Source organism: Trichocoleus sp. DQ-U1 (genome assembly GCF_039961925.1).
Taxonomy (GTDB): Bacteria; Cyanobacteriota; Cyanobacteriia; order Cyanobacteriales; family FACHB-T130; genus FACHB-T130.
Genome location: NZ_JAMPKB010000052.1, coordinates 1 through 41,443 on the forward strand (window position 1 = coordinate 1; position 41,443 = coordinate 41,443).

Genomic DNA, 41,443 nt, shown 5'->3' on the forward strand with positions numbered 1-41,443 from the left:
AAAATGGTTGATACTTTGCTTGCTACTGCACTTGATTTAGTCAATCCAAAACACCTACGCAACTGGTTCACAAACTGCTGCTACTGTACTTCATGAACTTGCAATCTGCTGTATGACAGACAACTTATTGCTCTCGGCGTCGCCGCCTAGCCGCAGACCGACGTCCTTGCAGCGACACAATTTCTGCTTCGCTACTTTCCCGCGCCACGCGAATCAGCAGCCCAGCGGCAATCAAACTCGCAATCATTGAATTGCCACCATAACTAAACAGCGGCAAGGGCAAACCCGTAGTAGGTAGGACACCAGTCGCAACGCCAATATTTAGTAGTGACTGCCCCACCATCAAAATCATGGCTCCAATCGCCACCAGCCGGTGAATGGGATTTTGCGCCTTTATCGCCACAATTAGCGCCAGCGCCGCATAAGCCATCAGCAGCAACAGCAGCAGCAAACTGCCTGCAAAGCCAAATTCTTCTGCGTACACCGCAAAGATAAAATCGGTGTATTGAATCGGCAAATAAAACAGCTTCTGTTGCGATAGCCCAAAACCAGACCCCCAAGTGCCGCCAGAACCAACTGCCAGCAAACTTTGAATCAGCTGGTATCCGTCTTGCATGGGGTCAGCCCAAGGATTCAAAAAAGACATTATCCGACGACGCTGATATTCTTTCACGCTGATACTGATTGTCGCCAAGAGCACCCCGCCCAGCGCTGTTCCTCCCAAGTAGGAATAAGGCAACCCAGCAGCAAGTGCAATTAGCCACAAAGTCATCCCGCAAAGTGCGGTTGTACTTAAGTTGGGCTGTAGCAAAATTCCCAAAAGCACGCAGCAAAAAATAAACAGCCAGGTCAAGCGGACTTTCCACGTTAGTTTGTCCCAATGCCCAAAAATCCGAGCGCCTTGCAACACCAGGAACGGCTTGATCAACTCAGAGGGTTGAAGTGGAAATGGCCCCAAGGCTATCCAACGGGTTGCGCCATTGGTGGTGGTTCCCACTCCTGGAATCAGGGTGATGAAAATCACTCCCAACAGGAGTATGACAAACCAATCAGCGATTTCTAGAACAGAACGTAGGGGGAAGTTCACCACCAGGTTAAATGCTACTAGCCCCAGGATGACTGAGATGATTTGGCGCTTGAAGTAGTACATCCCATCTCCAAACTCAGCATCTGCGCTGGGATAGGACGCCGAAAATAGCACGACTAACCCGATAAACAGCCAGAGGAAGGTGAGCCACCGCAACAATCTGGCATCTATTGCCCAATCCTGGGCAGAGGAATTAAAAACAGGAATTAGCTGGCGTAAATTCACAGCGACTTGGCGTATAGGTAACATTCAGCGGCAGGGAATCACAAAGCGATCGCTCTGGCGGATGCACGGAGTGCTGCTCGCTCCCCAACATTAGCAGCGGTACCGACCAAAATGATAAGGCGCTTTGCCCTATATCGGTTCATCCGCTCCCGATTTTCTTTGCTTTTCTATAAATCTTTCTGACATCTAACGGCTCAGGCGATCGCTTTCTAAATCAAAAATTTATTAATCTACCCTCTAAATTAAAGCTTTCAAGAAGATTGCTTCACTGACGATCTTTGTATTGAACTTAACCGTATGATTACCGAATCAAAATTCTAAATTTCAGTGGTTTAAGTAAAAACGCGACCTTATTACTTCGTAATATCTATCGCCCCTATTACGTATAATCACGCAGACCACTTAGAGTTTGGATTGAGCAAGCTGAAAAAGCTCAATTAGCCCCCAAGACTACAGAGACGATTCCCTATTTCCTATAAAGTTGAGCGAGATTACTTAGAAATGCAGGTCAAAACTCATCCTCTCAATGTAACGGTGCTGACTGTCCTGGTGTTGGCAGGATTTATCGGCATCGCCTCCATCCTATTAGCTCTCGTCAGCTCATCTTCACTCTACTCATCTACACATCCAGTGGTGATACCTTGGATAGGCGAGCAGCATCGATGTGAGACAAGCGGTAGAACTTGGAGAGAAGAGAGCGAGGAAGAATGCCTGGATTACGAACACAGCGCTGAGTTCTAAAAGAATTTGGCTTAACAGAAATTCCGGAAAAATCCTTGACAAGAAGTCAATAAATGCTTACCTAGCAAACTTTAGTCGTTGTTTTTAATCTAGTTCTTATATGATTCACAAATTACTAGCAACAGAATCGCTCTAGGCGTCTGCTGAAAAAGGGAGCTTCGGGAATCGAAGTGTAGCCTAATAAAACGAATTGCTATCGAAAGCGGCTATTGAGCCACAAAAAAAGAGGTCCTTAAGACCTCTTTGCATTTGAATCTTATCTAAATGTTGAAAATTCCGTAAACAAGCCTATTTCCGCAAATTAAAGTAGACCAGTATTTACTCCTGGCTTACCAGTAGCCAGCTCAACCTTAACGATTTTTCCACCCATTTTCATAATCCGCTGCTGTTCGCGAAACCAATTTTCGTAGGGAACGAGTTTCGTGAAATAAGTGTTTTGCAATTCCCGCTGAGTCCGGATACGGGTCTGGCTGGGAACACAGGCAGTAATTTTAAACATCCGCATGGTTAATTTCTCCTAGTCAGGTGGTGAGGAAATTTTTGATCTCAATCAATCTTTGGATTGGCGTATCTAATTAAGACACCGAAGGCTGGGAGTCAAGAGTCAATACTAGACCGCTAAAACTTATCAACTTAATTCGACAAGCCTTTGACGAGCTAGCATTCACTCCAGACTTCCCAGACTTCACCAGACAAAACGCAGTCGCTTAAAACTTAAGCGATGAACGAGCGCTTACGCTTAGCTCAAGCCAGAGCAGATGTAGTCTAAATAAACGCCCATTTCCTTACCAGCATCAGCACCCACCAAGCTGGCGGTAACTTCTTTCATGGCTTGGATAGATTGCACAGTAGCGGAGATGGGAACACCCAAGGAGTTGTAGGTTTCCTTCAGACCGTTCAGCACGCGCTCATCCAAGATGGATGGGTCGCCAGCCAGCATGGCATAGGTGGAATAGCGGAGGTAGTAGTCCAAGTCGCGGATGCAAGCAGCATAGCGACGGGTGGTGTACATGTTGCCACCGGGACGGGTGATGTCAGAGTACAACAGGGACTTAGCAACCGCTTCCTTAACGATGGTGGCAGCATTAGCGCTAATGGTGGTTGCTGCACGAACGCGTAGTTCGCCAGTGTTGAAATAGCCCTTGAGCTTTTCCAAAGCACCAGTATCAAGGTATTTACCTTGAACGTCAGAGGAATTGATAACAGCAGTAATTGCGTCTTGCATTTTTCTTGTTTCCTTATCTTACGTAGTCAGGTTCTAATCCTTAGCAGGGGAAGGGAAACACCCTACTGCATGGCACCAATCACGTAGTCGAAGTAAGCGCCTGCTTCAGAAGCATCTTCGCCAGACATCATGGAGGAAGCAGCATTCTTCATAGCGCGAACGCCTTCAGCAACTGCGTCAACCGGGGTACCCAGAGACTTGTACATTTCACGAACGCCAACCAAACCGATTTCTTCAATCGGGGTGACATCACCAGCAACGACTCCGTAGGTGATCAGGCGTAGGTAGTAGTCCATATCCCGCAGGCAGGTAGCGGTCATTTCTTCACCGTAAGCGTTGCCACCGGGAGAAACAATATCAGGACGCTTTTGGAACAACTGGTCGCCAGCTTGCTTGACGATGCGCTCGCGAGAGTCGGTCAACGTTTGGGCAATCCGGAGGCGACGCTCACCGGAGGTCACAAAGTTCTTGATCCGGTCTAGTTCGCCTGGGCTAAGATAACGAGCCTCGGCATCAGCATTCACGATGGATTTCGTGACGATACTCATTTGTGGATTCCTCCAATCAAAAGAAAAGTTTTACCAGATGGTTTGAAACTGGCATTCGCCAAGGAATGTGGAAGCCTGTCACTGCTACAAGAATACTTGTTCGGTATCTTTAGCATTTTTCAGTGTAACCATCCGTACACACTGCCTGGGACTCAGCTACCTTCCGCAAATAATTTTGCGGCATTCTGTTCACATTCCAGGTCTCTTCTTAACACTTTTTAATATTGTTCCTCATTTTGGGGCTTTGAGGGCGATCGCAGCGGGTTTCGCTGGGGTCAGTTGGTCATCAAAGAGCGATCGCTTGCTTGGGAGGGGAGCGATCGCTGTCAGGATTTTTGAATTTCTGCACCCCTGAGCATCAATCACCTTTTATTCCCCCTTGTCCTCCAAATCTTCGCGGCTCCATAAAAATGCGATCGCCCATTCCATGCCCTAATCTGTTCTGCTGATTTAGCTTTAGCAGAAACTTTAAGGGATTCAAGTTGTGGACACTAGATGAGCCACTTTACCACAATGCATCTGAACAAGGTTTTGCAGTGCGGTTATTGGGGGAATTTGACCCGAAGAATTTATCTCATTGGAGGATGATCGACAAGATAGCGATCGCCTCTTCTATTTCTATTTCTGTGGTTTCTGGAGCGCTTCTGCGTTTCGATAAACTCCCCGCGTCATCCAGAGCACAGAGCAAAACTTCCGATTCATTAGGAATGGGGAACGGGTCATATTAATCACCCATTCCCCATTCCCGACTCTCGGATTTATCGGCTCAAGCGATTACCGATGTAGGAAGGCGACATATCTGACCAGGATTGTTTCACCAAGTCAGCTGCTGCTTTCACACTGCCCAGATAATTACCCGCTGGCAGGGACGGGAAGCGGTTGTAAGGCACCACATCCTCGCCGAAGTAACGAGCATACTCAGGACTATCCACCATTGCCTCTACAGCCGCCTTCAAGCCGCTATCCGCCAGCAGTTTGTTGTACTGCCGGATTTCACCTTGGGTAGCGGGTGCGCGTCCCAGCAGGTGCCGGAATAGGAACTCAATCACCTTGGTGTTGGGATAGGGGGCATAGAAGCGACGGCGATAGATATCGGAACTCGCCAGACTCTTCACAAACTCGCGCACCGAGATTTCACCGTTGCGGAGTCTGCTATCGAGATCCGAACGGCGCAGTTCCCCAGGAACTTGACCGCTGAAGATATCCATCACCTGACAGTAGATGGCATTAATCACCTGTGCAGATTCACCCTGGTTCATTCCTGGGTTCATCCGGTAAATTCGAGCAGGCTTACGCCGCGATGTCCCAACTCCAACTTCAACGGATTGCCCGTCACCGTTGGTAAAGGAACGACCCAACTCGATAAACAGCGGCTTACTCATGTCGCGCTGACGAGCTTTTGCAGCGATATCTGCGATCGCTTTACCCATCAGCGGCATCTTCGCCACATCCATGCGCGACTGCACCGGCTTGAAGCTGGGAACCACCAAGTCATCATTCTGCTTGGTCAGTTGGTTATACAGCTTCTCGGTATTCGGGAAGTTTGCCGCTGGCAGGGTCGGGAAGCGGTTGTAAGGCACCGTATCTTCTCCAAACGCCTGGGCATACTCTGGGCTATTCACCATTGCGCCCACAAAGCCCCGAAGCCCTTCAGATGCAAGGATCTGGTTATACTTGCGAATTTCTACTTGGTCTAGGGGTGCCCGTCCCAAGAAGTGCTTCGTACCCAACTCGATCACCTTAGTGTTCGGGTAGGGAGTATAGAACTCTTTGATGTAGAGGTCTGAACCTCCCAACGCCTCAATAAATTCCTTGAGGTTGATTTCACCATTCCGCAGCTTGCTTTCAAAGTCGCTGAATTGGTTCTTCACGATATAGGGTTCAATATCGCGCTCGAAAATTTGCCGGTATGCTGCCCGGATTGTGTTTTGCACCAACGCTTTGTCGTTGGTTTCTGTCAGCTTAAAGACCTTGGTTTGCTCGCGCTTCTTGCTGACACCCTGGTTGATGCGGAATTGAATGTCGGGTTCTGTCCGCAGCTGCGTGACTTGACCGAGTTCCACAAAACGAGGGGTTTCTTGCTTCTCAATTTTCAGAGCTGTGTCGGCAATGCTGCCAATCCGAAGGCTACGCAAGCTGACTCCAGCTGGTGTCAGATAGCGCTCGTAAGGAATCGTATCTTCCCCAAATGACTCGCTGTATTCGGGGCTATCGATAATCGCGTCAACCAGGGCGTAGAAGCCTTTTTTGGCGCAAATATCAAAATACTTGTTAGTTTCCTGACGTCCATAGGTGGGACGACCCAACAGACGGCGGTGGATGTATTCAATCGACTTGGTAACGTACAGCGAAGTCCAGTACAACTTGCGGAACAAGTCAGACTTAGCCAGAGCGCGGATGAACTCCCGCACTGTGGTTTCGCCGTTCTCCAGCTTGATTTCCGCCACTTTGAGGCGCTGACCTTCATAGACATCCCGCCCGAATACTTGCAGGTAGGCTGCCTTAATCACCGCTTGGGTGGAACTTTCGGAGTATTTAACGCTGGAATTCTTCACATACCGTTTGAAGGATGTGCCGCCGTTCCCACCTGGGCCGGGGAGTTGATCCAGTTTAAACACCTTCGGACCCAAGGAACCCGGAGCTTTGGGACGAGCTGCTGGGTTGCTCAGTTGGTTGTCAATTCCTGGGCCTTGGCGGATCAGGATGCGACGAGTATCTTTACCAAACGGAGCAGGACGGGTGTTGGGATTCTTGGTTTCTTTGGGGAAGATTGCCCCAAACTGAATTTCCAAGGGGTCGTTGCCGGAACCATACGGATGTTGGTCGGGCAGCGGTCGCTCGTAAGCAGCAAATGTGGTGAGGAACTGCGGTACCTTGCGGAAAGGCGCGCTGTAGTTCAACAAATCTTGCTGCGGTCCCCAGTTGCGACACTCCTGCGCTTCTTGACCTAGACCCCGGATGTAGGGCACGGTTTCTTCGCCGAAGTAGTCGGAATATTCCTTAGAATCCACCAGGGCATCAACGAGACCGGGTAGACCTTTGCTGGAAACAATGGAGAAGTATTCTTGGACTTCTTCACGGCTGGATGGGCCACGACCCAGGAAGTGACGGAATGCCAGTTCCAGAGCGCGACTGTTGATATATGGCTCGTAGAAGTTTTTGCGGTAAAGAGTAGATTTACCCAAGCGGCGGATAAATTCTTTCATTGAGATGTCGCCATTTCTGACCTTGGATTCTAAGTCAGAGATGCCAAGGCTGTAAGCGCGAGTAATGTCGCGCTCAAAGACTTGCCGATAGGCGGCTTTGATGATTTCTTGCTTTTCCGAAGATGACAAACCGGGCTTCATGGCGTACTTGGGACGCCGCTCGGCTGAATTGAAGTAAATTTGGGGCAGTTGCAGACCTTGCTGATCGCCAGAAGGACGCTGCCGCACTTTGTCGGAGGGGGTGGGGGCGCGGAATTCGCTAATCAGCACTTCAAAGTACTGGTTGACAATCGTTGTCCCTTCCTCGTCGCGCCGGAAATAACCCAAGGCGGCTGCCCGCATTTCCTGCAACGCCACAATTGTCGCTTCGCCGGAGCAAGCATTTTCAATGATTTCCCGCAAACCCCGCGTGTTAACCGCGATGATATTGGGGTCTCCGGCAACAATTGCGTAGGTCAGGTAGCGCAAGAACCAGGATAAGTCCCGCAACGACTTTTGCATATTGCCCGGACCGTAGCGGGCAACGTTGATCGGTCTGAAACCCGCTGGGGTAGGACCGCCGCCGCCTGCGCTGAAGAGCGATCGCAACCCCTGCAAAAAGCCACCGCTGCTTTCCACATAGGTGACATTTCCCAGCGCCATCCCTTGTTTGACATCCGGAACGTTCGCCGTCACCAATTCGGGTTCGCGAGGCTTTTCTAAGAAAGCCATCGGGGAACCCCCGACGAAAATGCGGTTGGCAGCACGGGACACAATCAGGTCTGCATTTTGGGTGAGCGTTTGAGCAATCTCAAGACGCTTGCTGCCGGAACTGAAATAGCTCTTCAGTTCATCCAGCTCACCTCTCCCTAAGAAGCGGTCTTGTTGTTCCGCTTGCGAAATAGTTGCAACTGGTACTGTTTGATATAGTTGCGGACGCGCAACTGAGCTTCCACCACTTGCCTTAACACTCATTGGATCTCAAAAGCTCCCTATCTAAATCGTCACTGCGTTAAACATGACCAGAGTGCCACTGATGAATGATGAATTGTGAAGGTTGAGGGATTAAAGTTAACCAACCGCCACGGGAGCGACTGACCCGGAGAAAGTGGCTTTTTCCCTACGGCTTATGGCTTATCAACTTCATTCTTGCGCCTTCAACATCTCAGCGTTCATCTTTGAGCCTTTATCCTTTAACTGCCTGGGGTTAATCAGCTCAGTTTTTAGATTAAAACTTTTCGGGCTTCTCAGACTGGTTTGTTAAAAAGTGTGTAGAACCCTATCTAGGTGTTCACAAGGTCATAATACTAAATGGCGGCAGATTCCCTGAGAAGAGCGATAAGTTTTGTTACTTAAGACGCCGTCTACCTACAGATGACCTGCCCGGACATCTCTAACTTTACCCTTTAACGTGATATGGAAATCAGGCAGGATATCAGTTCCGCCGTCCAACGACTTTACGATACTTACCCTTTTCCACCAGAACCTCTGCTGGATAGTCCGCCTCCCGGCTACAACTGGCGCTGGAATTGGCTAGCCGCTTATCATTTTTGCACCCATCAAACACCCCAAAAGCAGGATGTCCGCATTTTAGATGCCGGATGTGGCACGGGTGTAGGAACAGAGTACCTAGTTCACCTCAATCCGGCGGCTCAAGTGGTGGGAATTGATTTGAGTTCGGGCGCTTTGGAAGTGGCACGAGAGCGTTGTCGCCGTTCTGGGGCAAATCGCGTCGAGTTTCATCACAAGAGTTTATATGACGCGCAGGAACTACCGGGTGAGTTTGATTTAATCAATTGTGTTGGGGTTTTGCATCATTTGCCCGACCCGATTCGGGGAATTCAATCCCTAGTGGCGAAGTTAGCGCCGGGAGGCTTGATGCATATTTTCGTTTATGCTGAGCTGGGGCGCTGGGAAATCCAGTTGATGCAAAAAGCGATCGCACTGCTTCAAGGCGAACGGCGAGGCGACTACCGCGATGGCGTTCAGGTGGGGCGTCAAATATTTGCCGCTTTGCCAGAAAATAATCGGCTTGTCAAGCGAGAAAAAGAGCGCTGGTCTTTAGAAAATCAGCGGGATGAGTGTTTTGCAGATATGTACGTTCATCCCCAGGAAATCGACTACAACATCGACACTCTTTTTGAACTCATTGATGCTTCAGGTTTGGATTTTGTTGGTTTTTCTAATCCCAAAAACTGGGAATTAGAGCGACTCTTGGGGAAAAATCCAGATTTGCTCAAACGGGCAAAAAAATTAAGCGATCGCGAACGTTATCGTTTAATCGAATTATTAGACCCAGAAGCAGTCACTCACTACGAATTTTTCCTAGCACGTCCTCCCCTATCCAAAGCAGATTGGTCATCGGATGAGGCACTGTTAGCAGCCATTCCAACGCGAAACCCATGCATGGATGGATGGCCTAGCCGCTGTCTGTTTAACTACGATTATCAGATTGTCAATTTGTCAGAGGGAGAGTTTGGATTTTTGCAAGCGTGTGATCTGAACTCAGAAAAACGTCGAAGCATAAAAGAAATTTTGGCGAGTGTTTCGTTAGAGTTGGATCTTGTGCGATCGCTCTTGGAACGACAGCTAATTATGCTGACACCGAGTTAACAAATCGGTAATTGTTAATGGGTAATAGGAAATTCATGACGATTCATTCCCTATTACCTATTCCCATTGCCAATATTTCATATATCAATTCAGCTTGCCTTACATTAGTTACCCTGGTTTGGCTGGGGGTTCCTTGGTTCTGCTTCCCAAATGATCTCTCGTTTTGGCTCTTCGTTGTTGTCGTCTGGACTCTCAGCAGGCGTTGGTTCTGGGATTTCCGCAGGAGTCTCAGCAGGGATTTGATTTTGTGGTTCTTCTGGAATCTCAGCAGGCGTTGGTTCTGGAACTTCAGCAGGAGTCTCAGCAGGGATTTGATTTTGTGGTTCTTCCGGAGTCTCAGCAGGCGTTGGTTCTTGGACTTCAGCAGGAGTCTCAGCAGGTGTTTCAGAAGGCGCTTCATCTCCTGCTTCAAACTCAATTGTAATAATCGGTTTAGCCTCCTGATAGATAAAGGCTTCCATATCTCCTATAGGATTTCGGGCACTGTTAAGGCTGTCACCATCGTAGGGGGGAGTGCCATTGAAGAATTTTTCCAGCCGGTAGGTTTGAGCCACGGCTGGTGAACTGATAAAGGCACTTAATCCAATGATGCAGATTAACCCTTGAGTTTGAGGTTTCATTTAACCAATACCTCCTCAACTACAGCTACCTGTAGTCTATATAACCACCAAAATTAAACGAAGTTTCCAGTGTATATCCTTTAGTGACTTCTGTAAAACTTGAACAAAAAAATTAGTTCAGATGGAACCGGCAACGGGAAAGACGTGATTGTAATCCTTTAAGTATTTTTTCAGCATCAAAGAATATTTTGATATCGTCAAGAACAAGGTTCGCAGGCCTTGCTAATGGAGACGACTGCCCCTAAAACAATAGGAAATATAGCAGTTGTAAATGATTCTTGAAGATGGGATTCGCGACTTCTCTCAGCAGTCGCCCATGCGAACCTTTGTAAAAAAAACAATTCCCCTAACTTCCTCGATTAAGGGAAAATTAGGGGAATCAATTGTGTAAAAAATGCAATTATAAAAATATTAACCCTCAACCTTTACCTAGAGCCAATAAAAACTGAGGGCATGATTATAACTTGCATGACTACCTTATTGAACCTGGTTGGTAGGGCTGGTTCGTGGGTCTTGCATCTCTTTGTAACTGGCTTTCCGACTGATTAGGATTGTTGTTTTCTGGTTCTGTTAAGTTGCGATTGGTTGCCGGTGTCGCATTCTGAGTTGATTCCCGAACCTCGCTATCATCGTTAGAGGTTTCCCGATTTCCAGTCGGGTTGCGGGGTTCAATAACGTCGTCGCCCGTATATGGGGGGAGACCATTGAAAAAGTCTTGTAACGGTGTGTTTTGAGCTACGGCTGGGGAACTGATGAGGGCAGTTAATCCCAGGATGCCAATCAACCACTGGGTTTTAAATTTCATTTGACTAATACTTCCTTAACTATGCGTATCCTACTACTCAAGTTAAGCAAGTTTGCTTTTTGTAACCTCTAGCTGCCGACGTACCACCTGAGATGAAAACTCAGCCAGATAGAACCAGCCAAGGAAAGCGATCGCTACTACACCCAGATCGCTACTGTACCCATTTGATAATTCTTCTGGCGTCACAAACCGATGGCGAGGCGATCGCTCCTTGACACTTCTATTTCTGGAGTGTTCTGTGCGGTTCGTTTTTTAGGAGTCCAAGAGAAGTGCTATAGACGCGCCTTTCCCGTGTGGGCTAAGACAGTAGATGTCGCTGCACACTTCTCGAAAAACCGCTATGCGCTCTCAAGTCGGACTCCGCGCCTTCATCACCTTTCTGGCTACTATTCTGAGTGTCGATTTGGGATTTCCAACTGTAGATTGGCAATTCATCCAAAATTCAAAATTTTCTAGCGCCATCCAAAATTCTCAGGCGTTGGCTCAAACCCCCGCTGAGCGAGAAGCCGAAGCCGATCGGTTGCTAGAGCAAGGGATTGAGCAGCAAAAGAAGGGTCAATTTAGAGCTTCCTTACAGTCTGGACAAGAAGCATTGAAGATTTACCGAGAAATCGCCGATAAGAAGGGAGAGGGGGCGGTTCTTAACAATTTGGGAGAAGCTTATCGATCGTTGGGTGACTATACACGAGCGATTGAGTTCTATCAACAAAGTTTAGCTGTGGATCGTTCCCTCGGCAATCGCAAGGGAGAGTCATACGTTCTAAATAATTTGGGCATTGTTCATCATCATTTGGGCGATTATGCCAAAGCAATTGATTACTTTGAGCAACGTTTAACGATTGCGCGAGAAATCCGCGATCGCTCCGGAGAACAAGGCGCTCTGGGAAATATAGGGATTGTCTTCTATTCCCTAGGAAATTATGTCAAAGCGATTGATTTCCATCGACAGAGTTTAGCGATCGCGCGAGAACTTGGCGATCGCTCTGGGGAAGGTGCATCTCTGAATAATTTGGGCATCGCTTACGATTCTCTAGGCGACTATTCACGAGCTATTAATTACTATCAACAGCGTTTACCGCTGGCGCGAGAGTTAGGTGAGCGTCACGCAGAGGGGCAAGTTCTGGGGAATCTAGGCGTTGCTTACATGGATTTGAGGGATTATCCCAAAGCAATTGAGTATCTGCAACAGCGAATCGCGATCGCGCGGGAAATTGGCGATCGCTTAGGGGAAGCAACAGCACTGGGAAATTTAGGTAATGCTTACACTTCCTTGGGCGACTATGCCAAGGCAATTGATTATCAGCAGCAGCGGATCGCGATCGCGCAGCAAATTGGCGACATCGAAGGCGAAGGAACGGCGCTAAACAATTTGGGAGTGGCGCTTCGCCGATCGGGCAAGCTTGCAGAAGCCGAAAAAACCCTAGGCGCAGGAATTCAAATTTGGGAATCGCTTCGGCAAAAATTGGGGAATAACGATACTTACAAAGTGTCAGTTTTTGAACAGCAAGCCAAAACTTACCGTCTGCTGCAACAAGTCCTCATCGCCCAAAATAAGATAAATGAAGCGTTGGAAATTGCCGAACGGGGTCGAGCGCGGGCATTTGTGGAGTTATTGATGACGCGCGTTGCTTCACCCAATGCTCTAACAACCATTACTCCACCCAACATTCAGAAAATTCAACAAATCGCCAAAGAACAAAATGCCACACTGGTTGAGTATTCAATTATCGTCGATAGTTTAGAAAAAAAAATCGAGAACAAATCGAAGAATCAAAACTCTATATTTGGGTCGTCAAGCCCACAGGTGAAGTGAGTTTTCGCTCCTCTAACCTTAAACCTCTGTGGCAGCAACAGAATACAGACCTGGCAAAGCTTGTTGTCAATAGTCGAGAATCAATTGGTGTCAGAGGTCGCGGGTTGAGTGTTGTTAGCAAAGTAGATGAAACAAGCCAAGCCAAACAATTACAACAACTTCATCAGCTACTAATTCAACCAATTACCGATCTGTTGCCAAAAGAGGCAAATGCCCGTGTCGTTTTTATTCCTCAAACATCTTTATTTTTGGTTCCCTTTGCCGCTCTGCAAGACAGTTCTGGCAAATACTTAATTGAACAACACACCATCCTGACTGCACCCTCGATTCAGGTACTGGATTTAACTCGGCAGCAAAAACAACGTGTAGAGACGCGAAATTTAGCCTCTCGACAAAACCCGAATGTATTAGTTGTTGGCAATCCCAATATGCCCAATGTTTCTCTTAAGCGGGGAGAATCGCCTCAAAAATTGTCAACTCTCCCTGGTGCAGAACGGGGAGCTTTAGCGATCGCTACTCTACTTAATACCAAAGCTCTCATTGGCAACTCTGCCAATGAATCTGCGGTTGTCCAGCAAATGTCTAAAGCAAAAATGATTCATCTTGCGACTCACGGGTTGCTGGATGATTTTCAGCGTAGCGGAGTACCGGGAGCGATCGCCCTGGCTCCTTCGGGTAAAGATGATGGGTTACTTACTGCCACCGAAATCCTGAATCTCAAGCTCAATGCCGAGTTAGTTGTCTTGAGTGCTTGCGACACTGGGCAAGGTATACTCACCGGCGATGGTGTGATTGGACTGTCTCGCTCTTTAATTACTGCGGGTGTCCCCAGTGTCATCGTCACTTTGTGGGCGATACCCGATAATCCTTCTGCCTTGTTGATGACCGAATTTTATCAAGATCTGCAACAAAACTCCGATAAAGCACAAGCTTTGCGAAGCGCGATGCTGACGACGATGAAACAATATCCTGACCAACCCAGTGCTTGGGCTGCATACACGTTGATTGGGGAAGCTGAATAACCCGAAAACAATCAGATAGCCTCTGTTGCTGCTGCGATCGCATTCTTGATTCTGATGACGATACTCTCGCATCAACCGATAACTAGACGCGCCTAATTGCCGTAGGTTAAAACAGCGATCGCATCCTTGCACCTTCTCCCCTAATAACTGTGCGTTTCCAAATCAGACTCCTCAGCGCGATCGCTCTTTTGACATCTGCTGCAACGCCGTTCCCGCCTAATTTTCCAGCGCTATTTCCCACAACACAGGCGTTAGCGCAAACCCCAGATGCTCGGAAAGCCGAAGCAGACCAACTACTTGTGCAAGGTATTCAGCAGGCTCAGACCAGTCAATTTGAGGCGGCATTACAGTCTTGGCAACAAGCACTCAGTCTCTATCGGGAAATTAAAAACCGTTTGGGGGAGGGACAATCCCTAGGCAATTTGGGAAATGCTTACCGTTACCTAGGAGATTACGCCAAAGCGATTGATTACCACCAGCAGAGTTTAGCGATCATGCGGGAAATTAAAGACCGTTTGGGGGAGGGGAAATCCCTAGGCAATTTGGGAAATGCTTACGATTCTTTGGGAGATTACGCTAAGGCGATTGAGTACCACCAGCAGTATTTAGCCATCACGCGAGAAATTAAAGACCGTTTGGGGGAGGGAGGTGCGCTGGGCAATCTGGGAGTTACCTACAAAAATCTAGGAGATTACGCCAAGGCGATTGATTACTACCAGCAGAGTTTGGCAATTAAGCGGGAAATCAAAGACCGTTTGGGGGAGGGGGCATCCTTAGCCAATTTGGGAAATGCTTACTTTTATCTGGGAGATTACGCCAAAGCGATTGATTACCAGCAGCAGCATTTAGCCATCGCACGGGAAATTAAAAACCGTTTGGGGGAGGGGGCATCTCTAGGCAGTCTAGGAAATGCTTACTCTTCCCTAGGAGATTACGCCAAAGCGATTGACTATTACCAGCAGCATTTAGCTATTGCGCGGGAAATTAAACACCGTTTGGGGGAGGGAAGTGCGCTGGGTAATTTGGGACTGGCTTACAATTCTTTAGGAGAATACGCCAAGGCAATTGATTACCACCAGCAGCATTTAGCCATCGCACGAGAAATCAAAGACCGCCAAGGCGAGGGGCAATCCCTAGACAATCTGGGAATTGCCTACAAAAACCTAGGAGAATACGCCAAGGCGATTGATTACCACCAGCAGCGTTTAGCCATTGCACGGGAAATTAAAGATCGTTTGGGTGAGGGGCAATCTCTAGCCAATCTGGGACTGGCTTTTCAGGAATCTGGCAATCTCTCTCAAGCCGAAAAAACCCTCCGCGCTGGAATTGAGGTATACAAATCTCTACGGGAACGATTGGGTGGCAATGATGCCTACAAAGTGTCAATTTTTGAGCAGCAAGCTCGCACCTATCGTCTGCTGCAACAAGTCCTGATTGCCCAAAATCAACCCACAGAGGCTCTAGAAGTTGCGGAAAGCGGTCGTGCCAGGGCATTTGTGGAGCTACTGGCGACACGCTTCTCATCCCCTTCCTCTACTCAGGCGAATATCTCTACCAATCCACCCAACACCCAGCAAATTCAACAAATCGCCAAACAACAAAATGCCACCCTGGTTGAATATTCGATTATTTATGACGACTTCAAGATTCAAGGTAAACAAGAAGCTCGCGAATCAGAACTCTATATTTGGGTAATCCCACCCTCAGGCAAAGTAGCTTTTCGTCGTGTTGACCTTAAACCCCTGTGGCAGCAGCAAAATACAAGCCTTGAAAAACTTGTTATCAACAGCCGCGAATCGATGGGTGTCAGAGGTCGCGGCTTGAGCATCATCACTAGATTGGATGAAACTAGCCAAACTAATCGATTACAGCAACTCCATCAACTACTAATTAAACCCATTGCCGACTTCCTGCCTGCTGACCCCAATGCCCGCCTTATCTTTATTCCTCAAGAATCCCTGTTCTTGGTTCCCTTTGCTGCCCTCCAAGATACCAGCAATAAATACCTCATCGAACAACACACTATCCTCACGGCTCCCTCAATTCAGGTACTGGCATTAACCCGTCAGCAACGCCAACGGGTTCCAGTGTCCGCGAAAGATGTTCTAGTGGTTGGCAATCCCACGATGCCTAGCCTTGCCCCAAAAATTGGAGAAAAGGCTCAACCGCTTTCTCCCCTACCGGGTGCCGAGAAGGAAGCGATTGAGATTGCTCGTCTCCTGAACACGAAAGCTCTAACTGGGAAACAAGCCACTGAATCCGCAGTTGTTCAGAAGCTACCCACAGCAAAAATGATTCATCTGGCAACTCACGGATTGCTGGATGATTTTCAGCGTAGCGGAGTACCGGGAGCGATCGCCCTGGCTCCTTCTGGTCAAGAGGACGGGTTACTCACCGCCAGCGAAATCCTCAATCTCAAGCTCAATGCCGAGTTAGTTGTCTTGAGTGCTTGCGACACTGGGCAAGGTAAGCTGACTGGCGATGGCGTGATTGGATTGTCTCGCTCTTTAATTACTGCGGGTGTCCCCAGTGTCATCGTCACTTTGTGGGCGATACCCGATAATCCTTCTGCCTTGTTGATGACCGAATTTTATCAAAATCTGCAACAAAACTCCGATAAAGCGCAAGCTTTGCGAAGTGCGATGCTGACGACGATGAAACAATATCCCAACCAACCCAGCGCTTGGGCTGCATACACGTTGATTGGGGAAGCTGAGTAAAAAGCTAGGGAGAACAGCCGCAAGCTTCTACAACAAGGGGCGGAGCGATATCCACGCTGATACCTAAAATGCTTCCTAAATGAGAACTCATGAGTATGAATGCGAAAAAGGCTTCTTGGATGAGAACTCATGAGCATGAATGCGATCGCTACCAGAGAGAACCTTTTAATTTGCTGACATCGACTTAATTCTTTTTTAAGTAATGTTACCTCTGCATGGTATATTCAAAATGTTTGGTTCTGACCTGTAGTAGTCAGACCAAATAGCACAAGCTGAAACACATCAGTTGTGAACTTGTCAAACGAATCTCAAACAACCACGCCGACCACCGAGGAGTTACCACAAACTGGTTCGCCTGTATCAGAACCAGATGGCTCCATGCAAGAGTACTACCAACTTCAACAAGAGTTGTTGCTGACTACACTTGCTTTGAGCGGGATTATTTTTATCTCCGTCTGGATTTTTTACTCTCTCAACATTGCCCTGAATTACTTGATAGGGGCGTGCACATGTGTGGTTTACTTGAGGATGTTGGCTAAAGACGTTGAGCGACTTGGCGCAGAGAAACAGCGTCTGAGTAAGACTCGGTTTGCTCTGTTTATTGGGTTGATTATAATCGCAACCCAAGTGAATAAGCTACAGATTCTGCCCGTTTTTTTGGGATTTCTGACTTATAAAGCCTCCCTCATCGTCTATATGCTTCGGACTTTGTTTCCCCCGGACGCTCGATAGGTTGGACAGTGTTAGAATTCTCCACTCTTTAATCCCTGGAGAACCCTCATTGAATGGAAATGCTAAGTATTCTTTCCGCCTTTAATTCATTCCCTCTCGCCAAACTAGAAGTTGGTCATCACCTTTATTGGCAAGTGGGAAATCTTAAGATTCACGGGCAAGTTTTTCTAACTTCCTGGGTTGTTATTGGTATTCTTCTGCTTGCCTCGTTAGCTGCAACTCGGAATATTCAGAGAATTCCTAAAGGTATCCAAAACTTCATGGAATATGCTCTAGAATTCATTCGAGATCTGGCTAGAAACCAGCTTGGCGAGAAAGAATACCGTCCGTGGGTGCCATTTATTGGCACGCTGTTTCTGTTTATCTTTGTCTCAAACTGGTCTGGCGCATTAGTTCCCTGGAAGCTAATTCACCTTCCAGAAGGAGAACTAGCAGCTCCCACTAATGACATCAATACCACAGTGGCACTGGCATTGCTAACTTCTTTAGCGTATTTTTACGCAGGTTTTAGCAAGCGGGGTTTAGGGTACTTTAAAAAGTATATTGAGCCGACACCGATCCTATTACCCATTGCCATTTTAGAAGATTTCACAAAGCCCCTTTCCCTCAGCTTCCGTTTATTTGGCAACATTCTGGCGGATGAACTGGTAGTAGCAGTATTAGTGCTACTGGTTCCCCTGTTTATTCCTCTGCCAGTTATGGCGTTGGGGCTATTTACCAGTGCCATTCAAGCTTTAGTGTTTGCCACCTTAGCAGCTGCATACATTCATGAAGCGATGGAGGGGCATGGTGATGAAGGGCATGAGGAGCATTAACCTTTTTTAGGGTAGGAAGAAGGATATAAGATGAATAAAATCATCCCTCCTTCTCCATATCGCCTTCGGGATGCCCTCAGTTGATAGAATTTGAGATTTGGGATTTAAGATTAAAAATCTTGACTCAAAACTCAACACTTGTAAGGGCGCGGCATTGCCGTGTCTCTACTCGAAACTCTCTGTTGTTTGTTCTGTACTTCAAGGTAAGGAAATAATCATGGATCCATTGGTTTCTGCTGCTTCAGTTCTGGCTGCTGCTCTCGCAATTGGTTTAGCTGCAATTGGCCCTGGTATCGGTCAAGGAAATGCTGCTGGTCAAGCAGTCGAAGGTATTGCTCGTCAGCCAGAAGCAGAAGGGAAAATTCGCGGCACCTTGCTGTTAACCCTGGCTTTCATGGAATCCCTTACCATTTATGGTCTGGTGATTGCCCTAGTTCTGTTGTTTGCTAACCCCTTCGCTTAACATTTTTTGTTTGAGTAGAGACGTGGTTAACCACGTCTCTACTCAAACGAAGTTTTTAGTGTCCAGTCCTGTTGATGTAAGTTGAACCCCTTGCCTAGAGGGTATAGAGAATATGACAAGTGAGATAATTTTGCTTGCAATTAAAACTGCTGTTCAAGCATAAAGAGGGAAGAAATGTTTGATTTCGACGCTACCTTGCCCTTGATGGCAGTGCAGTTTCTGCTATTGGCAGCGGTATTAAATGTGGTTTTCTATAAGCCACTGACTAAAGTGCTAGACGAGCGCGACGATTACATCAGATCGAATGAGATGGGTGCGCGGGAACGCTTGGCAAAAGCTGAGCAGTTAGCAAAGCAATATGAGCAACAGCTAGCGGATACCCGCAGGCAGTCTCAAGCGCTGATTGCAAATGCTCAAGCCGATGCCCAGAAAATAGGCGCTCAACAAGTAGCTGAGGCACAGCAAGAAGCTGTTGCAAAACGAGAACAGGCGTCTATAGAGATTGGGCAGCAAAAGCAAGAAGCTTTGCAATCTCTAGAAACCCAGGTGGACGAACTGAGTCGCCAAATTCTGGAAAAAATATTGGGACAGCAGCTGGTCAATAGATAGAGAGCTTGAAGGAAAAGCTGTCATTAGTCATTAGTCATTAGTCATTAGACCAAAGCCAATGACTGATGACGAATGACCAACTTCATACTTCAATGGGATGGGTATCATGGGGACTTTTTTCTTATTAGCCGAGGTGGCTCACTCAGCTGGCGCTGAATTAGCAGAGGCAGAGGGGCATCATGGTTTCGGTTTAAATCCGGACATTTTTGAAGCCAATCTAATTAACCTGGCAATTCTTATTGGTGTACTGTTTTACTTTGGACGTAACTTATTAGGAAATATCCTAAGCGAGCGTCGTGCAAGGATTGAAACGGCGATTAGAGAAGCAGAGCAACGCCAGAAAGAGGCAGCAGCTGCACTCTCTGATGCCCAGCAGAAATTAACTCAGGCTCAAGCGGAGGCAGAACGAATCCGCAAAGATGCTGAAGAAAGTGCGAAGGCAGCGAGAGAAGCCATTTTGGCGAAAGCAGCAATGGATGTCGAGCGCTTGCACAGAACAGCTGTTGCCGATTTGAACACTGAAAGGGAGCGAGCGATCGCTGAACTCAGAGCGCAAGTTTCTGCAATGGCGTTGCAGCGCGTTGAATCGCAACTCAAAAGCCAATTGGATGATGCTGCTCAACAACAATTAATTGACAGCAGCATCGCTAGTGTAGGAGGTCGCTGATGAAAGGTAGTATGGTTAGCGGTGAAATCGTAGAGCCGTATGCAGAGGCATTAATGTCCTTGGCTCAGTCGCAGAACCAGACAGAGCGGTTTGGCGAAGATGTACGATCTTTGTTGGGAGTCCTAGAAAGTTCTGAGGATCTACAGCATTTTCTGGGCAATCCAGTTGTAAGCGCTGAAAATAAAAAAGCGGTATTGCAGCAAATTGCTGGCGATGGACTTCACCCCTACATCCTCAACTTTTTGATGTTGCTGGTAGAGAGGCGACGTATCCTCTTTCTAGAGGGAATTTGCAAACAGTTCCAGGCACTTCTGCGGAAGCTGAATCAGACTGTTCTAGCAGAAGTTATCTCAGCGGTAGAACTGTCGGAGTCTCAGCAGCAAGCCATCGGTGAAAAAGTAAAAGCGATTAGCGGTGCCCAGCAAGTAGAACTCGATACCAAACTCGATCCAGATTTAATCGGTGGTGTCATCATCAAAGTGGGGTCTCAGGTATTGGATGCCAGTTTGCGAGGACAACTGCGCCGTATTGGCATACGCCTGAACAGTGCCGCCTAAAGTTGAAAGTTGAGAGTTGGAAAGGTAAGCAGTTTGTCGGTGGAAACTTTTCAGATGTTTGCAAGTTAAGCAAGTGAAATTTGCAAATCTTAACTTCTAATGTTCAACCTACCACCGCCAAAATAGAGAGCTTCAACCTTTAAGCTACCCTTCGAGAAGGGATTCTTCTTAAAACCTTCAACCTTTAACACAAACCCTTTCCTCCTTTAACAAGTAACCATGATCAGCATCAGACCTGACGAAATTAGCAGCATTATTCGGCAGCAAATTGAACAATACGACCGAGACGTTAGTGTTTCTAACGTGGGTACCGTATTGCAAGTAGGTGACGGGATTGCCCGGATTTATGGCCTAGACAAGGTTATGTCCGGGGAACTGGTGGAATTTGAAGACGGTAGCGTTGGCATCGCCCTGAACTTAGAAGAAGACAACGTGGGCGTGGTGCTAATGAGCGATGGTCGCAACATCCAGGAAGGTAGCTCTGTGAGCGCCACCGGCAAGATTGCTCAGGTGCCAGTGGGCGAAGCCTTGATTGGTCGTGTTGTGGATGCTCTCGCTCGTCCGATTGATGGAAAGGGAGACCTTAACACCACAGAAACCCGCCTCATTGAATCAGGCGCACCGGGAATTATTGCTCGGCGCTCGGTTTACGAACCGATGCAAACCGGCATTACCGCTATTGACGCGATGATTCCGATTGGTCGGGGTCAGCGGGAGCTAATCATTGGTGACAGACAAACCGGAAAAACTTCGATCGCGGTTGACACCATCCTCAACCAGAAAGAAGAAGACGTGATTTGCGTCTACGTCGCTATCGGTCAAAAAGCTTCTACCGTCGCCCAAGTGGTGAACGTGCTTCAGGAACGAGGCGCAATGGACTACACCATTGTGGTAGCAGCAAACGCTAACGACCCAGCAACCCTGCAATATCTGGCTCCCTACACGGGCGCTAGCTTGGCAGAATACTTCATGTACAAGGGCAAGGCGACGCTGATCATCTATGATGACCTCTCCAAGCAAGCCCAAGCTTATCGCCAGATGTCCCTGCTGCTGCGTCGTCCGCCCGGACGGGAAGCTTATCCTGGGGATGTGTTCTATCTCCACTCCCGTTTGCTGGAGCGTGCCGCAAAGCTGAGTACAGAACTGGGTGAAGGCAGCATGACCGCGCTGCCAATTATCGAAACCCAAGCTGGGGACGTTTCCGCTTACATTCCCACCAACGTGATTTCGATTACCGATGGTCAGATTTTCTTGACCTCCGACCTATTCAACTCTGGCTTGCGTCCCGCAGTGAACCCCGGTATTTCCGTATCGCGGGTGGGTTCAGCGGCTCAAACCAAGGCGATGAAAAAAGTGGCTGGTAAGCTAAAGCTGGAGTTAGCCCAGTTTGACGACCTGCAAGCTTTTGCTCAGTTTGCCTCGGATTTGGATAAGGCAACCCAAGACCAGTTGGCGCGGGGTCAGCGCTTGCGGGAACTTCTGAAGCAGCCGCAATACTCGCCGCTATCAGTGGCTGAGCAAGTGGCAGTTGTGTATGCAGGTTTGAATGGCTATTTGGATGATATTCCTGTAGAAAAGGTGGCTCCTTTTGCGCGATCGCTGCGGGAGTACCTGAAAACCAGCAAGCCGAAGTACATGGAAATCCTCCGCAAAGAGAAGCAGCTGACGGAAGATGCAGAAGGCATCCTCAAGGAAGCGATCGGTGAAGCGAAGAAGACCTTCATGGCGATGGCGTAACTTGTCCAAAGCGAATAGCTAAGCGCGAATAGCTAATTGTAAAAAGTAGCGCTTCGCAATTAGCTATTCGTAATTAGCCACTCGCAAAGGACAACTGACACCGGACAAAACTATGGCAAATCTAAAATTTATTCGCGATCGCATTCAGTCGGTCAAAAACACCAAAAAAATCACCGAGGCAATGCGCCTCGTTGCTGCTGCCAAAGTGCGCCGCGCCCAACAACAGGTGACTGCCACTCGCCCCTTTGCCGACCGCCTCGCTCAGGTTCTCTACGGTCTGCAAAACCGTCTGCGGTTTGAAGAAGCTAACCTGCCTCTGTTGAGAAACCGGGAGGTTCGGTCTGTAGGAATTTTGGTGATTACAGGCGATCGCGGTCTCTGCGGTGCCTACAACACCAACGTCATCCGTCGCGCTGAAAACCGCGCCAAGGAACTACAAGCCGAAGGTCGGGACTATAAATTTGTGCTGGTAGGGCGCAAAGCTATCCAATACTTCCAGCGTCGCGACCAGCCGATTGACGCTACTTATACTGGCTTAGAGCAAATTCCTACAGCAGCAGAAGCATCCAGAATCGCTGACGAACTGCTTTCCTTGTTCTTGTCAGAGAATGTAGACCGGATTGAATTGGTCTACACCAAGTTTGTCTCCTTGATCAGCTCTCGCCCAGTGGTGCAAACCTTGCTGCCGCTGACAACCCAAGGACTAGAAGCAAGAGATGATGAAATCTTCCGCCTCACAACTCGCGGTGGTGGTTTTGAGGTAACACGGGAGAAAGTCTCTACCCAAGTTCGAGAGTTCCCACGGGACATGATCTTCGAGCAAGATCCAGTACAGATTCTCGATGCCCTCCTGCCGCTGTATCTGAATAACCAGTTACTGCGGGCTTTGCAAGAATCGGCAGCGAGCGAACTAGCAGCACGGATGACGGCGATGAACAACGCCAGCGACAACGCTAAGGAGCTGATTGGTTCTCTTACTCTGAAGTACAACAAAGCGCGTCAGGCGGCAATCACCCAGGAAATTCTGGAAGTTGTCGGCGGTGCCGAAGCGTTACAAGGCTAGATTTAGCTTTTCAATTTAATTTACACAGAGCGTCTGAGATTACTCAGACGCTTTTTTGTTGTATGCACTCGCATCATCGAACGGATAGACCCACTTAAGCAGCACCTATCACTGCCCAAAGCAAAGCGTATAACAAAAAGTTTCTAGATTGTTGCAATTTATTTACATACTGTTACAATAGTTAACATAAAGAAACAAAGGAAAGACAACCATGAAATACACCACCGACGAAAGAGGCATCCTCAACAACTATGCAGCCGAGCCTGCGGTGTACTTTGCCGAACCCCCCTCACCAGAGCAGCAGCGTCGCTACGCTTTCCAAGGCGCGATCGCTATTTTGTTTGTCACCCTGCTGGTTCTGACTGCATTGGGTGTCAGCTAAGTTATTCGAGATTTCAAGATTTACGGATAAATACAACAAACCAGGACAAACAACCATGAGATACACCACCGACGAAAGAGGCATCCTCAACAACTATGCAGCCGAGCCTGCGGTGTACTTTGCCGAATCCCCCTCACCAGAGCAACAGCGTCGCTACGCTTTTCAAGGCGCGATCGCTACTTTGTTTGTCACCCTGCTAGTTCTGACTGCATTGGGTGTCAGCTAAGTTATTCAAGATTTACAGAGCAATACAACCAACCAGGACAAACAGCCATGAAATACACCACCGACGAAAGAGGCATCCTCAACAACTATGCAGCTGAGCCTGCGGTGTACTTTGCCGAGTCCCCTTCACCAGAGCAGCAGCGTCGCTACGCTTTTCAAGGCGCGATCGCTACTTTGTTTGTCACCCTGCTGGTTCTGACTGCATTGAGTGTCAGCTAAACCTGAAGAAAGAGAAGTTTCAGACACTTATTTCCAATACTTAGGAGTTCGGTTATGAAGACTGACTTTGACTTTGATGCCCGCTATCAGTTTGCGCCGACTGTCTTTAACACTGATTTCAACAACTTTGCGCCCATCACTGCTAATCAAGCTTGGTCGTTGTTCTTTACCGCTGGTCGTAACGATGCGGCGCTGGGAGATAATCCTGAAGTAGGGCGACTCTTCAACAACATCTTGAGTGCTGTTGTCTTCACAGTGATTGTTGGAGCCTTTACTTTCTACTCGTTTTAAGACAAAGACAACGTGAAAATTTCCTTAGCCCCAGCTTCTCCAAAGCTGGGGTTTCTCATTTCTAGGCATTATGGTTTGACGGGGTGAGTAGCTAATTGATTCATGAAACAATAGAGAAAGTTTAGTTTCCGTGGGGAAGCATTCCCTCTAGCCATTGCTGCTCATGTCCAAGACACATAAAGTTGAAATTTACGATCAAGGCAATACTCAGACCCTTGAAGTGCCAGAGGATAAAACGATCCTTCAGGTTGCCTCTGCTGCTGGGTTAGACTTACCCAGCTCTTGCAATGCGGGAGTTTGTACTACCTGTGCGGCTAAGGTTCTAGAAGGCAAGGTAGAACAGGGGGATGGCATGGGCGTCAGTCCAGAGCTTCAGGCACAAGGCTATGTACTGCTCTGCGTCGCTTATCCCCGATCCGATTTGAAAATTGAGAGTGGGAAAGAAGACGAACTGTACGAGCTACAATTCGGGCAGTTCCAGAAGTAGGGCTACTCAGACTCGACAAGTAATTTCGCGGCTTTTCAAACAAAGCCTGCGGTCATTTAGCCTTAATTCAGCACAGGGCAAACTGGTATTTCAATATTCCGTACTAGAACCACTAAGATGACGACACACTTTATTACCGCAGAAATTGACCTTCAGGAATCGCCAGTGCAGCTACACTCTGCTATTGAGGCAGAATTGGAAAAACGGGGAGAACCCTTGCGCTGGGCGATCGCTTCTGTAGATGTCGAACAGCAGAAAGCCCACGTTGAGGCAATCGTTACAGTCGCATCCGACTCAGCTCAGTGAATCGGCGTCCTTACACGGTTGTCTTAATTGTCCCGACTGGGGTTGGGGCAGCAGTTGGGGGATATGCGGGGGATGCGCTGCCAGTGGCAAGAGCGATCGCGCAAATCTCCGACATCCTGATTACCCACCCCAATGTCCTCAACGGTGCCCAGTTGTACTGGAATTTGCCCAACGCCTTCTACGTGGAAGGCTACGGACTTGACAAATTTGCGGCTGGGTGCTGGGGACTGCGACCCGTGCATCAGAACCGGGTCGGTTTAATCCTCGACCAAGGAATTGAACCCGAACTGCGGTTGCGGCATCTCCAGGCAGCGGATGCCACGAGAGCCACGCTGGGATTGAATCTCACAGATTATGTAGTGACAGACGCCCCGCTTGGGGTGGAACTGCGGACAGCGGCATCGGGAGCTAGTTGGGGGACGATTGGAAATCCTGATAGTTTATTACGGGCAGCAGAGGTACTGATTACTAAGGCGAGGGCAGAAGCGATCGCAGTCGTTGCCCGTTTCCCCGATGACATCGAAACCGAGGCGCTGGAAAGTTACCGACACGGGCAGGGAGTTGACCCCCTTGCCGGTGCTGAAGCGGTGATTAGTCACCTGATCGTGCGAACCTTTCAAATCCCCTGTGCCCACGCCCCAGCTTTGTTACCCCTGCCCCTCGATCCGCACCTGTCTCCCCGCTCAGCTGCCGAGGAATTGGGCTATACTTTTTTACCCTGCGTTCTAGTGGGTCTGAGTCGCGCCCCCCAGTTTATTGGAAAAACCCACAGTGGTACGACCTTACCTGGAGATGTGTGGGCAGATCGAGTCGATGCCGTCGTCGTACCCGCAACTGCTTGTGGCGGCAGTGCAATCCTGAGTTTAAGCCAAACGCGATCGCAGATTATTGCCGTCGAAGAAAATAAAACTCAGATGCAAGTCCCTCCAGAACAAGTGGGAATTAAAGCATTGCGGGTAAACTCATATTTAGAAGCACTCGGTGTCTTGGTGGCCCATCGAGCTGGGATTAGTCCAGGTGCCATTAGTCCAACCCTGTCTTCGCTAGTCAGAATTCAGTAAGGCGGACAATCCTCTACTTTTACCCTTCATCCTTCATCTTTCCGAAGTGGCAAAACAGCTTCCTACCGATCCGGAAATCGAATCCCTGACGCGCACCCAAATTTTAATTGCGATGGGGGTGACAGCGGTTGTATTGCTCGTCATCGCCAAGCTGTCCCTGCATTTCGGCGCGTTTTCCGTTATGCCCGTGCGCCCGACCCTAGAAGCATCACTTTTGGGCGTCGGAATTGGGCTAGGAATTACGGGTGCCAGTAGCGTCATCTATCACCTATGGCCTGGTTATCAGCGCAGCGCCGACTACTACCTAGAATTAGTGCTAAAACCCTTATTTTGGCCTGATTTGATCTGGTTAGGACTCTTGCCCGGTTTAAGCGAAGAATTACTGTTTCGGGGTGTAATGCTGCCAGCAGTGGGATTAAATTGGGTTGGGCTAGTAGGATCGAGTTTTTGCTTTGGCATCCTACATCTGAGTGGCCCTCAACAATGGCCTTATGCAGCGTGGGCAACTACTGTCGGATTGCTACTCGGTTATAGCGCCTTGGAGACGGGTAATTTGCTAGTGCCAATTGTGGCTCACATTACGACGAATTTAATTTCCAGCTGCCTTTGGAAGCTGGATACCAAAAAGGCATAAATTTTAAGAATCGGGAATAGAACGTTGTGAAATGTCAGTGGTTCAGATTCCCGACTTCTCTAAGAAGTCGGGAATCGCGCCTTAACGAATCGTTTAGAATTACGATATATCTTTTATCTTGTTAATGCGATCGCGCGGCTGCCAAAGCGATCGCTTGCGGTAATATCTTGTGTTCCTGAACTTGAATCCGGGCGTGTAGCGTGTCTAATGTATCGTCGGGAAGAATCGGGACAGCCGCTTGTAGTAAAATTTTGCCGCTATCAACTTCCACGTTTACCAGGTGAACGGTACAGCCAGTTATTTTTACCCCTGCATTCAAGGCTTGTTCAACTGCTCGAATCCCCTTGAAACTCGGTAACAAACTGGGGTGAATGTTAATCATTCGATCTGGGTAGGCATCCACTAAAACCTGGGTGACGACACGCATCCAACCTGCCATAATTACCCATTCCACTTCATACTGCTGCAAGGTTTCCACAATTGTTTGATCTAACGCTTCGCGGCTGTTAAAGTCTCGGTGATTCAGCAAAACAGTGGGTACACCCCAGCCTTCGGCGCGGGTAGCGGCTTTTGCACCGGGATTATTGTAGATCAGAACTTTTATTTCGGCATTAAGTTGCTGTTGCGCGATCGCTTCCGCTACTGCCTCAAAATTACTGCCAGTCCCCGATGCCATTACACCTAATTTTAAAGGAGGGCGATCGCTCAAAAGATTGGGAGGAACCGTTGGAGAAATTAGGCTGGAGATATAATTAGGGCTAGAATCAGATGTTGAGGGATTGAAAGTCATGGAGCTAGAAATAGACAATGAATTATTAATAGAATCTAATAATTTTTATATCAAAATATGTCCCCTAGAAACAGAGCTTCATTACTCACCCTCATTTAGAGCAAAAATTGACTGTAAAATTTCTCCAACAATTAAACTTCAATATAATTACAGCGATTACATCTGGTTTAAACTTGAAGATTTTGATAAATTTGTAACTGATGTTTGAGACATTGTAGCTGGCACCAAAGAAATAGCAGAACTCAAATCCATGAGTCCCCCTACAATGCTCATAGTTAGTAAATATGACAACTATTCAAAGTGTACTATAAATATTGATGCGGGCTTATCTGTTTCTGAAGAAGAAAGAATTAAAATTACAACATCTTTTATTCAAGAATACGATTTTTTAAACATTCTTTCAAGGTCTGTTACAGAATTTTGGGGCAATTTCAAATGCCTTCTTAGAGAGAGGAACTTATAAATAAGGATTCGGGAAAAAATCGACCTAGCTAGGGATAGATTTGACGAAGGCTGGATTAGTTTTCATCAACTCTTCAGCGTTGTAGTGAATGCGAACCAGCCGGACACTGGATTTGCCCAGATATATTCTTCGGAGGCGTTGGCATTGCAGGCGGTGTGGATGAGGGTTTATCTGTTTCGCAAATTACTGTTCTTGTAATATTTTCACCATTATTTGTGACAACAAATACAGCACCCGTGTAGCTATTAAGTTCGGGGCGCTTGGCTTTGGCAGTGTGCATCACCCTTTGAGTGCCATTACCTTGAGGTACAATTTTGTAATTATAACTCTCTGTCTCTGGCTTAATCCCAATCCCTAGCTGCTCAATTGTTGTACCGAATTTATTATTTTCCAAGTAATAAGCTTGTTGTGAACGGTTCATCGCACCGATGTACGTTTTCCCTTCAGATTGTTTTGCCTTGGTTGCTTGATTGTTAAAGGCTTCCTTAATATCAACGATTTTAGTATTGGGAGGTAAATCGGGTGAGTCAGAAAGCTTTTGAACCGGGATTTCATAAGCAACCGGAGGCTCAGAAGATGTTTCCGGCGGGAGGAGGAATAATTTACCTTCTGGCGTCAATACAAATTTCACCGCCTGACTGGATGATGGATTGTTGACTTGCCATTGTCCTACCCAGCGATCTGTCCGTAAATTGGCATTAGCAGCGCTAGGAGAGGAAGAATCTGAAGGTGTATTGGTTGAATTACATCCATAGATAGCGAGTAACCCAAGCAATCCGCTAAGCATTCGGAAACCAGGGTGTTGGCTGCGTTGCTTGAATACGGTTATGTTCACGTTATCAGTTGCTAACAGGAGATTAACAGGATCTTAGCAGTGCCGCCAGGTAGAATAACGCTACGACGCTAAGATTCAACGGTAAGCCAATCGCTCAATGAAAAATACGCACTTTTCTCGGAGGCAGCTATTAGATAATGATGCGATCGCTGCCTGGATTTTTCTAACCCCCGCCTTAATTCTGTTAGGGCTTTTTCTCCTATGGCCTATCGCTTATTTGTTTTACCTCAGTTTTACCACGGGTAGCTTTACCTCGGCTGGTGTCCGCTTGGTGGGATTGAGAAACTACTGGCGTCTTATGTTGAGTCCTGACTTTTGGCAGGTTCTCGGTAACACCGCTTATTTCACCATTGCCACGGTGATTCCCAGTTTGGTAATTCCTTTGGGTTTAGCAGTGCTATTAAATCGTGCCTTTGCCCTGCGAGGAATCCTGCGAACTGCCTATTTTATCCCCTCAATCGTTAGTCTTGTGGCAGCTGGTTTGGGGTTTCGCTGGTTGTTTCAAACCGAAGGACCAGTTAACGCATTTCTAAATGCTATCGGAATTGAACCGATTTCCTGGCTGGGTAGCACGTTTTGGGCGATGCCAGTGCTGATTTTGTTAAGCATTTGGAAGCAATTGGGTTTCAATATGGTGGTGTTTTTGGCAGGGTTGCAGGCGATTCCCTCCAGTCGCTATGAAGCGGCAGAACTAGATGGTGCCAATTCCTGGCAACAATTTTGGTACATTACCCTGCCAGGATTGCGCCCGACTCTCATCTTTGCCACCGTCACGACGGCTATTTTTACCCTGCGGAGTTTCGAGCAAGTTTACGTCATTACCGGCGGCGGGCCATTAAACTCGACTAATTTGCTGGTTTACTACATCTACGACCAAGCGTTTGCCCAATTTGATTTTGGTTATGCCGCAGCGGCGGCAACTGTGCTGTTAGCAGTAACGCTAGTGTTAGTGTATTTTCAGCTAAAAACTTGGGGAGAAGAGGCTTAGGAATTGTGTTTATCGTCTACATCAAGTTAGCCATTTCCGATGAGGTAAGTTTGTCTAAGTTTGTTGAGCAAGGCTATAGCAATCCAATGTGAAATTTATCTTTGTTGTTTTTAACGAACCGCAGAGGACGCAGAGGGCGCAGAGAGAAGAGAAGAAGAGAGAAAGAATGGTGTTGCGAGTGAAATTAGGATTGCTATAGGTATGCTCAAGGGGTTGAATTCATTGTGTTAGAGAACTTCTACCCAAAAATCAGCGGTAACAATCTTACCGTTGCGGTTAAACTGACCCCAGAGTTTATATTTTCCTGGTTCGGGAAATTTGGTATGGAAAAGAACCTGACCTTCAGGAGTATCTTTCATGGCATGGGCGTGAATGTAATCTGCGGCTGTTAAGCTTGGTGACTGTCGGAGAATAACTAAATGACCTTTTTCTCCTAAGTACGGTTGCAAGTCTTTGACGGGTTGAGTGTTAGAACCGTCTCGCAGATCAAACGTTAAGGTAACATCTTTACCTGCTTTGAGGGTTGGCTCAGAAAATACAAGATTTGCTTTTGTATTTCCGAAAGTTTTAAACTGATTTAGATCGATTGCTGGTGCAGGTGAAATTTTACCAGGAATCTGTGTTTTTACTGCCGAGACTTGTTCCTTTTGACCGGCTGGTTTGTAGTCACTTAAAAGAGTGTAATTACCCGGTTGAGGAAAACTTGCCTCGACTTCAAAACGCCCATTCTGCTTGTAGGTGGGATGAAGATGGCTGAAAAACTGGAGATCGTCACTGACAACAATCAAGTGCATCAGTTTTTCTTGAAAAGTGTCAAACTTAGCGATCGCTTTCCCGGATTTGTCTTGAATATCAATCGCTAAAGGAACGGGTTTGTTCGGGGTAATCGTTCCTTGAATCGTCAGCTTCGCCTGTGCTGGCTGAGTTTCAGGCATCGATTCGTGCCCCGATTCGTGCTTCGATCCGTGCCCCATCTGATGTCCCTCATGAGGGTCGCCTCCAGCCGCATGATGCCCCGTATGGGAGTCATTCCTAGTGTTTGTAGGGGTCGCTTGCATCGTTCCATCCTTCATTTTCATCGTATGAGTGACTGCGCCTGTAGCGATCACGCTTCCTGCCACTAAACCAACCAAACCCAAAAGCATTGACTTATTTTTCATTATTTTACTCCTCTTGATTTGCCGTTCCGGCTGCTTTTACTTCCAAGACACCTCTAGCCATATTCATTCCACAGGTAAAGGGATATTCGCCTGGGGTTTTTGGTGTGAATTCCACAGGTGTCATCCGATTCAAATCCAAATCTTTAGCAATGTGAAAATCCGGTAAAATGATTTTTTCCAGACAAATACTGGGGTCTTTTCTGAAAAAATTGAGCCGCACAGGTTGCCCTGCTTTCACGATGACTCGATTTGGATCGTAACCGCCATCTACTTGGATAGTCAGTTCCTGAATTCCTTGATTTGCTGTCGCTTGTTGAGCTTGAGTTTTACTCACCAGAAACCACCAAAGTTCTAACCCAATTAAAGCCAACCCGCCTAAAGTAAGACCCAGTTTTAGCTCAAAAGGTTGCTTAATTTGACGAAATTGGTTTGTGGGCATCGGTGCATGGGCTGAAGTGGCTTTTGCGGGTGTTCCTGAGAAAATCGAGAGCAAAATCCACAAAACCAGAAGATTACTCAACAATTTTTTTTGATTTACCATATTTCCTCCTTTTCTATGCAGTTAGAAATTTACTCGCGGCTGAAAATTCCGCAAGCGCAAAGCGTTACTGACAACAGAAGCCGAACTGAATGCCATCGCTGCACCCGCAATCATTGGGTTCAGTAACCAACCAAAAATCGGGAATAAAATACCAGCAGCGATTGGAATTCCAGCGACGTTGTAAATAAAGGCAAAGAAGAGATTTTGGCGAATATTCTGCATCGTGGCGCGACTTAATTGAATCGCAGTAACAATACCTTGCAAGTCGCCAGAAATGAGAGTGATGTCGCTAGCAGCGATCGCGACATCGGTTCCGGTGCCAATCGCTATTCCCACGTCTGCTTGTGCTAGTGCTGGGGCGTCGTTGATGCCATCGCCCACCATTGCCACTACTTTACCTTCGGCTTGCAGTTCCTGGACTTTAGCGGCTTTTTGGTCGGGACGGACTTCCGCAAACACTCGCGTGATGCCAACTTCTTGCGCGATCGCATCTGCTGTTTTGCGATTATCCCCCGTTAACATCACCACTTCTAAACCCATGCGGCGTAGCGATCGCACAACGCCTGCGGAAGAGGGTTTCAGGGCATCGGCAATGCCAATCAATCCCTGCATTTCGCCATCTACCGCAATCCAAACGGCAGTTTTTCCAGCAGATTCCCAAGCAACTTTTTGTCCTTGCAAAGGTAGCGTTTCAATCCCTAATTCATCCATCCAACGCTGAGTACCGATTTGCACCAGTCGGTCGGATACAATTCCTTGAACGCCACTACCCGCGATCGCTTCAAAATTTTTCGCCTCCGGCAATGGAAACTGCACTTCCTGAGATTGGGCATACCTTACAACCGCTTCAGCCAAAGGATGTTCTGAATTGCGTTCAACTGCTGCCGCTAACTTTAATAGCTTTATCTCATTGCTGTGGACAGTTCCTACCATCGTGATGTAGTCGGTAACAGTGGGTTTTCCCTGAGTCAGAGTCCCCGTTTTATCCAACACAATCGTTTGAATTTTATGCGCCACTTCCAGACTGTCAGCACCTTTAATTAAGATGCCATTTTCTGCACCTTTTCCGGTTCCCACCATCACAGAAGTCGGCGTTGCTAAACCCAAAGCACAGGGACAAGCAATAATTAACACTCCCACCATTGTCATCAGGGCCATTGTGAGATTGCCCATCACGTCGAACCAGATAATAAAAGTAGCGATCGCGATCGCAATCACCACTGGCACAAACCACCCGGTTACTTGATCCGCCAATCGCTGAATGGGGGCTTTGGCACCTTGCGCTTGTTGCACTAGTCGGACAATTTGAGCCAAAACGGTATCTCGTCCAACTCTCGTCGCCCGAAACTGAAAACTGCCAGTTTTATTAATCGTCGCCCCAATCACTTCATCCCCCGCCTGTTTCTTCACGGGCAAGCTTTCACCCGTCACCATCGCTTCATCGACACTAGACGTGCCTTCTACCACTTCCCCATCCACGGGGATTTGTTCGCCAGGACGCACTAAAACCACATCGCCAACTTGGACAGCTTCAACCGGAACATCGATTTCCTGTCCATTGCGGATCAAACGCGCCGTTTTCGCTTGCAAACCCATCAATTTGCGAATCGCTTCCGACGTTTGTCCCTTGGCGCGAGTTTCTAAAAACCGTCCTAGCAGAATTAAAGTAATGACAACCGCCGCTGTTTCGTAATAGACATCTGTAATTCCCTCCAAGAATCCTGGAAATACAGTCACAAACAGCGAGTAGAAATACGCCGCACCTGTACCCAGCGCAATCAGCGTATTCATATCAGCCGCGTGACGCTTCAAAGCTTTCCACGCACCTGTGAAAAAAGATTGACCGCACCAAAATAAAACTGGCGTTGTCAACACTAGCTGCACCCAAGAATTATGCAACCATGCCGGAATTAAGGGGAGGTGCAACCCAGTCATTGCCGGAATTGACCCCACCACCAGCACAATACTAATCGCTGCGCCGAATACCACTTTCCGCGCCAAATCTTGCCGTTCCTGACGGCGGGTGGCTGCTTCGGTATCATCTTCTTTGCTTCCGAATTCTCGAACTGGCGCGGCTGTATATCCGGCGTCGGTGACAGCCTGCTGAATTTCCTCTAAACTCGTTTGCTGAGGCTCGTACTTAACAGTCGCCTGTTCCATGCCGAAGTTAACGTTACACTCGCTGACGCCTGAAACATTGCGAATCGCTTTTTCTATCGCACCAGCGCAAGCCGCACAACTCATTCCTTGTAACTTCAGAGAATGTGTTTCCATAACTTTCTCTAACTCGATGATTTTAGGTTAATCTCTCTAGTTAACTGGAGAGTCAAGGGGGTTAGAGAAAAAATCTTGTGTGCCATATTGGTTCTGAAAAGCGCGATCGCGTATGCAGCGATAATTCCGCTTCTCGCCACCCCACCACCCCCATCCGTTTAGAAGAAAGCACCTATGTATCGCGACCAGCTAATTGCAGAATTAAAGCTTTGCATAGAGCCATTGTTACCTGGTTATCTAGCAATTTTTGATTTGGCTGATACGAAGCGGCGCAACCTTTACTTAGGTCACGAAGAAGTAGATAAAGATATTTTAGAATTCGATACTTTGTTAAAAGCTCATCTCGGTAAAGCTTTCAAACGAATTGGGGGCGATCGCTGGGTTGCTTTTGTTACTGAAAATCAACTCAACGTTTTCGATCGCTTAATTTTGGCATACCAAAAAGAAGTCCCTATCTCTGCTGGCTGGGAATGTAGAGCGATCGCTCCTAACAGCACTTTAGTTCATATTGAGGAGAAAACCGATGTCTTGATAAGTCGCGCTGTCCGATGTGGCTACTTAAATATCCAAGACATCAATGACGTAGCGGCTAGGGTAAATGATTTATTAGAAAAAATATGGCGTTTACCTGTTAATTCCGCAACTTCACTAGAGCAGGAATTAACATTTAATGAACCAAAATGGAAGTGTATCATTGGCAATTTACCTAGCACTGCGTACTGTCCCTTCTGCAAAGGCACAGAGTTTGAATGGCTAGAAGGTACTGATGACACTGCTTACGAAATTTGTAAGGGTTGTCGCGCCGAAGCGGATTTTGTATACGGCTGAATATCGCACTCTTAAATGGTTTGTGAAGGCGAGATACCCGACTTCTCTCTCGAAGTTTGGGATTTGAAGGGCTGGCTAACTAATCAAAGAAAATCGCCTTATTCGTAGCTATTTGTTGAAATTCGCTTTTCTTCGATAAACTGAAGCCAAAAAGCCGCAGCGATGCCCCAAATTGCATTAAAAAATAATATAAACAGTGGAGTTAAAACTCCCAATTTCAACCCTAGCAGCCCTTGATTCGCTTTCACCGAAAATACAATCAGTAATTGCGCCAGTGTCGGCGCAAGACTATAGACAATTCCTCGCAAGACAATCCCTCGCAACCAAGAGGGGTAACGCAGAAAAGGCAAGACAAAGAGAAATCCCCATAAACCGCCCCAAACGATGCGAGGATAAAGCCAATATGGGGTCAAAGCTGGCGCAATTTTCACCCCCAAGGCAGCAGTGATGCCCAGAACTCCAAACAGCCAAACAGCAAGACTATTTGCCAGTCCTCCCAAAGCGCCAGCGGCGAAGACGAGTGTTAATTTTCTGCTCCACTGCTGCATCCAAATTTCCCCTAACCTTTGCGATAATCTTATCGCTAGGCAACAGGATATCCAGCGTTCGCGATCGCTTCCCTGACTTTGTCTGCTGGCTGTTGTGTTTCCACACTTACGAGCTTGGTTTTGGTATCAGCCTCTACCTTCGCGGTGGGGTCAAGAGTGGCAACTGCCTTAGAAATCGTGTCTACACAGGCAGAACAAGCCATGCTGGGAACTTTCAGTTGTAGTGTCATAGTGTAAATTCAGGATTATTGTTTCAATCGCTATTATGAAATCTCCAGTTAACTGGAGAGTCAAGTAAATGGACATCCAAACTGCTCAACTAATTGTGAATGGCATCGCCGTGGGTTGCATCATTGCGCTAGCGGCGATTGGTCTAACGCTGACTTATGGAATTTTGCGCCTTTCCAACTTTGCTCATGGCGATTTTATGACCTTGGGCGCGTATCTTACCTGGTTAGCGAATATCAGTGGGATAAATATTTGGCTGTCAATGATTCTAGGGGCGGGGGGAACAGTAGCGGCGATGCTACTGAGCGAACAGCTGCTCTGGAAACCAATGCGGGCACGCCGTGCCTCCCCTACCACCCTGATCATCATCTCGATTGGACTTGCCTTGTTTCTCCGCAATGGCATCATTTTCATTTGGGGAGGAGGCAACCAGCGCTACAATTTGCCAATTGCCTCCGCCCTCAACATCTTCGGAGTCAACGTAGCTTATTACCGGATCGTTGTCATGGTTTTAGCCGTCCTCGCAATGTTGGGGCTGCATTTCCTGTTGCAGAACACCAAAATCGGGAAGGCAATGAGAGCAGTTGCGGATGATATCGATCTGGCTCGCGTCTCAGGCATTAACGTTGAGCGCGTGGTGATTTGGACTTGGCTCATTACCGGCGTTTTTACGTCCCTGGGAGGAGCCATGTACGGGCTGATCACGGGCATACGCCCCAACATGGGCTGGTTTTTGATTTTGCCGATGTTTGCGTCGGTGATTCTCGGCGGGATTGGCAACCCCTACGGCGCGATCGCAGGTGCGTTGGTAATTGGTATCGCCCAAGAACTCAGCGTCCCCTTCCTGGGGTCTGAATACAAGCAGGGCGTTGCCCTCTTGATCATGGTCTTAATTCTGCTTGTCCGTCCCCAAGGCTTGTTCAAGGGCACCCTATAAAAGGATGAAGGATGAAGGATGAAGGATGAATCAACAGGCTATCCATCCTTCGCCCTTCCGCCTTCATCGTTGTCATTCGCCCTAACCTCAAAACTGTAGATTCAGTTTTCTTAGAGATGGATTACGGGTTGATGATGTGGAAATAAATCGCTGCAACCAGGAAGTTACCAGCTAAGAGGATCAGCGAAACGATAGTACGGAAAGGATAGGGAGGCTTACTCGTTTGGGTAAGAGAACCTTTTGGTTTCTTGGCTTGTGCAGTCATAAGCATTTGCTCCTAATTTTGGACTTTATCAAGAAATACCAAAGAGCTGTCACAATTAGCACGGCTCGATAGAAATATTTTCATTTACCCCAGTCTTCCTGAAAGCAGCGTAGACCTTGATAGGCGCTTTCCCGATGCACGATAAATGGAAAAATTCTTTTTTCCTCCCGTGGCTTCTTGACTTTAAGCACTCTCTCCCGCGTGGTAGGAACTGCGGACGAGGGGACCGGAACGGACGTGAGCAAAGCCCATTTCCCGCGCGATCGCTCCCAGATGCTCAAATTCTTCTGGCGTCCAGTATTTTTGGACTGGTAGATGTTCTAGCGAAGGGCGCATATACTGACCGAGGGTAATGCGATCGCATCCAGCATCCCGCAAATCGGTCATCGCCTCAATCACTTCGGCTTCCGTTTCCCCATGTCCCAGCATCAAGCCGGATTTCGTGGCAATTGTGGAGTCAAGTTCTTTCACAATCCGGAGAACATCAAGCGATCGCACATACTGTGCCCCTCGTCGCACCCGTCCTTGCAGACGCTCCACCGTCTCAATATTGTGGTTATAACAAACGGGTGACGCTGCAACCACCGTTGCAACTCGTTGCCGTTGTTTCTCCACCGCATCCTTACCCCCCCAGAAATCTGGCGTCAACACCTCAATCAGGGTTTCCGGGTTCATCTGTCTTATCGCTGCCATCGTCGCCGCAAACCAACTCGCCCCCCCATCCGGCAAATCATCTCTCGCCACCGAAGTCAGCACCACGTAGCGCAAAGAAAGCAACTGCACCGCCTGAGCCACCTTTTGCGGTTCTTCCGGATCTAAAGGCATCGGTGCGTGCCCTTTCTCCACTTGACAAAAAGCACAGGCACGGGTGCAAGTTTGCCCCATCAGCAGAAACGTTGCTGTCTTTTGGGTATAACACTCTCCCCGGTTCGGACAGCGCCCCTCTTCGCAAATCGTGTGAATTTGCCGCTGCTTAATAATTCGCTGCACCGTCGAAATGTCGCTTGCTTTCCCGATGGAGCGTCGCAACCAAGGCGGTAGCGCCTCAATTTCTGACCTCCACGCTTGTACATCAGGCTGAATTTGTCGAGCATTCGTTTCGGTAGGCAAATTCATGTTTTTTTCTGGGCTACCAGCTCAATGAGCATCCGTATAATACAGAACTTACGCAGCCAAACTCCTAAACTCAATGGCTTACAACAATTTTCATCGCAATTTTCTATTAAACGCAGTCCGGTTTAACCCCACCTCAGCCCCTCTCTGTTCGCGGATTTGGTTCAATATTCTCCCCTCTCCGTGAAGGTTGAGGCGCTGGGGGTGAGGTTCCGATCGAGTGAGAACCACTATCTCGCCTGCTTTCCTGCGCCTTTGTCTATATAGCCAGTACAGGATAGCCAGTACAGGCACAACCCAAAAAAGCCCCTACGTTGTCGGGCAATGCGTCAGTCCTATGATACAAATCTTAAATCATTCGACTCTAACTCTGATTCTGCTTCTGCCTTAGTTTTTTTCCCTTTCAGGTCAGACCGGATTAATCTAGAATTAGGCACGCTGCTAGCTTTTTGGCTTTATGTTTTTGTATGTCAAGACGATCGAAGAGTGAGGATATCAGGCAAACCATTGTGTTGCTGTATACCACGCACTCATGAGAATCCCCATTACGGCGCTAGCGTTGGTTTACCGTAATCGGGTATAGAAATCATAGTTCTGTAGCGCAGACACACTTGTACTACACATTCCAAATTATCCTGATTGGTATGAACGCGAGGCAGTTTTCTGCTAGCCGCTCATCTTGCTGAAATTAGCGACAAGGCAGCAGTCGGCTCAAATCAACTTTAGTTTTTCTTTAAATTACCCCTAAGGAGTCAGTCGTGGCAGGTCACAAAATTCTGGTGATTGATGACAGTCGAGTGATCAGAAATACAGTACGAGATATGTTACCACCGGGTAACTTTGAAATTTTAGAAGCAAAAGACGGTCTGGAAGGCATGAATCTGATCTACCAGTCACACCCGAACTTGATTATGTTAGATTTTCTCTTGCCCAAAATGAGCGGGTGGGAGGTGTTTCAGCAGATTCAAAGTAAGCCCGAACTTCAGTCAATTCCTCTCGTTTTAATGTCTGGTCGGAAAGAAGAGGTGACAGAGAAAATCTCAGAACCTTTTGAATATTTTGAATTCATACCCAAGCCCTTTGACCAGAAGCAACTGATTGCCGCTATCAAAACAGCGATGGCAAAAGCAAGAAACCGCCCGGTGGTAGTACCGTCAGCACCGCCGGCAGTCGTCGCTAAGGATACAGTCCCACCAGACACAGGGGTTGCGTCAGCAGACATTCAGCAGTTAAATGCCAAGATTGCCAAGATGCAAGCTGAGATTGATGCCTTGAAGAAACAGGTGGCTCCAATGGCAGCGATGCCTAGTGAGGTTGATGGCTTGAAGAAACAGCTAGCTCAAATTGTGACATTCATTAAACAAAAGCTGAAGTAATCGCTAGCATTTATAGAATACACCTCAGCATTTAGATCCTGTCCCCATTCAATCTTCCAGCTCATTTGACTCGTAATCGGGGCGTTCTTACGGTTGAGTTTCTTGTTTCATGGAATGTCCTCAGTCACCACTCCTAGGAGTTAGTTATGCCAAGTAACAAGATCCTGGTTATCGATGACAGCAGCACCAGTCGGAGTCTAGTCCGCAAGCTATTGCCCCAGAGTAACTTTGAAGTTCTCGAAGCAAAAGACTCTCAAGAAGGACTGAATTTAATCCGAAAAGAACGCCCCAATTTAATCGTGCTGGATTTTCTGTCATCTCAACCTAGTAGCTGGGAAGTCTTTCAACAAATTCAAGTCTCTCCGGAACTCCAAAAGATTCCTTTAGTGGTGACATCAGGGCGTAAAGAAGAAGTTACACACAAAATTCCAGAACCGTTTGAGTATTTTGAATTTGTTGCCAAGCCGTTGGAGCAGAAGACGCTGATTCAGGCGATGAAATCAGCAATGGCTAAGGCGAAACTGCCCCGGCGGCAAGCGGCTGCGGCTGGTACCCAAACAGCACCAGCCGCTAAAGGAACCCCAACGCCTCCCGACGTTCAGAAAGCGGGAGCAACTCAAAAAATCCTAATTGTTGATGATGCTAAAGTCATTCGGGCTTCATTGCCAGAAATGTTGCCTCCGGGCAACTTTCAAGTTTTAGAAGCAAAAGATGGGGAAGAGGGACTTAATCTCATCCGTCAAGAGCATCCGAATGTCATTATTTTGGATTGGATTCTGCCTCGCATGAGCGGTTGGGAGGTTTTTGGGCAACTTCAAGCTTCGCCCGAACTCCAGATGATTCCTTTAGTGGTCATCTCTGGGCGGAAAGCGGAAGTGATGGAGAAACTTTCAGAACCGTTTGAGTATTTTGAATTCCTAGAGAAGCCCTTCAATGAGAAGCACTTAAATCAGGCAATCCAGTCAGCGATCGCTAAAGCCAAATTGCCACGCCCACAAGCTGGAACACCTTCTGCTCAGACAACCGCAGCCGTTGCTGACTCTACAGATGCATCTGCTGAAATTAAGGCATTAAATGAAAAAATGGCGGCAATGCAGGCTGAAATTAAGGGATTGAAGGAACAAGTCGCTGAAATTCCGGCACTGAAAAAACAATTGGCTCAGATGATGGCTTTCGTTAAGCAAAAGTTGAGTTAGAAGCCCTATTTAAGTGACTAGAATACCCAGATTATCTACTGGCTGCTAATGACTCATTACTAATCTCCCTCTTGTGTCATTTTGAGAGAATTCGATGAATTTACGGTATTACAGCCCGCGAGAAATCAAGCTTTCACCCCAGTTTGACAGAAGAGGGATCTAGCAATTCTAGGGTTCTACTCGCTTAATCCAACTCTCTGCGCCCTTCTAAGGCTCGTGCTAGTGTCACCTCATCGGCATACTCTAAATCACCGCCCATCGGTAAACCAAAAGCAATCCGCGTCACCTTGGTAAACGGCTTTAGTAATTGACCGACGTACAGGGTGGTTGTCTCACCCTCCACACTAGGACTAATTGCCAAAATCACTTCTTTAATTTTTTGCTGGCTGACTCGCCGCACCAGCGGTTGAATATTTAGTTGGTCGGGGCCAATTCCATCCATCGGTGAAATGATGCCTCCCAAGACGTGATACTTGCCGCTATATTCGCGAGTTTTTTCCAGCGCAATCACATCACGGGAATCTTCCACCACACAGAGGGTGCTGTTGTCGCGGTTAGAGTTACGGCAAATATCGCAGACAGGTTCAGCCGAGAGGTGAAAGCACACCTGACATAAACCCACTTGCTTTTTCGCCTCAACTAAAGCTTGAGCCAGTGTTTCTACTTCTTCGGGCGATCGCTTAATAATATGCAGTGCCAGACGTTGTGCAGTTTTCGGGCCAACTCCTGGCAACCGTTGCAGTTGCTCGATGAGACGAGCTAAGGGACGTGTGTAAACCGTTGTCCTATCTCCAATCTGTATGCTTCCATATTTATCCTAAACCCCCGATAGATTGGATTGATACAATCTGGCTCTATCTGTGGTTCCCAATAAAAAAGCGCCCCCTTGCGGGAGGCGCTTTTGATGTAGAGACGCGATATATCTTGTCTCTAGCGATTAGCCATTGATGCTGGGAGCCATCAGAGCCACTGGGGTGGACTCACCAGCTGCCAAGTCGAGGGGGAAGTTGTGAGCGTTGCGCTCGTGCATTACTTCCATACCCAGGTTG

At 47.6% G+C, this 41,443-nt stretch carries 46 protein-coding genes and 1 pseudogene; 28 read left to right on the forward strand and 19 right to left on the reverse strand.

The annotated features are described in order from the left end of the window. Positions 1-124: 124 nt before the first annotated feature. Entirely contained in the window at positions 125-1,312 is a 1,188-nt protein-coding gene (locus NDI34_RS19460; RefSeq protein WP_348233578.1) for an FtsW/RodA/SpoVE family cell cycle protein, read from the reverse strand. A gap of 501 nt (positions 1,313-1,813) precedes the next feature. Between NDI34_RS19460 and NDI34_RS19465 the strand changes: the two genes are divergently transcribed. Then, entirely contained in the window at positions 1,814-2,053 is a 240-nt protein-coding gene (locus NDI34_RS19465) for a hypothetical protein (protein WP_190411192.1), read from the forward strand. A gap of 301 nt (positions 2,054-2,354) precedes the next feature. Here the strand turns inward: NDI34_RS19465 and NDI34_RS19470 are convergent, their stop codons facing one another. The 5 genes from NDI34_RS19470 to NDI34_RS19490 form a co-directional block, all read right to left on the reverse strand. Next, complete coding sequence (locus NDI34_RS19470; protein ID WP_190411193.1) at positions 2,355-2,558, reverse strand: phycobilisome linker polypeptide; 204 nt, start codon at positions 2,556-2,558, stop codon at positions 2,355-2,357. 234 nt (positions 2,559-2,792) lie between these two features. Then, positions 2,793-3,278, reverse strand: coding sequence for an allophycocyanin subunit beta (gene apcB / locus NDI34_RS19475; protein WP_190411194.1), 486 nt, complete (start codon positions 3,276-3,278; stop codon positions 2,793-2,795). A gap of 62 nt (positions 3,279-3,340) precedes the next feature. Further along, the gene (apcA, locus tag NDI34_RS19480) at positions 3,341-3,826 is read right to left on the reverse strand and encodes an allophycocyanin subunit alpha (protein ID WP_190411195.1); all 486 of its coding nucleotides are present in this window, start codon (positions 3,824-3,826) and stop codon (positions 3,341-3,343) included. 231 nt (positions 3,827-4,057) lie between these two features. Beyond that, positions 4,058-4,192, reverse strand: coding sequence for a hypothetical protein (locus NDI34_RS19485; RefSeq protein ID WP_277877513.1), 135 nt, complete (start codon positions 4,190-4,192; stop codon positions 4,058-4,060). 392 nt (positions 4,193-4,584) lie between these two features. After that, complete coding sequence (locus tag NDI34_RS19490; RefSeq protein WP_190411196.1) at positions 4,585-7,986, reverse strand: phycobilisome rod-core linker polypeptide; 3,402 nt, start codon at positions 7,984-7,986, stop codon at positions 4,585-4,587. A gap of 441 nt (positions 7,987-8,427) precedes the next feature. Between NDI34_RS19490 and NDI34_RS19495 the strand changes: the two genes are divergently transcribed. After that, entirely contained in the window at positions 8,428-9,624 is a 1,197-nt protein-coding gene (locus tag NDI34_RS19495) for a class I SAM-dependent methyltransferase (protein ID WP_190987246.1), read from the forward strand. A gap of 104 nt (positions 9,625-9,728) precedes the next feature. Here the strand turns inward: NDI34_RS19495 and NDI34_RS19500 are convergent, their stop codons facing one another. Next, on the reverse strand, positions 9,729-10,244 hold the full coding sequence (locus NDI34_RS19500; RefSeq protein WP_348233561.1) for a hypothetical protein: 516 nt from the start codon (positions 10,242-10,244) through the stop codon (positions 9,729-9,731). 472 nt (positions 10,245-10,716) lie between these two features. Then, complete coding sequence (locus NDI34_RS19505) at positions 10,717-11,049, reverse strand: hypothetical protein (protein WP_348233562.1); 333 nt, start codon at positions 11,047-11,049, stop codon at positions 10,717-10,719. A gap of 92 nt (positions 11,050-11,141) precedes the next feature. Here NDI34_RS19505 and NDI34_RS19510 point away from each other — a divergent pair, with 92 nt between their 5' ends. The 20 genes from NDI34_RS19510 (at position 11,142) to NDI34_RS19605 (ending at position 26,852) form a co-directional block, all read left to right on the forward strand. Continuing rightward, positions 11,142-11,264, forward strand: coding sequence for a hypothetical protein (locus tag NDI34_RS19510; RefSeq protein ID WP_348233563.1), 123 nt, complete (start codon positions 11,142-11,144; stop codon positions 11,262-11,264). A 125-nt stretch (positions 11,265-11,389) separates the two neighbouring features. After that, entirely contained in the window at positions 11,390-12,862 is a 1,473-nt protein-coding gene (locus tag NDI34_RS19515; protein ID WP_348233564.1) for a tetratricopeptide repeat protein, read from the forward strand. Then, positions 12,859-13,884, forward strand: coding sequence for a CHAT domain-containing protein (locus tag NDI34_RS19520; protein WP_348233565.1), 1,026 nt, complete (start codon positions 12,859-12,861; stop codon positions 13,882-13,884). Before NDI34_RS19515 ends, NDI34_RS19520 begins: the two co-directional genes overlap by 4 nt. A 149-nt stretch (positions 13,885-14,033) precedes the next feature. Continuing rightward, the gene (locus NDI34_RS19525; protein ID WP_348233566.1) at positions 14,034-16,604 is read left to right on the forward strand and encodes a tetratricopeptide repeat protein; all 2,571 of its coding nucleotides are present in this window, start codon (positions 14,034-14,036) and stop codon (positions 16,602-16,604) included. A gap of 288 nt (positions 16,605-16,892) precedes the next feature. Next, positions 16,893-17,336: an ATP synthase subunit I gene (locus NDI34_RS19530; RefSeq protein WP_190411201.1), complete on the forward strand. Its 444-nt coding sequence runs from the start codon at positions 16,893-16,895 to the stop codon at positions 17,334-17,336. Positions 17,337-17,389: 53 nt separating this feature from the next. Beyond that, positions 17,390-18,151: a F0F1 ATP synthase subunit A gene (gene atpB, locus NDI34_RS19535; protein WP_190411202.1), complete on the forward strand. Its 762-nt coding sequence runs from the start codon at positions 17,390-17,392 to the stop codon at positions 18,149-18,151. Positions 18,152-18,368: 217 nt separating this feature from the next. Beyond that, a complete protein-coding gene (gene atpE / locus NDI34_RS19540; RefSeq protein WP_015112744.1) occupies positions 18,369-18,614 on the forward strand; it encodes an ATP synthase F0 subunit C in 246 nt (81 codons plus the stop codon). Positions 18,615-18,788: 174 nt separating this feature from the next. Beyond that, positions 18,789-19,223, forward strand: coding sequence for a F0F1 ATP synthase subunit B' (locus NDI34_RS19545; RefSeq protein WP_190411203.1), 435 nt, complete (start codon positions 18,789-18,791; stop codon positions 19,221-19,223). A 97-nt stretch (positions 19,224-19,320) separates the two neighbouring features. Continuing rightward, complete coding sequence (locus tag NDI34_RS19550) at positions 19,321-19,890, forward strand: F0F1 ATP synthase subunit B (protein ID WP_190411204.1); 570 nt, start codon at positions 19,321-19,323, stop codon at positions 19,888-19,890. Continuing rightward, positions 19,890-20,447 carry an ATP synthase F1 subunit delta gene (gene atpH, locus NDI34_RS19555; RefSeq protein ID WP_190411205.1) on the forward strand — a complete coding sequence of 186 codons (558 nt, stop codon included), beginning with the start codon at positions 19,890-19,892 and terminating at the stop codon, positions 20,445-20,447. The genes NDI34_RS19550 and atpH overlap by 1 nt, the downstream gene beginning before the upstream one ends. A gap of 219 nt (positions 20,448-20,666) precedes the next feature. Next, on the forward strand, positions 20,667-22,184 hold the full coding sequence (atpA, locus tag NDI34_RS19560; RefSeq protein WP_190426132.1) for a F0F1 ATP synthase subunit alpha: 1,518 nt from the start codon (positions 20,667-20,669) through the stop codon (positions 22,182-22,184). 112 nt (positions 22,185-22,296) lie between these two features. Then, on the forward strand, positions 22,297-23,247 hold the full coding sequence (locus NDI34_RS19565; protein WP_190411207.1) for a F0F1 ATP synthase subunit gamma: 951 nt from the start codon (positions 22,297-22,299) through the stop codon (positions 23,245-23,247). Between the two features lie 211 nt (positions 23,248-23,458). Then, a complete protein-coding gene (locus tag NDI34_RS19570) occupies positions 23,459-23,629 on the forward strand; it encodes a ssl1498 family light-harvesting-like protein (protein ID WP_190439357.1) in 171 nt (56 codons plus the stop codon). 55 nt (positions 23,630-23,684) lie between these two features. Next, a complete protein-coding gene (locus NDI34_RS19575) occupies positions 23,685-23,855 on the forward strand; it encodes a ssl1498 family light-harvesting-like protein (RefSeq protein ID WP_190411208.1) in 171 nt (56 codons plus the stop codon). A 47-nt stretch (positions 23,856-23,902) separates the two neighbouring features. Next, positions 23,903-24,073, forward strand: coding sequence for a ssl1498 family light-harvesting-like protein (locus NDI34_RS19580; RefSeq protein WP_190411209.1), 171 nt, complete (start codon positions 23,903-23,905; stop codon positions 24,071-24,073). Positions 24,074-24,127: 54 nt separating this feature from the next. After that, complete coding sequence (locus NDI34_RS19585) at positions 24,128-24,364, forward strand: hypothetical protein (protein WP_190411210.1); 237 nt, start codon at positions 24,128-24,130, stop codon at positions 24,362-24,364. A 163-nt stretch (positions 24,365-24,527) separates the two neighbouring features. Beyond that, the gene (locus tag NDI34_RS19590) at positions 24,528-24,851 is read left to right on the forward strand and encodes a 2Fe-2S iron-sulfur cluster-binding protein (RefSeq protein ID WP_190411211.1); all 324 of its coding nucleotides are present in this window, start codon (positions 24,528-24,530) and stop codon (positions 24,849-24,851) included. 117 nt (positions 24,852-24,968) lie between these two features. Continuing rightward, the gene (locus NDI34_RS19595) at positions 24,969-25,157 is read left to right on the forward strand and encodes a hypothetical protein (protein ID WP_190439363.1); all 189 of its coding nucleotides are present in this window, start codon (positions 24,969-24,971) and stop codon (positions 25,155-25,157) included. Further along, positions 25,154-26,218 (forward strand): DUF3326 domain-containing protein, encoded by a 1,065-nt coding sequence (locus NDI34_RS19600; protein ID WP_190411213.1) that lies wholly within the window; start codon positions 25,154-25,156, stop codon positions 26,216-26,218. The genes NDI34_RS19595 and NDI34_RS19600 overlap by 4 nt, the downstream gene beginning before the upstream one ends. Positions 26,219-26,264: 46 nt before the next feature. Then, positions 26,265-26,852 (forward strand): CPBP family intramembrane glutamic endopeptidase, encoded by a 588-nt coding sequence (locus NDI34_RS19605; protein ID WP_348233567.1) that lies wholly within the window; start codon positions 26,265-26,267, stop codon positions 26,850-26,852. A gap of 121 nt (positions 26,853-26,973) precedes the next feature. Here NDI34_RS19605 and purN read toward each other — a convergent pair whose 3' ends face one another. After that, positions 26,974-27,642, reverse strand: a complete 669-nt coding sequence (gene purN, locus NDI34_RS19610; RefSeq protein WP_348233568.1) for a phosphoribosylglycinamide formyltransferase — start codon at positions 27,640-27,642, stop codon at positions 26,974-26,976. Between the two features lie 536 nt (positions 27,643-28,178). Beyond that, complete coding sequence (locus NDI34_RS19615) at positions 28,179-28,940, reverse strand: type IV pilin-like G/H family protein (protein WP_348233569.1); 762 nt, start codon at positions 28,938-28,940, stop codon at positions 28,179-28,181. Between the two features lie 97 nt (positions 28,941-29,037). Here NDI34_RS19615 and NDI34_RS19620 point away from each other — a divergent pair, with 97 nt between their 5' ends. Beyond that, positions 29,038-29,928 (forward strand): sugar ABC transporter permease, encoded by an 891-nt coding sequence (locus NDI34_RS19620; protein WP_348233570.1) that lies wholly within the window; start codon positions 29,038-29,040, stop codon positions 29,926-29,928. Positions 29,929-30,155: 227 nt separating this feature from the next. Here NDI34_RS19620 and NDI34_RS19625 read toward each other — a convergent pair whose 3' ends face one another. From NDI34_RS19625 to NDI34_RS19635, 3 genes are read right to left on the reverse strand one after another with little or no spacing between them, the layout of a single operon-like run. Next, complete coding sequence (locus NDI34_RS19625; RefSeq protein ID WP_348233571.1) at positions 30,156-31,088, reverse strand: hypothetical protein; 933 nt, start codon at positions 31,086-31,088, stop codon at positions 30,156-30,158. 4 nt (positions 31,089-31,092) lie between these two features. Next, positions 31,093-31,629 (reverse strand): cupredoxin domain-containing protein, encoded by a 537-nt coding sequence (locus tag NDI34_RS19630; RefSeq protein WP_348233572.1) that lies wholly within the window; start codon positions 31,627-31,629, stop codon positions 31,093-31,095. Positions 31,630-31,650: 21 nt separating this feature from the next. Then, entirely contained in the window at positions 31,651-33,903 is a 2,253-nt protein-coding gene (locus NDI34_RS19635; protein ID WP_348233573.1) for a heavy metal translocating P-type ATPase, read from the reverse strand. Between the two features lie 174 nt (positions 33,904-34,077). Between NDI34_RS19635 and NDI34_RS19640 the strand changes: the two genes are divergently transcribed. Next, on the forward strand, positions 34,078-34,731 hold the full coding sequence (locus NDI34_RS19640; RefSeq protein WP_190679163.1) for a hypothetical protein: 654 nt from the start codon (positions 34,078-34,080) through the stop codon (positions 34,729-34,731). 98 nt (positions 34,732-34,829) lie between these two features. Here NDI34_RS19640 and NDI34_RS19645 read toward each other — a convergent pair whose 3' ends face one another. Continuing rightward, positions 34,830-35,279, reverse strand: a complete 450-nt coding sequence (locus tag NDI34_RS19645) for a hypothetical protein (protein ID WP_348233574.1) — start codon at positions 35,277-35,279, stop codon at positions 34,830-34,832. A 35-nt stretch (positions 35,280-35,314) separates the two neighbouring features. After that, on the reverse strand, positions 35,315-35,509 hold the full coding sequence (locus NDI34_RS19650) for a heavy-metal-associated domain-containing protein (protein ID WP_190411224.1): 195 nt from the start codon (positions 35,507-35,509) through the stop codon (positions 35,315-35,317). Between the two features lie 68 nt (positions 35,510-35,577). Between NDI34_RS19650 and NDI34_RS19655 the strand changes: the two genes are divergently transcribed. Next, positions 35,578-36,444 carry a branched-chain amino acid ABC transporter permease gene (locus NDI34_RS19655; protein ID WP_348233575.1) on the forward strand — a complete coding sequence of 289 codons (867 nt, stop codon included), beginning with the start codon at positions 35,578-35,580 and terminating at the stop codon, positions 36,442-36,444. Between the two features lie 121 nt (positions 36,445-36,565). On the opposite strand, the gene NDI34_RS19660 is transcribed toward NDI34_RS19655, so the two are convergent. Further along, complete coding sequence (locus tag NDI34_RS19660; RefSeq protein WP_190411226.1) at positions 36,566-36,709, reverse strand: photosystem I protein PsaX; 144 nt, start codon at positions 36,707-36,709, stop codon at positions 36,566-36,568. Positions 36,710-36,892: 183 nt separating this feature from the next. Next, positions 36,893-37,825 (reverse strand): lipoyl synthase, encoded by a 933-nt coding sequence (lipA, locus tag NDI34_RS19665; RefSeq protein ID WP_348233576.1) that lies wholly within the window; start codon positions 37,823-37,825, stop codon positions 36,893-36,895. Between the two features lie 755 nt (positions 37,826-38,580). Here lipA and NDI34_RS19670 point away from each other — a divergent pair. The 3 genes and pseudogenes from NDI34_RS19670 (at position 38,581) to NDI34_RS19680 (ending at position 40,394) form a co-directional block, all read left to right on the forward strand. Beyond that, on the forward strand, positions 38,581-39,198 hold the full coding sequence (locus NDI34_RS19670; RefSeq protein WP_348233577.1) for a response regulator: 618 nt from the start codon (positions 38,581-38,583) through the stop codon (positions 39,196-39,198). 146 nt (positions 39,199-39,344) lie between these two features. Then, positions 39,345-39,731, forward strand: a pseudogene (locus NDI34_RS19675) (response regulator); the annotation flags it as partial. 90 nt (positions 39,732-39,821) lie between these two features. Further along, the gene (locus NDI34_RS19680) at positions 39,822-40,394 is read left to right on the forward strand and encodes a response regulator (protein WP_347276231.1); all 573 of its coding nucleotides are present in this window, start codon (positions 39,822-39,824) and stop codon (positions 40,392-40,394) included. Positions 40,395-40,578: 184 nt separating this feature from the next. Here NDI34_RS19680 and recR read toward each other — a convergent pair whose 3' ends face one another. After that, complete coding sequence (recR, locus tag NDI34_RS19685; RefSeq protein WP_190411240.1) at positions 40,579-41,190, reverse strand: recombination mediator RecR; 612 nt, start codon at positions 41,188-41,190, stop codon at positions 40,579-40,581. A 141-nt stretch (positions 41,191-41,331) separates the two neighbouring features. After that, a partial coding sequence (locus NDI34_RS19690) for a photosystem II protein D1 (RefSeq protein WP_348232938.1) occupies positions 41,332-41,443 on the reverse strand: 112 nt, incomplete at its 5' end.

What these genes read in the sequence shown, in the direction of transcription:
- NDI34_RS19465 (WP_190411192.1), top strand. Translation starts at nt 1,814, where the DNA reads ATGCAGGTCAAAACTCATCCTCTCAATGTAACGGTGCTGACTGTCCTG.
- NDI34_RS19470 (WP_190411193.1), bottom strand. Translation starts at nt 2,558, where the DNA reads ATGCGGATGTTTAAAATTACTGCCTGTGTTCCCAGCCAGACCCGTATC.
- apcB (WP_190411194.1), bottom strand. Translation starts at nt 3,278, where the DNA reads ATGCAAGACGCAATTACTGCTGTTATCAATTCCTCTGACGTTCAAGGT.
- apcA (WP_190411195.1), bottom strand. Translation starts at nt 3,826, where the DNA reads ATGAGTATCGTCACGAAATCCATCGTGAATGCTGATGCCGAGGCTCGT.
- NDI34_RS19490 (WP_190411196.1), bottom strand. Translation starts at nt 7,986, where the DNA reads ATGAGTGTTAAGGCAAGTGGTGGAAGCTCAGTTGCGCGTCCGCAACTA.
- NDI34_RS19495 (WP_190987246.1), top strand. Translation starts at nt 8,428, where the DNA reads ATGGAAATCAGGCAGGATATCAGTTCCGCCGTCCAACGACTTTACGAT.
- NDI34_RS19500 (WP_348233561.1), bottom strand. Translation starts at nt 10,244, where the DNA reads ATGAAACCTCAAACTCAAGGGTTAATCTGCATCATTGGATTAAGTGCC.
- NDI34_RS19505 (WP_348233562.1), bottom strand. Translation starts at nt 11,049, where the DNA reads ATGAAATTTAAAACCCAGTGGTTGATTGGCATCCTGGGATTAACTGCC.
- NDI34_RS19510 (WP_348233563.1), top strand. Translation starts at nt 11,142, where the DNA reads ATGAAAACTCAGCCAGATAGAACCAGCCAAGGAAAGCGATCGCTACTA.
- NDI34_RS19515 (WP_348233564.1), top strand. Translation starts at nt 11,390, where the DNA reads ATGCGCTCTCAAGTCGGACTCCGCGCCTTCATCACCTTTCTGGCTACT.
- atpB (WP_190411202.1), top strand. Translation starts at nt 17,390, where the DNA reads ATGGAAATGCTAAGTATTCTTTCCGCCTTTAATTCATTCCCTCTCGCC.
- atpE (WP_015112744.1), top strand. Translation starts at nt 18,369, where the DNA reads ATGGATCCATTGGTTTCTGCTGCTTCAGTTCTGGCTGCTGCTCTCGCA.
- NDI34_RS19545 (WP_190411203.1), top strand. Translation starts at nt 18,789, where the DNA reads ATGTTTGATTTCGACGCTACCTTGCCCTTGATGGCAGTGCAGTTTCTG.
- NDI34_RS19550 (WP_190411204.1), top strand. Translation starts at nt 19,321, where the DNA reads ATGGGTATCATGGGGACTTTTTTCTTATTAGCCGAGGTGGCTCACTCA.
- atpH (WP_190411205.1), top strand. Translation starts at nt 19,890, where the DNA reads ATGAAAGGTAGTATGGTTAGCGGTGAAATCGTAGAGCCGTATGCAGAG.
- atpA (WP_190426132.1), top strand. Translation starts at nt 20,667, where the DNA reads ATGATCAGCATCAGACCTGACGAAATTAGCAGCATTATTCGGCAGCAA.
- NDI34_RS19565 (WP_190411207.1), top strand. Translation starts at nt 22,297, where the DNA reads ATGGCAAATCTAAAATTTATTCGCGATCGCATTCAGTCGGTCAAAAAC.
- NDI34_RS19570 (WP_190439357.1), top strand. Translation starts at nt 23,459, where the DNA reads ATGAAATACACCACCGACGAAAGAGGCATCCTCAACAACTATGCAGCC.
- NDI34_RS19575 (WP_190411208.1), top strand. Translation starts at nt 23,685, where the DNA reads ATGAGATACACCACCGACGAAAGAGGCATCCTCAACAACTATGCAGCC.
- NDI34_RS19580 (WP_190411209.1), top strand. Translation starts at nt 23,903, where the DNA reads ATGAAATACACCACCGACGAAAGAGGCATCCTCAACAACTATGCAGCT.
- NDI34_RS19585 (WP_190411210.1), top strand. Translation starts at nt 24,128, where the DNA reads ATGAAGACTGACTTTGACTTTGATGCCCGCTATCAGTTTGCGCCGACT.
- NDI34_RS19590 (WP_190411211.1), top strand. Translation starts at nt 24,528, where the DNA reads ATGTCCAAGACACATAAAGTTGAAATTTACGATCAAGGCAATACTCAG.
- NDI34_RS19595 (WP_190439363.1), top strand. Translation starts at nt 24,969, where the DNA reads ATGACGACACACTTTATTACCGCAGAAATTGACCTTCAGGAATCGCCA.
- purN (WP_348233568.1), bottom strand. Translation starts at nt 27,642, where the DNA reads ATGACTTTCAATCCCTCAACATCTGATTCTAGCCCTAATTATATCTCC.
- NDI34_RS19620 (WP_348233570.1), top strand. Translation starts at nt 29,038, where the DNA reads ATGAAAAATACGCACTTTTCTCGGAGGCAGCTATTAGATAATGATGCG.
- NDI34_RS19625 (WP_348233571.1), bottom strand. Translation starts at nt 31,088, where the DNA reads ATGAAAAATAAGTCAATGCTTTTGGGTTTGGTTGGTTTAGTGGCAGGA.
- NDI34_RS19630 (WP_348233572.1), bottom strand. Translation starts at nt 31,629, where the DNA reads ATGGTAAATCAAAAAAAATTGTTGAGTAATCTTCTGGTTTTGTGGATT.
- NDI34_RS19635 (WP_348233573.1), bottom strand. Translation starts at nt 33,903, where the DNA reads ATGGAAACACATTCTCTGAAGTTACAAGGAATGAGTTGTGCGGCTTGC.
- NDI34_RS19640 (WP_190679163.1), top strand. Translation starts at nt 34,078, where the DNA reads ATGTATCGCGACCAGCTAATTGCAGAATTAAAGCTTTGCATAGAGCCA.
- NDI34_RS19645 (WP_348233574.1), bottom strand. Translation starts at nt 35,279, where the DNA reads ATGCAGCAGTGGAGCAGAAAATTAACACTCGTCTTCGCCGCTGGCGCT.
- NDI34_RS19650 (WP_190411224.1), bottom strand. Translation starts at nt 35,509, where the DNA reads ATGACACTACAACTGAAAGTTCCCAGCATGGCTTGTTCTGCCTGTGTA.
- NDI34_RS19655 (WP_348233575.1), top strand. Translation starts at nt 35,578, where the DNA reads ATGGACATCCAAACTGCTCAACTAATTGTGAATGGCATCGCCGTGGGT.
- NDI34_RS19660 (WP_190411226.1), bottom strand. Translation starts at nt 36,709, where the DNA reads ATGACTGCACAAGCCAAGAAACCAAAAGGTTCTCTTACCCAAACGAGT.
- lipA (WP_348233576.1), bottom strand. Translation starts at nt 37,825, where the DNA reads ATGAATTTGCCTACCGAAACGAATGCTCGACAAATTCAGCCTGATGTA.